Source organism: Limnobacter sp. UBA7229, assembly GCF_002473065.1.
In the GTDB taxonomy this organism is placed as follows: Bacteria; Pseudomonadota; Gammaproteobacteria; order Burkholderiales; family Burkholderiaceae_B; genus Limnobacter; species Limnobacter profundi.
The window spans coordinates 1-57,671 of the sequence record NZ_DKTN01000003.1 but is presented as its reverse complement, the minus strand read 5'-3'; the positions used below and the strand labels follow the sequence as shown (position 1 = coordinate 57,671).

Here is a 57,671-nt window from a genome sequence, read left to right as displayed (position 1 = left end):
GACGGTATTGAAGTGATTGGTGTGGATCGAGTTGAGAAGGCACTTGCTGCGCTGAGAGACAAGCTGGATTGTTTTTGACTCAATTTTGACTTGACGTTTGATTGATACGACAATTGCGCAGATAACAATAAATTCACTCTACTGAGCGATCCATGTCCAAAAGCCGTTTGTTTTTGCCTGTTGTGTGGGCCGCCGTGGGCTCACTCCTGCTTGCCGCTTGTTCCCGCCCCGAAATAGATACCACTGAAGTCATTCGACCAGTTCGTGTGATTGAGCTGCAAGCCGGTGGGAGCACCTTTGAAGAAAGTTTTCCCGGGCAAATTGAACCCCGTTTTCAGGCAAAACTCAGCTTTCAGGTGGGCGGGAAATTGACGACACGCCTGGTGGATGTTGGAGACAAGGTTACGAAAGGCCAGGTACTTGCAAAAATTGATCCCCGGGATTTGAGCCTTGCCTTGCAGGCGGCCCAGGCGCAATTTGATGCAGCAGCCACTGAGCATGCGCAGTTGAAAACCGATCTGGATCGCGCCAAAACCCTGAAACAACAAAATTTTATCAGCCAGGCAGAGCTTGATCGTCGACAGTTGGCCTTCGATGCCGCGGGTAGTCGTTTGAGTCAGGCTCGCGCCCAGTTGAGCACGCAGGCCAATCAGCGGCAATATGGCGACCTGCGTGCTCCGGGCAGTGGTGTTATTTCCAGCGTGTATGCCGAAGCAGGGCAGGTGTTGGCGCCAGGTCAGGCTGTGGTTCAGTGGGCTGATGAGAATGATGTGCAGGTCAGCATGGCTGTGCCCGAGAGCCGGGTCAGTGCGATCAAGCCGGGTCAGGATGCGCGCGTATTGCTTTGGTCTGGTCAACAGTCTTTGGATGCAAAAGTGCGGGAAGTTTCTCCGGTGGCAGACCCGGTAACACGCACGTTTGCGGTGTTACTGGATGTCAACGACCCAGCCAGAATGTCCCGTTTTGGAATGAGTGCGACAGTGCAGTTTTCAACTGCCGCCAAGTCGACCGCGTTCAAGCTTCCCATTTCGGCCCTGGTGGCCGAGCACACTGGTGCTTTTGTTTGGGTATTCGATGAAAAGCAAGGTGTGGTCAACAAACGGATTGTTCAACCCCATGACGTCTCTGAAAGCGACTTTCTGGTCAAAGACGGCCTAAACAATGGCGAGTTGATTGTCACTGCCGGCACCCACGTTCTGAACGAAGGCCAAAAGGTTCGTCGCTTCATTGAAACGAGCGATCTTTCCAAATGAGAAAAATCAACCTGTCGCGCTGGGCGCTTGAAAACCAGCCATTGGTTCGATACCTTCTAGCGGTATTCATTTTCGCCGGAGTCGCCGCATTTTTCTCCCTGGGCCAGGAAGAGGACCCGCCATTCGTGTTTCGCGGCATGGTGGTACGTGCCTACTGGCCGGGAGCAACAGCCATGCAAATGGGTCAGCAGGTGGCCGACCCGATTGAAAAGGTAATTCAGGAAATTCCTTACGCCTACAAAATACGCTCGTACTCCAAGCCTGGTGAAACCGTCATTTTTCTTCAACTGGATGACAGCGCACCGCCCAGGCAAGTGGCCGACATTTGGTACACCACACGAAAACGGGTCAGCGACATGGCTGGAACACTGCCGCGTGGTGTCGTAGGGCCATTTTTCAACGATGAGTTTGGCGATACCTTTGGGGTGTTGCTGGCATTCTCCGCAGATGGATTCAAGTACGCCGAGCTAAAGGACTTCGTGACACAGGTACGTCAGGAAATGCTCAAAGTGCCCGATGTGGCCAAGGTGCAGCTATTTGGCGTTCAACCTGAAAAAGTGTTTATCGATGTCTCGCATTACAAAATTGCGCAATTGGGTATTTCTGCGCAAGACATTTTCAATCAAATCAACAGCCAGAATGCCGTGACTTCTCAGGGTGTTTTGAGTCTGGAAGAGCAAAAAGTGTGGTCAAGGGTGCAGGGGCAGTTTGAGTCCATTGAAGACCTTGCCAACCTGCCGATTCGGGCGGGAAAAAACACACTCCTGCTCAAAGACATCGCCCTCGTTCATCGCGGCTATCAAGACCCACCTGTGTCCAAAATGCGTTTCAATGGCAAAGAGGTGATTGGCTTGGGGATTTCCATGGTCAATGGTGGCGATATTATCCGCCTTGGCCAAGAGTTGGAAAAAGTTGAGCGCCGCATACTGGCTGAACTCCCCGTGGGCATTGAGCTTCAGCGCGTGGCGGATCAGCCCAAATCAGTCAGTACCTCGGTCAATGAGTTTGTGAAAGTACTGATTGAGGCGATTGTAATTGTGCTGGCAGTCAGCTTTTTGAGTTTGGGGCTGCACAGCAAACCGTTTCGAATTGACACCCGACCGGGCTTGGTCGTTGCGCTGACCATTCCTCTTGTGCTGGCACTTACCTTTTTGGCGATGTCGTTTTTCAACATTAACCTGCACAAAATTTCGCTGGGCGCGCTGATTATCGCCCTGGGTTTGTTGGTGGACGACGCAATCATCGCGGTTGAAATGATGGTTCGCAAGCTTGAAGAGGGTTATTCGCGTTTTGACGCGGCTATTTTTGCTTACGACTCCACAGCGATTCCCATGCTGACAGGCACCTTGATTACAGCAGCGGGCTTTCTGCCCATTGCCCTGGCGCAATCGGCAGCGGGGGAATACACCTATTCAATTTTTGCGGTGACCGCCATTGCCTTGGTGTTGTCTTGGTTTGTCGCAGTTATTTTTGTGCCTTACATTGGCTATTGGTTGCTTAAAAAGCCAAAAGACGGTCAAGGCCACACGGAGGTGTTCGACACACCGTTTTACCAGCGCTTCCGCCACTGGATTGAGGTGTGCGTTAACCACCGCTGGATCACAATATCGGTCACCGTGCTGGCTTTTATCGGTGGCGGCTATTCTTTCAAATTCATTGAACAGCAGTTTTTCCCTGATTCCAACCGTTTGGAAATCATGGTGAATTTGTGGTTGCCCGAGGGCACCGCATTTGAGGAAACTGAAAAACAGGCGATCAAGCTTGAGCAGTGGTTGGCCAAGCAACCCGAAGTGCAGGGCTATGCCAGTTTTGTGGGTGATGGCGCGCCGCGTTTTTACCTGTCGCTGGATCAAAAATTTGTGCAAAGCAATTTGGCCGAGCTGATTGTCATTCCCAAAACATTCGAAGACCGGGAAATACTTCGGGGCAAACTGAAAGCGCATCTGGAAGGCAACTTCCCTGACATTCGCCCGCGAATTACCTTGTTGCCCAACGGCCCGCCCGTCACTTATCCCGTTCAGTTTGTGGTGCAGGGCCCGGATCCACGCGTGGTACGAGTGGTGGCCGACAAGGTGAAAGAGGCGGTAGCCTCCAGCGAATATACCCGCGGCACGCATGACAACTGGAATGAAAACATCAAGGTGATGAAGGTTGAGGTAGACCAGGCTCGCGCACGCGCTTTGGGGGTTAGCAGCCAAAGTATTGCGGAGTCCTCGCATGTCATTTTGTCAGGCGCAACCATTGGGCAGTACCGGGAAAATAATCGCCTGATCGATATTGTGTTTCGCAACCCTGAAAGCGAACGCGACACGCTGGCTGAACTCATGAATGCCAACGTTCCCACAGCAAGCGGTGCCTATGTGCCCTTATCCCAAGTGGGCAATGTCACCATGAGCTTTGAGCCCGGGGTGATTTGGCGTGAGGGTGGTGAGTTCGGAATTACTGTAAAGGCCGATGTGGTTTCCGGTATTCAGGGCACCACCGTTGCCTTGGCCATGAACAAGGCCCTCGACCCCCTTCGTGCTGAATTACCGCTGGGTGTGTCAGTGAATCTGGATGGCCTTGCCGCTGATTCCGGCAAGGCCCAGCAGTCGATCATGGCCAATGTGCCTTTGATGCTGTTTATCGTGCTTACCTTGCTGATGTTGCAACTGAAAAGCTTTGGCCGAACCTTGCTGGTTTACTTCACCGGCCCGTTGGGAATTATCGGTGCAGCTTTGGCCTTGATCATTACCGCACGCCCGTTTGGTTTCGTAGCACAACTGGGCGTGATTGCCTTGTTCGGGATGATCATTCGAAATTCGGTTATTTTGGTGGACCAAATCGAGCAAGACAGGGCGGCTGGCGTAGATCCCTATGAGGCCATTATTGGTTCGACCATTCGGCGCTCTCGGCCCATTTTACTGACTGCAGCAGCCGCCGTACTGGCCATGATTCCATTGATGCGTTCGCAGTTCTGGGGGCCCATGGCGGTGGCGATTATGGGTGGGTTGATTGTGGCTACTCTGTTAACCCTGTTTTTCCTGCCAGCGCTGTACGCTGCAGCTTATCGAATTCGCAAACCCAAGTTGTAAACCGGGGCAGGAAATCACCGCCTCAGTACTTGTGTTGTCCATGCAATGCTGAATTTCTTGAACGGGGTGATTATTTTTTGCTCGGTCAATAAACGATAACCAGCGGCTTGGTGCACTTTCAGTTCGGCAGCACGCATGCGGAACAGCGCCCGCAATGGTCTTGCAAACAGGCGTTGGTCTGCAGGCATGTTTTTCCAGGCCAGGTTGGTTTTTTCAAGCAGATGCTCACCCACCTCACTGAACATGGTTGTACTGGCCTCGCTGTGTTCCCTGCGTTTGATTTGCTCTGCCGTTACACCGTGTTTGGCCAGCAATTCAACAGGCAAGGGCTGAAACCCCTGGTCCAGGTACTTCGCCAGCCTGAGCAACTGGCACAGGCGGGTGGCTGAAGTCCAGAATTCCAGCAACTGTGTGAAATCCGTGTTCGGATGTCCAAAACGGGCCTGAATCAGGTGGACCCAGGGCTTGGTTTCCCACAGTACGTCGTTGTGCCAATCCGCCATGCTGTTGTAACGTTTGGGCTCGCATCCGCTGGCCACCCGGTTAATCAATTCGCCCCAGTGCTCTGCCGGTAGTGTGGCAATCACGGGTTTTGATATCGCGGTAATGACCGGGTGAGGGTTGCTGTTGCCCCCGGCGTTGGCGAGGGCGTTTTGCCACCAGCCCAGTTTGACCTGTGTCAAGCCAGCCTCCAGCTGCTTCAGGCAAGCCTGCCGCAACTCGTGATTCAAGGTGAAGCAGCCAAGCCAAAATGCCTTCAGTTCCTCGGTTTGAAACAGAGTTGCGTAGTGCAGGGAGGCGGTTTCCCCGCTTACTTTCTCGCGGCAGTAGGCAAGCGGGTTTTCTAGAGATACAGCCATGTCACCTTCTAATTGGGGGTAATGCAGTCAATAAATGACATTGTAAGGGCTTCAAAGTTAAAATCGGGCTATAATGCGCGCCTGCATGCGGATGTGGCGAAATTGGTAGACGCACCAGATTTAGGTTCTGGCGTAGCAATACGTGAAGGTTCGAGTCCTTTCATCCGCACCACCCCTCTTGTGCCCCAGGTATATCGCTTCTGGGGCGGTCCAGTTTTAACCAAGCCCCCGCCAAAGCAGCTTCATACTTGTGTAAGATATCGGCAATTGTAGAGCCTTTACGCCCATTAACCTCCCCCTTGGTCAACCTTGCCAAGGCAACTAGTTCAAGAGTTCCAAATGACTGAAACAACCACCACTGCCAGCTCACTCGAGAAAACCATTTCCTTGAAGCTGTCGGTTGAAAAAATCAATGCTGAAGTTGAAAAGCGCCTGAAAAAGGTGGCTCGCACAGCTCGCATGCCCGGTTTCCGCCCAGGTAAAGTACCCATGAAAATGGTGGTACAAAACTATGGTCCCCAAGTGCATTCTGAAGTGTTGAACGATGAAATCGGTCGTACTTTCAGCGAAGAAGTTCAAAAGCAGGATCTGCGTGTGGCTGGTCAGCCCCGCATCGAAGCCGCCAAGGACGCCGCTGACGACACTTTTGAGTTCAACGCCATTTTTGAAGTGTTCCCCGAAGTGAATTTTGGTGACTTCGCTACATTGGAAATCGAGAAAACAGTGGTTGAAGTATCCGACTCTGAAGTGGACAAAACCATTGAAATTCTGCGCAAGCAGCGCGCCAGTTTTGCCGAAGTAGACCGTGGCTCCGCTGAAGAAGACAAGGTAACCCTGGATTTCGTCGGTAAAATTGACGATGTCCCCTTCGATGGCGGCACAGCCGAAGACTTCTCGTTTGTAATCGGCAAGGGTCAAATGCTGCCTGAATTTGAAGCTGCGGCAAAAGGCTTGAAAAAAGGCGAAGAGAAAACGTTCGACCTGGCTTTCCCGGCCGATTACCACGGCAAAGACGTTGCAGGTAAAACTGCCCAGTTCACAATCACAATCAAGAAAGTGGAAGGCCCCCAGTTGCCTGAATTGAACGAAGAGTTCGCCAAGGCCATGGGCATCGCTGACGGTTCCCTGGAAAAGCTGCGTGAAGACGTGCGCGTGAACCTGAGCCGCGAAGTCAGCAACCGCACCAAGGCGCAAACCAAAGAAGCAGTCATGAATGCACTGTTGAAAGTGACTGAATTCGATGTGCCCAAAGCCCTGATTCAATCTGAGACCACCGAATTGGCCTCCCGTGCACGCCAGGACCTGAAGGCCCGTGGCATGCAAAACGTGGAAGAAATTCAGCTGCCCGAAGACATTTTCGCTGCACAAGCCGAGCGCCGTGTTCGCTTGGGCCTGATCGTGTCAGACTTGGTAAAAGAAAACAGCCTGCAAGCCAAACCCGAGCAGGTGCGTGCCTTCATCGAAGAGCAGGCACAAAGCTACGAGAACCCTGCGGAAGTGATGCAGTGGTATTTTCAGGATCGCGCCCGTTTGGCGGATGTGGAAGCGGTTATTCTGGAAGACAATGTGGTTGAATTCGCTTTGAGCAAATCCAAAGTGGTTGAAAAGAAATTGTCCTTTGACGAACTGATGGGAAATAAATAAATGATGTGGAACCCTCGCTCTATGACTAACAACATGAACAATTCTGGTGCGCTTGAAACCCAGGGCAATATGTACGTGCCCATGGTGATTGAGCAAAGTGGTCGGGGCGAGCGGGCCTATGACATTTATTCGCGCTTGCTTAAAGAGCGCGTTATTTTCCTGGTGGGGCCGATCAACGACCAAATGGCCAACGTCATCGTGGCGCAAATGTTGTTCCTCGAAAGCGAAAACCCCGACAAAGACATTGCGCTGTATATCAACAGCCCAGGTGGTTCTGTGTCAGCGGGCATGGCCATTTACGACACCATGCAGTTCATCAAACCCGATGTTTCAACTCTTTGTACAGGCCTGGCGGCCAGCATGGGCGCGTTCTTGTTGTCTTCTGGCACCAAGGGCAAGCGTTTTTCGCTGCCCAACAGCCGAATCATGATTCACCAGCCTTTGGGTGGCGTGCAGGGTCAGGCATCCGATATTGAAATTCATGCCAAGGAAATCTTGTATTTGCGTGAGAAATTGAACGGAATACTGGCTGAGAACACAGGTAAGACCATCGAAGAGATTGCGCGTGACACAGATCGTGATAACTTTATGGGTGCAGACTCTGCCAAAGAGTATGGCTTGATTGACGACGTGTTGAAGCACCGTGTGCCTCCGGCCGACAAGAAGTAACTGCAGTAACATTAAAACCTTGATTTCTTGATTGCCCCTGCGGGGGCTTTCCAGAGGATAAAAGATGTCAGAAAAGAAAGGCTCAAGCGAAAAGCTGCTGTATTGCTCCTTCTGCGGCAAAAGCCAGCATGAGGTAAAAAAATTGATCGCAGGGCCCTCTGTGTTCATCTGCGATGAATGCATTGAGTTGTGCAACGACATCATTCGTGATGAAGCAGCGGAGGCCACGGCCACAGGTGGCGGCGACAAGCTACCCACCCCTCAGGAAATTCGTTCCATTCTTGACCAGTATGTGATTGGGCAGGACAAAGCCAAGCGTGTGCTGGCTGTAGCGGTTTACAACCACTACAAACGCTTGCGCCACATGAGCAAGAAAGACGACATTGAACTGACGAAAAGCAATATTTTGCTGGTTGGTCCAACGGGTTCGGGTAAAACGCTGTTGGCCCAAACCCTGGCCCGTTTGTTGAATGTACCTTTCGTCATTGCCGATGCCACTACGCTGACCGAAGCCGGTTACGTGGGCGAAGATGTGGAAAACATCATTCAGAAACTGCTGCAAAGCTGCAACTATGAAGTCGAAAAAGCGCAGCGCGGCATTGTTTATATTGACGAAATCGACAAGATTTCCCGCAAGTCAGACAACCCGTCCATTACACGCGATGTGTCGGGCGAGGGTGTACAACAAGCCTTGCTGAAATTGATTGAGGGCACTGTGGCCTCTGTTCCTCCACAGGGCGGCCGCAAACACCCCAACCAGGATTTCGTTCAAATTGACACCACCAACGTACTATTTATCGTGGGTGGTGCATTTGAAGGTTTGGACAAGGTGATTCGTAACCGTTCCGAGCGTTCGGGTATTGGCTTTGGTGCAACCGTGAAAAGCAAGGAAGAGGGCAATGTGGGCACCCTGCTGGCAGAAGTTGAGCCAGAAGACTTGATCAAGTTCGGTATCATTCCTGAATTGGTGGGTCGCTTGCCTGTAATTGCCACCCTCGAAGAACTGGATGAACCCGCTCTGATCGAGATTTTGACCAAGCCGAAAAATGCCATGGTCAAGCAGTTCGAAAAGCTGCTTGAGATGGACGGTGCTGAACTCGAAGTTCGCCCATCGGCGTTAAGCGCAATTGCCAAGAAAGCAATTCAGCGCAAAACAGGTGCGCGTGGTTTGAGAACCATTCTTGAACAGGCTTTGCTCGGCATTATGTACGATCTGCCTGGCGACACGAATGTCAAGAAAGTGGTGATTGATGAAAATACAATCAACGGTACGGGCCAGCCTTTGCTGATCTACGAAGACCAGCCCAAAGTGGCCAGCAGCAAAGACAAATCCTGATGCTGAAAACCATACCAAAACAGATTGCAAAATGATTAAAAAAGCCCAACTCCACGGTTGGGCTTTTTCTTTTCAGTGGTATTGTTAAATTGGTCGTGAAATAAAGCTTGAATAAGCGCGTTTTAACCCCACTGTAGGGTTATGCATTTAATAGGTGATTCATATGTCAGCAACTAACGTGCTTCCGGAACAACCCATCGAATTGTCACTGCTTCCATTGCGAGATGTAGTCGTGTTCCCGCACATGGTCATTCCGCTTTTCGTGGGCCGTCCAAAATCCATCAAAGCGTTGGAAATCGCGATGGAAACAGGCAAGAGCATTCTTCTGGTGGCGCAAAAATCTGCCACCAAAGATGAACCCAGCGACAAAGACATTTACAACATCGGCTGTGTCGCCAATGTACTCCAAATGCTGAAGCTGCCCGACGGCACCGTAAAGGTTTTGGTAGAGGGTGTGCAGCGTGCACGTTTGACCAAGGTAACGGATGAGGGAACACACTTCGCGGCCACGGCTTTGCCCTTGCTGCCCGATCCTTCACAGAGTCCGGAAACCGAGGCCATGAAGCGTGCCGTGATGGCACAGTTTGATTCCTACGTGAAATTGAACAAGAAAATTCCGCCAGAAATTTTGACATCGCTGGCCAGCATTGAAGACATCGGCCGATTGGCGGATACCATTGTTAGCCACTTGCCATTGAAGCTGGAGCAGAAGCAATCCATTTTGGAAACCTTCAGCATTGCCCAGCGCCTGGAAGCGTTGCTGTCCCAACTAGAAACTGAGATCGATATTCTTCAGGTGGAAAAGCGCATCCGTGGTCGTGTAAAGCGCCAAATGGAAAAAAGCCAGCGCGAGTACTATTTGAACGAGCAGGTCAAAGCCATTCAGAAAGAACTGGGTGAGGGCGAAGATGGCGCGGACATGGAGGAGCTTGAAAAGCGAATCAAGGCTGCGCGCATGCCCAAGGAAGCCCTGAAAAAAGCCGAAGCCGAATTGAAGAAGCTCAAGCTGATGTCACCCATGTCTGCTGAAGCCACCGTGATTCGCAATTACATCGACGTTTTGGTGGGTTTGCCCTGGAAGAAAAAAACCAAAATCAACAACGACCTTGCCAATGCCGAAAAGGTACTGGACGAAGATCATTATGGTTTGGAGAAAGTGAAAGAGCGCATTGTGGAGTACCTCGCGGTGCAGCAGCGTGTCGACAAACTGAAGGCACCTATTCTCTGTTTGGTGGGTCCCCCAGGAGTTGGTAAAACTTCACTTGGACAATCTGTGGCCAAGGCAACAAACCGCAAGTTTGTTCGCATGGCCTTGGGTGGCGTGCGTGATGAAGCTGAAATTCGTGGCCACCGCAAAACCTATATTGGTTCCATGCCTGGCAAGGTATTGAACAGCATTACGAAAGTAGGTGTTCGCAATCCGCTGTTTTTGCTGGATGAGATCGACAAGATGGGACAGGACTTCCGTGGCGACCCCGCATCGGCTTTGTTGGAAGTACTGGATCCCGAGCAGAACAGCACCTTTGTAGACCATTACGTGGAAGTGGAATACGACTTGAGCGATGTGATGTTTGTAGCGACTGCGAACTCCTTGAACATTCCTCATGCGCTGCTTGATCGGATGGAAGTAATTCGCCTGAGCGGTTACACCGAAGACGAGAAAGTGAACATCACGCAAAAGTATTTGCTGCCCAAGCAGTTGAAAAACAACGGCGTGAAAGACGAAGAGCTGAGTGTTTCCGAAGCAGCAATTCGTGATGTCATTCGCTTCTACACCCGCGAGGCAGGTGTGCGTGGTCTTGAGCGTGAAATGTCCAAAATTTGCCGCAAGGTTGTGCGTCAAATGGTATTGGGCAAAAACGAAAAGAAAGTGCTGGTGACTCCGAAGAACCTCGACAAATTCCTGGGTGTTCGTCGCTTCAATTTCGGCATGGCTGAAAAAGAAAATCAGGTGGGTCAGGTCACTGGTTTGGCATGGACGGAGGTGGGCGGTGAATTGCTGACCATTGAAACTGTGTCCATGCCAGGCAAGGGCAATGTCATTCGCACAGGTTCTCTCGGTGATGTGATGAAAGAATCGGTGGAGGCTGCCCGTTCAGTGGTGCGTGCACGCGCGAATCGATTGGGAATTCGCAACGATGCTTTCGAGAAGCGCGACATTCACGTGCATGTACCTGAAGGCGCGACACCGAAAGATGGGCCCTCAGCCGGTATTGCGATGACCACTGCATTGGTGTCGACTTTGACGAATATGCCGGTGCGTTCTGACGTTGCAATGACTGGTGAAATTACTCTTCGTGGCGAAGTTTTGGGTATCGGTGGCTTGAAAGAAAAGCTGCTTGCTGCTCACCGCGGTGGTATTAAAACAGTGCTGATTCCCGAAGAAAACGTGAAGGATTTGGCAGAAATTCCAGCCAATGTGAAGAATAGTTTGGAGATTATTCCGGTGAAATGGATTGATCAAGTGCTGCAACATGCCTTGGAATCGCTACCAGAGCCAGTCTCCGAGCCGGCCGAGGTGATTGCGGGCAAAGCTGATGAGGCTGCTGCAAACCCAAGTGTAAAGCACTGATATCAATCGGTATTTTGAACAAGCCTCCGCATGAAAATGTGGAGGTTTTTTTTTGTGCATCGCGGAAAGCCTTAGCTGGCTTGAAAAATAAGGGTTATCCGCCCGCAAAATGTGTTGACAGCTAGGTTTCAGGCATGTCTAAATTAAGAACTGGAAGCAACGTGGTGCCTGTTTTTGGGCACTTTTTATTTGTCACCATGAGGGGGCTTTTTACATGAATAAAACCGAACTGATCGATCAAATTGCTGAGTCAGCAGAAATCTCCAAAGCGGCCGCTGGTCGTGCATTGGATGCAATGATTGCTGCTGTTAAAACTACCTTGAAAAAAGGTGGATCAGTAACTTTGGTTGGTTTTGGAACCTTTGCTGTTGGCAAGCGTGCTGCACGCAGCGGCCGTAACCCACGCACTGGCGCAACAATCAAAATCAAGGCAGCCAAAGTGCCCAAGTTCCGTCCCGGCAAAGCCCTGAAAGACGCAGTGAATTAAATTTAAAATTTTTTTGACAAAAGGTATTGCAGGCCGAGTTAATTTGTATATAATTGCGGTCTTGGCTGATTCGCAGCAAGACAAACACTAGTAAAACAGTGAGCGTCGGGTGCTTAGCTCAGTTGGTAGAGCGGAGCCCTTACAAGGCTTAGGTCGGGAGTTCGAGCCTCTCAGCACCCACCAACATTGCGAAACAGCAACCAACTCTGGAGTGGTAGTTCAGTTGGTTAGAATACCGGCCTGTCACGCCGGGGGTCGCGGGTTCGAGCCCCGTCCACTCCGCCAAACAAAAAAGGGAATCTTCGGATTCCCTTTTTTCATTTCCACGCTCTCATTCATTTCCAACCCCGGCCGCGCCCCACACGGTTTTCCGGTGTTTACCTTCAGGTATAGTATCCGCTTGTTGTTCAACACTAAATACCTACAAAACATGTTTGAATTCATCCGAAACAATCAGAAGATCATGCAGTTTGTGCTGCTGCTGTTTATTGCACCCGCATTTGCCTTGTTTGGTCTTGAGGGGTACAACACTGTCAGTGCTGACGCAAACGCGTTGGCGATTGTGGGCGATTATCCAATTACCCAGGAAGAGTTCGATCAGGTTAAGCGTGAGCGTATTGAAGAAGCACGTGCGCAGTCAGGCGACAACTTTGATCCAAAGGTGTTTGAATCACCAGAAATCAATCGCCAATTGTTGGATACATTGGTGCTTCAATATTTGCTTCAACAGTCGGTACAAAAGCAATATTTGACGGCTTCAGACAAAGCCTTGGCTGAAGACATCGCTCGCACTCCCTTGTTTCAGGTGGATGGCAAATTCGATCTTGAAACTTACAAGCGCGAGTTGGCTGCACGTGGTTTAACGCCTGCGCAGCACGAGGCAAATGTGCGTTTTGGCTTGGCGAGAAACCAGGTGCTTGACCCGGTTTTGCGTGCTTCTTTTTTCCCGGAAACACTGAAAACCCAGCTGGATGATGTGCAGTTGGCCGGTCGAGTGGTGCGCGTTAAAAATATTGACTTGGCCCCATACCTGGCCAACGTCAGTATTACGGATGAGCAAGTGGCTGCATTTTATGAAGCGAACAAAACCCAATTCATGGCACCTCAAAAAGCCGATGTGGAATATGTGGTGTTGTCGCCAGACACCATCAAATCCAAGATTGCAGTGAGCGATGCAGACATTGCAGCTTACTACGAACAAAACAAGGCCCGTTTTTCTGCTCCTGAAGAACGTCGTGCACGCCACATTTTGCTGGATGCCGAGAAAGAAGGTGCCTCTGCAGACGAACTGAAGGCAGCGGCGGAAAAAGTGTTGGCCGAGTTGAAAGCGAATCCATCCAGATTTGCTGAAATTGCCAAGCAATACTCAATCGATCCGGGCTCATCAAACCAGGGTGGAGATCTCGGATTCTTCGGCAAAGGCGCCATGGTTCCCGAGTTTGAACAGGCCGTGTTTTCTCAGAAGAAAGGCGAACTCAGCGGCTTGGTGAAGAGCCAGTTTGGTTATCACATTGTTGAGGTAACCGACATTCGTGGTGGTGAGGTTCAAGCACTTGAGGAAGTGAAAACTCAAATTTCAGATGAAATCAAAAATCAAAAGATGACTGCGCAGTATGCCGATGCACAAGGGCGCTTCACCGAGTTGGTGTATGAAGGTGGTCAGTCGTTTGAGAACGTGATCAAGGCACTTGGTGTGCAGGCACAAACATTCAATGGTTTGACGCAAGGTGCAGCCAACGCGCCAGAGGTCTTGAAAGACGCGAAAGTGATGGCAGAAATTTTTTCATCGGACTCGATTGAAAGTAAAAACAACACCAAGGCTGTGCAAGTGGGCGAAGCCATGGTGTCTGCCCGCATCGTGAATTACACGGCTGCAGCAGCACGCCCGCTGGAGGAAATGAAGCCAGTGATTCAGGCTCGCTTAAAGCAGGAAGAAGCTGCAAAGGCTGCACTGAAAGACGCAGATGCTTTGGCTGCCAAGCTGGACAGTGAAAAGCCACAGGCTGGTTCTGATTTGTTGACCGGTTTTGCGGATTCAAGAACAGTGTCCGCTCTGAGCGCGGGGGGTTTGCCTGGTTTGGTGGCTCAGTCCGTGTTGAACACGGGTGTGTCTGAACTACCCAAAGCGAAGGTGGTTGGACTAGGCAACAACGGCTATGCGGTGGCGTGGGTTGAAAGCAGTGCACCGTCTTCGGAAGTCAAAGCGAAAGCAGATCCGCAGGTGGTTCAGTACTACGAGAATATTGCAGGGCAGGTGTATCAGGAAGCCTTGCTGCTGGCTGCACGCGATGCCATGAAAAAGCGTGTTGAAGTCGAGATCAAGAAGACGTTTTAATTTTGCTGATGTAGTGGATGCTGATGTGGTCGATTTGCAGCGCATCGCATCCCCGATTGACGTGGTTGTAGTTGATTTGCAGCGCGTCACTCATTCTGCCTTGATCAAGTCGAGTTCCCCTTTTTGAATCTGGCTCAGGGCATGCGAAACGCGAGCGCGTCTTCGCATCAGATCCTGGCGGATCTGCCCCTCGCTGCGAATCAAAATGGGCGACTTGATCTTGAATCAGCAGAACGATGTAACGCTGCTGCAAATCCAGACCTCACCTTAAGTCGCTTAGCGCACGCGGTAAAAGATAACGCGAACTCGTATACGCTACCCGTAATATCTTCACTTCAATGTCGCTGAAAACGTCGGCCAAATATTTTCCAGAATTTTCGGTTGTGCTCCCGCATTTGGATGAATTCCATCTGCTTGAAACGCAGTGGGGTCTAGCGCGAAACCTTCCAGCATAAACGGCACCAAAGGCACCTTCTGTTTTCGTGCTACCTCTGGGAATGTATCGCCAAAGCGGCGGGCATATGCTGGCCCGTAATTCGATGGAATTTGCATGCCAATCAGTACAGCCTGAGCGCCATTGCGCCGGGCCGTGACCAGCATATTGGTCAAGTTGTCTTTCATCGTGTCCAGGGACAATCCGCGTAATCCGTCGTTGGCGCCAAGTTCCAGAATCATGTGTGTGGGTTGGTGTTGTTTCAGCAGGGCTGGCAAGCGTGTTTTTCCACCTGCTGTGGTCTCGCCTGATACTGAGGCATTCACCACCTTGCAGTGCGGGAACTTTTCAGCCAAACGGCCCTCCATCAAAGCGACCCAACCTTGTTCTTTGGGCAGGCCGTAAGCGGCCGAAAGGCTGTCGCCCATCACCAGTATTTTGCATTCCTGGCCTGTACTTGCCGCAAAGCTGGATACACTGGTTGATAATCCAAAAGCGATCAGGCCCAATGCGAAGGCGTTTTTAATTTTTTTTGCAGTAAAGGCAAACATGAGTCGTGCAATCCTCGAAGTCGAAGGTTTAAATCAATTGGTTCAGGACGGGCAAAGTAGTTTGTCCATTCTTGAAAACATTTCGTTCACTATAAATCAAGGCGAAGCGGTTGCCATTGTGGGGGCCTCAGGTTCAGGCAAATCCACATTGTTGGGCATGCTTGCTGGATTGGACATTCCATCTAGCGGTGCAGTTCGCTTTTTGGGGGAAGACTTAACTCAACTTAACGAAGACCGCCGTGCCAGCCTGCGAGCCGAGCATGTGGGTTTTGTATTTCAGTCATTTCAGTTGCTCGACCACCTGAGTGCGCTTGAGAACGTGATGCTGGCCACTGAACTGACGCCAATGCAAAATCGCGAAAAGGCCTGCAAGGAGATGCTAGACCGGGTAGGTTTGGGTGATCGCCTCAACCACACGCCCAAAACCCTTTCGGGTGGTGAACAGCAACGCGTGGCCTTGGCCAGGGCGTTTGTGCGTAAACCCACGATTGTGTTTGCCGATGAGCCCACTGGCAGCCTGGATTTTGCAACCGGCCAGCGAATAATTGACTTGATGTTTGACCTTCAGAAAGAGCAGGGCACCACTTTGATTCTGGTGACCCACGATGACAAGCTTGCGGCGCGCTGTTCACGGCAATTGACTATTGCGGCGGGCGCTTTGGCCCAGGAGGTGGTTTAACCACGCTTTCATCCGCCCGGCAATTTCGCTCGCATGTGAAACGTACAAACCCTCTCGTTCACCTGCCAGCGGTTCAAGCGACAGCCCATGTAGATACACAGCGAATGATGCGGCTTTGAATTCATCTAGCCCTTGCCCCAACATGGCTGCTATGGCGCCAGCGAGCACATCGCCACTGCCCGCGGTCGCCAATGCGGGGCCACCCGTGGTGTTGATCTCAATTTGATTCGAATTGCAGACCAGGCTGCCAGTTCCTTTTAACACCACAGTGCAGTCAAATTGGGAAGCCAAGGATTGCGCCGCCTTCACGCGATCGGCCTGAATTACCTCAGTGGTGCTTTGGAGTAGGCGAGCTGCCTCCAGGGGGTGCGGCGTCAACACCAGGCTTTTTGCACGGTGTTTGCGCCGGTAGTGCTGTAGCCGCGCACGCAACACCGAATTTGCTGCAAGAAGGTTCAGCGCGTCAGCGTCCCACACCATATCCAGACCTTTGTCGTGTTCAAGCAGTGCATGAACCATGCTCAAGGCCTCTTCACTTTGCCCCAAGCCTGGGCCGATCAAAGCGGTATCCGCAAACTCAAGATTGCTTTCCAGCCCCTTGTTCATGATTTCCGGAAAGACCAGGTCGAGAAAGGGTGATTGGCCTTGACGCTGAACATCAGGCAAGTGCATGTCGGCTTCATGCAGCAGGGTCAGGGCTACTCGCCCGCAGCCCAGCATTAGTGTGGTTCTTGCACTCAGCACGCAGGCGCCTACCATGCCAAGTTGGCCACCGAGCACAGCAATGCTGCCAAAGCTGCCTTTGTGATGCCGATGGCCTCGCTTTGGCAGGTGTTGCAATTGATCAAGCCGGGAAACCGCTTGAACAACCATGCCCAGTTCGACCGTGTGCGGCCCCGTATCAAGCAGGGCGTCGCAATTCAGCGTGTCTATCCACAGTTCACCGCACAAATCTTTGCCTTGTTCACTCAACAGGCCGTGCTTGCAGGCGAGGTAGCTGAAAGTGGTGTGTGCCTGAACCGCTACGCCGGGCGCATTACCCGTGTCGCAGTTCAGCCCGCTGGGGCAGTCCAGCGCATAAACCCTGGCCTTGTGGTGGTGTGCATTCACATGTCGAATCAATCGTTCGATCACACCCTGTGGGGATCTGTTACAGGCAATTCCCAGCAGCCCGTCGATGATCACAGTGCCAGCATCAATGTCAGGCAAGGGCATGTCGGGTTTAAATTCCATGGGTTGAACACCGTGTGCCAAAGCCCACAATACAGCCTGCATGCGGTCTTTCGAGCCAGTTTTTCCATCGCTTACTTGCAAAAGGTCGACTTGCAGGCCTTTGCGTTTTAACTCCCCGGCCACAATGCAGGCATCTCCCCCGTTGTTGCCCGGCCCGGCCAGCACCAGGCAAGGCGGTGAATGTGTCTTGCTGTGAACAATTTGATCGACAATTTTCAGGGCCGAGCGTACCCCGGCGGCCTGCATCAGCAAAAAAGAATCGATGTGTGCGAAAGCAGCCTGTTCCAGCACCCGGATTTGCTTCACCGACAGCACTGGCATTGATTTTTGATCCAACTGTTGCCAGTTGGCATGGCCCAGGTTCTCAGGGTGTAGGTCAATCGGTTCTGGCATGCGTATTCCAAGGAAATTCAGGGTGGTTTATCCGGGCTTTGTGCTCAGTTTTGGGGCTGTAGCACTTATAATTCAAGATTACCTCAACCACCCCCACTGCTGTCATGTCTCTTGCCCTGTCCTCGGCTGATCAATTCGATGTTTCCACCTTCCATGGCGCCTCTGCCTTGTCTGCTTTTCGTGCAGAAGGTTTGCTGAAACGCCTGCAAGCCATTGATTCGAATGTGTCAGCGGTGCGTGCGCATTTCGTTCATTTTGTGGCGACGCGGGGTGCACTGGAAGGGCAGCAGCGCAAGGTGATGGAAGGCTTGCTCGATTACGGCCATGCTGCCCCGGCGTTGGACCGTGTTGACCTTGGCTGCGTGGTCGTTCCCCGCTTGGGTACGGTTAGTCCGTGGGCTTCGAAGGCCACCGACATTGCCCACAACGCTGGCCTGACCAAGGTGGTGCGCATGGAGCGTGGCATTGAATTTCAGCTGAGCTTCAAGAAAGGCTTGCTGGGTGGCAGCAAACTGCCGGAAGGGGCGGCTTTGCAAGCCTTGAAGGCCGCGCTGTATGACCGTATGACTGAAACCGTTTTGCCTGAAGGCTTTGATGTGAAAGGCCTGTTTTTGCCCCTGCAAGGCAAAAGCCTGCAAATTGTGGAATTGGGCGAAGGGCGTAATTCCCTGGTGAAAGCCAACAGCGAACTTGGCCTGGCGCTGAGCGACGATGAAATTGATTACCTGCTGGATGCCTATACTGTGATGGGTCGTTCACCCACAGACGTCGAACTGATGATGTTTGCGCAGGCGAACAGCGAACACTGCCGTCACAAAATTTTCAACGCAACCTGGACGATTGACGGACAGGCGCAAAACGAAACGCTGTTCGGGATGATTCGCAACACCCACAAAACCACGCCGCATGGCACGGTGGTGGCGTATTCCGACAATGCAGCCGTAATTGCTGGTGGCAAGGCTGAGCGCTTTTTTGCTGATGCCGATGGCGTGTATCGACCGCACGAGGAAACCACGCATTTTGTGATCAAGGTTGAAACCCACAATCACCCCACAGCCATTTCGCCATATGCAGGCGCTGCCACGGGTTCAGGCGGTGAAATTCGTGATGAAGGTGCCACTGGTCGTGGCGCCAAGCCCAAAGCTGGCCTGTGTGGTTTTACCACCTCGCATTTGCGTTTTGAAGGTGGCAAGGAAAGCTGGGAAAGTGGGCAAGACGCATTGGTGCCACTGGAGCAACGTGCAGAGCAGCCACAGCCTGTCGGCATTCCCACACGCATCGCCACGCCTGAACAAATCATGATCGATGGCCCCATTGGTGCGGCTGCCTTCAACAATGAATTTGGCCGCCCGAACCTGGGTGGTTACTTCCGCACGTTCGAGCAGCGCGTGGGTGATCGTGTTTATGGCTACCACAAGCCCATCATGATTGCGGGTGGCTTGGGCAATATTCGGGAAGTGCACACCCACAAATGCGATTTGCCGGCGGGCAGCTTGTTAATACAGCTGGGCGGCCCTGGCATGCGCATTGGCATGGGCGGTGGCGCAGCTTCGTCGATGAATGCAGGTACCAACACCGAGTCGCTCGATTTTGATTCTGTTCAGCGCGCCAACCCTGAAATGGAACGCCGTGCGCAGGAAGTACTCGACCGCTGCTGGACTCTGGGCGAAGCCAACCCGATTTTGAGCATTCATGATGTGGGCGCGGGTGGTATTTCCAACGCATTCCCCGAACTGGCCGATGCATCGAACAAAGGTGCGGAATTTGATTTGCGCAAAGTGAATCTGGATGAAAGCGGTTTGAGTCCTGCCGAGATTTGGTGCAATGAATCGCAAGAGCGCTATGTGATGGGTATTGCGCCTGAATCGCTTGAACTGTTCACGCAACTGTGTGAGCGTGAACGTTGCCCCTTCTGTGTGGTGGGTGTGGTTACTGATGAACGCCAATTGAAAGTGCTCGACGCTGAAAGCACCAGCAACCCTGTAGACATGCCCATGGAGGTATTGCTTGGCAAACCACCGCGCATGGAGCGCAACGACAACCGTGTTGAAACGGTGAAAGCTGAAATGGATTTGACTCAAACCGAATTGGGCGAGGCCATTGAGCAAGTATTGAAATTCCCCGCTGTGGCTTCCAAGCGTTTCCTGATTACCATTGGCGACCGCACCGTGGGCGGCTTCACAGCCCGCGATCAAATGGTTGGGCCTTACCAGGTGCCCGTGGCTGATGTGGCAGTGACCATTGATGATTACACAGGCTATGCTGGCCAGGCCATGGCCATGGGTGAGCGCACACCACTTGCGGTGTTGAATGCACCTGCTTCAGGCCGTATGGCCATTGCAGAGAGCATTACCAACCTGCTGGCTGCACCAGTTGAAAAACTGGAAGACGTGAAACTGAGTGCCAACTGGATGGCCGCTTGCGGTACACCCGGACAAGATGCGGCTTTGTTTGATACCGTGAAAGCCATTGGTATGGACCTTTGCCCACAGTTGGGCTTGGGCATTCCTGTGGGCAAAGATTCGCTTTCAATGCGCACCCGCTGGAATGAGGGCGATGTGCAGAAGGAAGTGTTGTCGCCGGTTAGTTTGATTGTTTCTGCGTTCTCAAAAATCAACGATGTGCGTGGCACGCTAACGCCCGTGTTGAACACGGCAGAAGACACCGTGCTGGTGTTGGTTGATTTGGCACGCGGCAAAATGCGCATGGGTGCCAGCGTATTGGCACAGGTTACCAACCAGTTGGGTACGGATGTACCCGATGTGGAGGATGCAAGCGACATCAAAAACTTTGCGATGGCCATGAATGTCTTGCGTGAAAAAGGTTTGGTGCATGCTTACCACGACCGCTCCGACGGTGGTTTGATGGCGGCTTTGGCCGAGATGAGTTTTGCCAGCCGCTGTGGTTTGTCGATCAACCTGGATTTGATCACCATCGACCCCTATTCAGCCGATTGGGGCGACTTTAAAATTCGCCCGGAGCAGGTTAGCGTGCAGCGCGGCGAACTTACCCTGAAAGCTTTGTTCAACGAAGAATTGGGTGTGGTGTTGCAGGTGCCCGCCGCTCAAAAAAGCGAAGCCATGCAAGTGTTGCGCGATTTCAATTTGAGCAAACACAGCAATATTATTGGCAAGCCGAATGACCGCGATGTAGTTGAGTTTTATCGCGATGCCAAGTGCATTTATTCTGAAAGCCGCACCAAGCTTCAAGGCATTTGGGATGACACAAGCTACCAAATTGCCAAGCGCCGTGACAACCCGGCTTGCGCTGAAAGTGAACACAAAGCAGCGGCTGAATTGCCCAACGCCTTGGTGTGGAAGCCCAGCTTTGACATTACGGAAAACCCCGCAGCGCCATTCATTGCCACAGGCGCAAAGCCACGTGTTGCAGTGCTCAGGGAGCAGGGCGTGAACGGTCAGCTTGAAATGGCAGGCTCGTTCACCTTGGCTGGGTTCGAGGCAGTGGATGTACACATGAGCGACTTGTTGAGCGGCAAGCGCAAGCTGGCTGACTTTCAGGGCCTGGCTGCTTGTGGCGGTTTTAGCTATGGTGATGTGCTGGGTGCAGGTGAAGGCTGGGCCAAAACCATTCGATACAACAGTGTATTGGCCGATCAGTTTGCTGAATTTTTTGGCCGCAGCGATGTGTTTGGTTTGGGTGTGTGCAACGGTTGCCAAATGATGGCGACTTTGGCTGATTTGATTCCCGGTGCAACGCATTGGCCAAAGCTGATGCGCAATGAAAGCGAGCAATATGAAGCACGCTTGGTGAATGTAAAAATCAACAAAACGCCCTCGATTTTGTTAAGTGGAATGGAAGGCTCAGTGGTGCCGGTGGTGGTTGCACACGGTGAAGGTCGCGCCGATTTTTCACGCCAGGGCAACCATGGCAAATTGAGCTCGGAAGGTTTGGTGGCCGTGCAGTATGTGAATTCGCAAGGCGAGGCCACACAGCAGTACCCATTCAACCCCAATGGTAGCCCGGAAGCGTTAGCAGGTTTCACCACGCCAGATGGTCGTTTCACCATCATGATGCCGCACCCGGAACGCGTATTCCGTAACGTGCAAATGAGCTGGGCGCCCAAAGACGCCGGCGAGTTTTCACCGTGGATGCGTTTGTTCTACAACGCACGCAAGGCTTTGGGTTAAATGGGCAGTAGAACCGCGTGGCAACCCCTGGTCATGGATCAGCAATGGCCCGCCAGGGTGTTCGATGTGAATTGCACGGCATGCCCGCGCCTGCACGCTTTTCATGAACAAAACAGGCAAAAATTTCCTGACCATTTCAATGGGCCGGTGCCACCCTTTGGCCCGGTAAACGCTGAGTTGTTGATTGTTGGCCTGGCCCCCGGACTACACGGAGCAAACCGCAGCGGGCGGCCATTCACGGGCGACTATTGCGGCGACTTGCTGTACAGCACCTTGCACAAATATGGCTTTGCCAACAGGCCAGTTTCCATGGCTGTGGGCGACGGCATGCAACTGCTGAATGCGCGTGTCAGCAATGCTGTGAAGTGTGTTCCGCCGGAAAACAAGCCAACGCCGGCTGAAATTAAAACCTGCAACCAGTTCATTGCCCATGAGTTCAAAGTACATCCACCCAAGGCAGTGCTGGCACTGGGTTTGGTGGGGCACCAAGCCGTGTTGAAAGCACTGGATCAAAAGCAAAGCGCGTTCAAGTTCGGGCATGCAGCCCAACACGACTTGGGCGTATTTCGTTTGTTCGACAGTTATCACGTTAGCCGATACAACACGCAAACGGGCCGGCTAACCGCACCCATGTTCGAGAGCGTACTGGAATCGATCAGCTATTTCCTGAAAGGGTGAGGACAGGGCAATGACCGACGAGCAACAAGCGCCCGAGACACCCTTTGACATCGTTGCGTTTTTGAAGGAATTGACCACAAGGCCCGGTGTGTATCGCATGATTGATGCAAATGGCACCGTGATGTATGTGGGCAAGGCCAAGAACCTGAAGAAACGGGTGTCTTCATACTTCCAGAAAACCCATGCCAGCCCGCGCACCAGCCATATGGTGGAGCGTATTGTGAGGGTGGATGTAACACCGACCCGAACTGAAGCAGAGGCCTTGCTGCTTGAAAACAATCTGATTAAAAGCTTAAGCCCACGCTACAACATTTTGTTTCGCGATGACAAAAGCTACCCCTACTTGCGGCTGACGAATCACAAGTACCCGCGTGTGGCTTATTACCGGGGTGCGGTGGATAAAAAATCACAGTTTTTTGGCCCCTTTCCAAATGCCTGGGCTGTGAAGGAAAGCATTCAGGTTTTGCAGCGTGTGTTTTTGCTACGCACCTGTGAAGACACCGTGTTTTCTCATCGCTCACGCCCCTGTTTGCAGGCTCAAATCCAACGTTGCAGCGCGCCTTGTGTGAACTGGATCAGCCCGGAAGATTATGCCAAGGATGTGGAAGCCGCATCGCGTTTCCTGCGGGGCGACCACAAGTCAGTTTTGGCCAATCTGGAAGAGAAAATGCTGGAGGCCAGTGGCTTGCTGGAGTTCGAGAAAGCCGCCATGTATCGCAATCAGTTGGGTGCATTGAGTAGGGTGTTACAAAAGCAGTCGGTGGACACCACCGGCGGTGATGACGATGCAGACATTATTGCTGTAGTCATCAAAGGCGGTGCGGTGTGCGTGAATTTGGCCATGGTGCGAGGTGGGAGGCATTTGGGTGACAAGCCCATGTTCCCCAGTGTGGCGCAGGCCAGCGAGGACATTGGCCCTGAAGTGCTGGAAGCTTTCTTGAGCCAAGCCTATGTGGACAGGCCCATTCCCAACCTGTTGATTGTGAACCAGGATCTGGATGCCCCCGAACTGTTGATGGCCTTGAGCCAACAAGCTGGCAAAAAAATCAACCTGATTCGACAGCCGCAAAGCGAGCGGCGCAAGTGGCTGGATATGGCTGTAGACAACGCTGAAATTGCGATTGCAAGGCGAATAGCAGAGCAGGGCTCGGCGCAATTCCGCACGCGTGCGTTGGTTGAAACCCTGGGTTTGGAAACGCGGCTGGAAGAGGCCTTGCAAGCCAGCGAGGCTGACCGCTTGTTAAGTGGTAATGCTACTGGCACCGAGCCCACCGTTGATCCAGCAGCTGAAGAAATTGATTTGCTGGCCACCTTGCGTGTGGAATGTTTCGATATTTCGCACACCGCAGGTGAGGCTACGCAAGCTTCTTGTGTGGTGTTTCATAACCACGATATGCAAAGCCGCGAGTATCGCCGTTACAACATTGAGGGTATTACCCCAGGCGATGATTATGCCGCCATGCGCCAGGCAGTAACACGGCGCTATCAGCGGGAAGGAAAAACCCCGATCGTGATGCCGCATGTGGTGTTGATTGATGGTGGCAAGGGGCAGATTGAAGTAGCCCGGCAGGTGTTTGAACAACTGGAATTGGACATCGGCCTGATTGTGGGTGTAAAAAAAGGTGAGAATCGCAAGGTGGGGCTGGAAACTTTGGTGTTTCCAGATGGCCGACCCAGCCTTGAGTTGGGGCCAGGCCACCCGGCGCTGATGTTGATTGCACAAATTCGGGATGAGGCTCACCGTTTTGCGATTACCGGCATGCGGGCCAAACGGGCCAAAGCAAGGCAGGCTTCCGAGCTGGATGAAATTGAAGGCATTGGTGCACGCCGCAAGCAAAAATTGCTGACCCGTTTTGGCGGTCTGCGTGGTGTGAAAGCGGCCAGTGTTGAAGACTTGCAAACAGTCGAAGGAATCTCCAAAACGCTGGCCGAAGAAATATATCGGCGTTTGCACTGAAGATGTGCGCCTCAATGGGTGTTGTCGCTGATATATTCTGTACCTCTATAGAGTGTATTTTTTACTTAACAAAAGAAAAACACATATGCCAATGAACCTGCCCATGATCCTGACCTGGGTCCGGATTGTACTGATTCCCCTGGTTGTCGGCATTTATTTTCTGCCTGAAACAATCATGTCCATCTCCATGCAAAACTGGGTAGGTGCCTGGGTGTTTGTTTTCGCAGCCATTACAGACTTTGTCGATGGTTACCTGGCACGCCGCTGGAATCAAACCTCGGCTTTTGGTGCATTTCTTGACCCGGTGGCCGACAAGCTGATGGTGGGCGCTGCCCTGATTGTGTTGGTTGACCTTGGGCGAATTGGTCCTTTTATTGCGCTGATTATTATTGGCCGCGAAATTACCATTTCTGCGTTGCGGGAATGGATGGCCAGCGTTGGTGCGCGCAACAGTGTGGCTGTGAACAGGCTTGGCAAATTCAAAACCATTGCGCAAATGGTGGCCATTCCCATGCTGTTGGTGAACGAAACCTGGATGGGCATTGACTTCCATGTGTTGGGTACTTTGGGTATTTATGTGGCAGCCGTTTTGACGGTTTGGTCGATGTGCTATTACCTGATGAAAGCCTGGCCAGAACTCCGCAATCGAAGCTGATCGCTTCCGTATATTTCGCCATGAACAAAAGCAACTTGCTGCCCCAGCCCTACCCGTTGCGGCAGGCACTCAATGATGAAGTGCATTCCCGCCCCACCGAGGCCTTGTGGCCGCAGGAAAGGGTGTTTCACATTGCTTTGCTGGTGCAAGGCGATGTAACACCTGAAATTGTCGGGCAATTGCAAGCCTTGGTGGACTATTGCGGGTGCAAGCCGGTTTCTGATGAAGAGCTTGCAGCCCCCCAGGTCAGTCTTAGTCTGTGTGGCGGCGAGTCGGCCTTGCGCCTGCGCCTGGAGCGCCACAACGAATTCATTACCTTGACCTTCTTTGAGCGGGCTGACCATGCGATTGTGTTCGATCGCCCGGTGACTCGCCGTTTGCCTCCCAGCTGGATGGCCGCTTTGCCAGGGGTAATGCTGGTGGCCATTGAACTGTTTGTTCAAAAAACAGAAAACCCTCGAGAGCCGCGAAGCGTGGCAGGTTACTTTGATGGCAACACCCTGATTGGCGGCATGATTGCCAACGGAGCGGGGCAGGTGTTTTCGGACCTTCGAATTGCAGACCGCGGTGCAAGCCGCATTTTGATTTGTAATTTGAAGATGGGCTCGCGGCAATTGGGCCGAGTGGTTCAGCGCGCCATCGAAATGGAAACTTACCGAATGATGGCTCTGCTGAGTTTTCCAGTGGCGCGTGCCACGTTGCCAAAGCTTTCTTCGTATGAAGACCGCTTGGTGAAGCTGGCCACAGAAATGGCGGAGACCAGTAAAACCGAAGACCTGGCTGAAGTGACCAGCGAGGACGTGGAACTGGATCGAAAGTTGTTGAGCCAGCTGACCGACCTGGCCGCACGCGTGGAGCAGTTAAGCGCCGAGAACCGGGTGCGTTTTACCGCTGCGGAAGCCTACACCGACCTGGTTAAAAAACGCATTGCTGAATTGAAAGAAATTCCCATGGTGGGCATGCAAACTTTTGGTGAGTTCATGGACCGCCGGTTGGGCCCCGCCATGAAAACCTGCACCTGGACAGCTCGCCGGCAAGATGAGTTGGCGGCCCGTATTTCGCGGGTTACACAGCTGTTGCGCACGCGCGTTGAAATTGAGCGGGAAAGCCAAAACCAGCGCTTGCTAACCAGCATGGACAAGCGTGCCAAGGTGCAGTTGCGTTTGCAGGAAACCGTAGAGGGATTGTCGATTGTTGCCATTTCCTACTACGGCGCCAGTTTGGTGGGGTACCTGGCCAAAGGGCTGAAAACCATGGGTGTGCCGGTTTCTCCAGATTTGGCGATTGCCGTGGCGATTCCAACCATTGCGGTGTTGGCTTATGTGAGTATGCAAGCCATGAAAAAACGCATGGGTTTGAAGGGCTGAGCAATATTCAGAAATATTGTCCCGAGAGGTTTCCAAACCAAAGGGTTTGTGGTTATAATTGCGGGCTCGGAAGCTTGGCAGAGCGGTTGAATGCACCGGTCTTGAAAACCGGCGAGGGTGCGAGCCCTCCGTGAGTTCGAATCTCACAGCTTCCGCCAAAAACATCAAAACCCGCCCTTGTGGCGGGTTTTTTGTTTTTGCGACCTGTGAGTAGATTCGAACGAACGGATCGTGAAAAGATGATTGTCAGCACACAACAAAAAACCGCCTCGAGGGCGGTTTTTTGCATTCACAATCAAGCAGGGCTTAACTTTCTTATCTGTAAAGCACGCCTGGCAACCACATACCGATTTGTGGGAACACATACAGCACGAACATGGCGAAGATCTGAATAAACATGAACGGAATCATGCCCAAGAAGATCTGGTTCAAGGTGACCCCGGGTGGCGATACACCTTTCAGGTAGAACGCTGCCATGGCCACAGGTGGCGACAGGAACGCCGTTTGCAGGTTCAGTGCAACCAGCAAGCCGAAGAACAGTGGGTCGACATCAAAGTAAGGCAGCAGCGGAATGAAAATCGGCATGAAAATCACGATAATCTCAGTCCATTCCAAAGGCCAGCCCAACAAGAAAATGATCACTTGGGAAAGCAGCAGGAATTCAATGGGTGTAAGGCCCAAAGACAGCACCCATTGCTCAACCAGTTCCTGGCCGCCCAGCAACGCAAACGCTGCCGAGAATATGGATGAACCCACGAACAACCAACACACCATGGCGGTTGTTTTGGAAGTCAGGAACGCAGATTCACGCAGCACAGGGAAACTGAGTTGCCTGTAACCCGCCGCCAACATCAAACCACCGAATGCGCCCACTGCCGCGGCCTCAGAAGGTGTTGCCAGCCCAAACACAATGCTGCCCAGCACGGCCAGAATCAAAATGGCCAGAGGGAAGAATGAGGTTAGCAACATTTTGAAAACTTCGAGACGTTCGAAGCTTAGACGCACGTAGTAATAAACCAGCACAGCCGCCACGATCAGCAAAGAAATCCAGAAATTCATGGGGGCTGGCTGTGATTCGGCTTCTTCGGCAACGGCTTCAGCGGGAGCAGCCGGCTCTTCCAGTGCAGGTGCCACCTCGGAAGTTTCAGCGCCAGCTGGTTCGTCAAATCCAAAGTCGTAATTGCTGCTGCTCGATCCTTGGTATTCAGAGCCAAAGCTGACCAAGCCAGAAGTGTCGAATGCTGCTTCCTTTGGGGCTGTGAGTGAGGAATACACCAAGCCTAAAATAAATGCCGCGAAAATGGCGGGCAACATGGCCACAAAAAGCTGGCCAGCCACCTGACCACCAGTCAAATTACCTTCACGACGGCCCTTTAATCCATTTACCAAAGCCGATACTGCGCGGCTGCTGCCGTAGGTACGCTTCAATGAATCAAGAACCGGACTGAGCGGTACTTTGCGATCTTCTTCAGACAAGGGTGGGGCGCACTTCGGATTGATTTTTGCACGGATCATGATGTAGGCAATGTACATGCCAGTCAGCATCAAACCGGGGAAAAACGCACCCGCGTAAAGCTGAACCACGGAAACACCCGCGGTGGCACCGTACACAATCAGCAGCACAGAAGGTGGAATCAAAATACCCAAGCAACCACCCGCTGTAATTGCACCGGCAGCCATTTTGGTGTCGTAACCGGCTTTCATCATGCTGGGCATCGCCAACAGGCCCATCAGTGTAACTACCGCGCCCACAATACCGGTTGCCGTGGCAAAAATTGCGCAGGTCACCAATGTGGCCACACCCAAAGCACCGGGGAGGCGCGCCATGGCCAAGTGTAAGGATTTGAACAGCTTTTCGATCAGGTTGGCACGTTCAACCAGGTAGCCCATGAACACAAAGAGCGGCACTGAGATCAGCACGTCGTTGGTCATGACTTTGTAGGTGGATTGCACCATCAAATCAAGGGTTTGCTGAATGTTACCGTCGTATGCAAAATAGGTGAAAATTACACCCATACCCATCAAGGTAAAGGCGGTGGGGAAGCCCAGCATGATGGCGACAACCACCAAAGAGAGCATTAACAAGCCGAGGTGACCATCTGTAATTTCAGAGGGCGCAGGCATTGCGATGGCGACCCCGATCAGGATCATCGCCATGATGGCAAGGCCAAAATATAGTTCTTTTTTCATGATGATTCCTGTTATTTCTTGCTGAGAGAGGCTTTCAGCTTCTCTACATCCACTTCTTCCACGTCGTCTTCACGCTTGGGCCAAGCACCATTTTTGATACACAATGCGCAACGAAGTACCTCGACGATGCCTTGCAACAACAAAAAGAAACCAGCGAGAGGAATGAAGGCCTTGAAGGGATAAATGGGCGGTCCATCGGCAGTGATCGAGGACATTTCCTTAATGGCCCAGGCTTCGTCAGCGAATGTGTAACCTGCGTAGGTCAATGCGATGATGCCGGGGAAGAAAAAAACAAAATACAGAATGATGTCTAGGATGGCTTGAGTTCTGGGTTCAAGAAAACCATACAGAATGTCACCACGCACATGGCCGTTGGTGGCCAGTGTGTAAGCACCTGCCATCATGAACAGAATGCCGTAAAGAATATAGGATGCGTCGAAAACCCACGGGTTGGGGCTGTTCAGGGCGTACCGGGTAAACACCTCGAACACAATAACACCAGTCAACAGCACAATGGTCCAGGCAAATAAATGCCCTACCTTCGTTGAAATTTTGTCGACCAAATGAAGAAAAGATAACATGGGGTGAACCTCGGGTTCGGTTAAAAAAAAGCCAACACCCGTTGTGCAGGTGCTGGCTTTTCGTGGCGTTGCAAATTACTTCTTTTGTGCGTAGAACGCTTGTGCCATTTTGAAGTCGACAGAGGTGTCGGCTTGCCATTTGGCAGCACGTGCAGCAAATGCACGCTGCGATTCAAACACTTTCTTGAACATTGGGTTTGAAGCGGCTTTTTCTTTGGTCACTTCGTCCCATGCTTTCAATTGAGCCTTCAGGATGCTGTCAGGGGTTTTGAAGAACTTCACGCCCTGCTTGCTTTGCATTTCCATGTAGTCTTTGGAATAGCGGTCCACCGCTTTCCAGCTCATGTCAGCAGAAGAGGCCTCGGCAGCGTTCGCAATGATTGCTTTGATTTCAGCTGGCAGTTTGTTGTACTTGGTCTTGTTGAACATGATTTCAAACTGTTCAGAAGACTGGTGGAAAGATTGCAACATGCACACTTTGGATACGTCTGGGAAGCCCAAGACACGGTCTGAAGAGGCGTTGTTGAATTCAGCTGCGTCCAGCAAGCCACGGTCCATCGCAGGAACAATCTCGCCGCCTGGAAGTGCGTTAACAGCCACGCCCATTTTCGTGAACATGTCCACAGACAAGCCCACGGTGCGGAATTTCAGTCCCTTCAAATCTTCCGGCTTGGTCACTGGCTTTTTGAACCAGCCCAAGGGTTGTGTTGGCATTGGGCCGGACATGAATGAAACCACGTCCATGTTCAGGTCGCCGTAAATTTCTTCCAGCAATTCCTTGCCGCCGCCGTATTTGTGCCAGGCCAACAGCATGTTTGCGTCCATGCCGAAAGAAGGGCCAGAACCCCACAGGGCTACTGCCGCGTTCTTGCCGTACCAGTAAGCGATCACGCCGTGGCCGCCATCCAAAGTACCCTTGCTCACCGCATCCAGCAAGTCGAAAGCTTTTACCACTGAGCCAGCTGGCAGTACTTCAATTTTCAGGCGACCACCAGTCATGCTGTTTACCTTGTCGGCAAAATCAACGGCATACTCGTGGAAAATATCTTTTTGGGGCCATGTGCTCTGGAAGCGCATGTTCACTGTTTGGGCAGTGGAAATCATGGGGAACGCCATGGCGCCTGCACCTACTGCAGCCACTGATGTGCCTTTGATAAAATCGCGGCGCTTTTGGTTGTTCACTGAGTCAGTCATTTTGCCTCCTTAAATTGATTTAGCTTTCGACTGTTGTTTTTGGTTTTACTTTTCGAACCTGCATTGTGATAGCCACCCACTTGTAACTAAATAGGAGCAAACCCTTATCCGGGCAGCTTTTATGCACCATTTCAGGTCGGGATTTACCCTGTGTTTCCGCCTTCAGAATTTCACTTTATTTTGCAATCGTTGCAAATCCGTATAAAAGCTCTCAATAACTGTCCGTATAGCTACCACAAAATTGTGAACTAATCGAAAGCTGCTTCTAATCAGTGAATTCGGGCATTGGGCTTGCAGTGAAGGGGAATGATTTCAACAAAGAAGGACCCTTTCATGAACACATTGATCAAACTCATTTCGCTTCTTGTGATCGTCGCTTCAGCGGCTTGCAGTTCAGATGAAACAGCTTTTACAGGGTCACCCGGAGGTTCAAGCGGCTCTCCGACCGATCCTGCAGAAGGCGGCGAAGAACCGCCAGTGGATAATCCCGAGCCAGAGGTTTTTGTGGACAAGTCACTGCGACCACCTGCAGAATTTTTTGAGTTGGTGGAAGCGGACATGCAAATGGTGCATGACACCTTTGCTGGCCGAACAAAAATGCGGGATGGAAGCACTTTGACCTGCGAAGCATTGACCAAAATGTACATTGAGCGAATTTTTATGTACAACGACAATCCGCAACCCAATGGTGGTTTGCCGATTAGTGCGGTGTTGGCGATTAATCCGCAAGCGTTGGAAATCGCAAAAGGACTGGATGCGCAATACGCCGCTGACGGCGGCGTAGCCGATCGCTATTTGCATTGCATGCCGGTGTTGTTGAAAGACAATTACGACACCGTTGATCACCCGTCCACTTCGGCTTCGTATTCCATGTTGGGTCATCAGGCGGGGGTTGATGCACCCTCTGTGGCCGGCTTGCGCAAGGCTGGCGCTGTAATTTTAGGCAAAGCACATCAAGATGAGTTTGCGTATTTCACCACCGGGTTTTCAGGGCGTACTGTACTGGTCACCAATCCATACAACACGCAAGAGAGTTCGGCGGGTTCGTCGTCGGGATCCGGTGCTGCGCTGGCCTCCAATTTCGCGATTGGAGGCACAGGTAGCGACACTTGTCAGTCTATCCGGCACCCGTCATCCGTCAGTGGACTGGTAGGAATTCGACCCAGCATCGGGGTTATTTCACGCAAGGGGATTTTTCCGCTTTCACATATCCGTGACACCGGCGGGCCAATGACACGTTCAGTGCGTGACTCTGCGTTGATGCTGACGGCAATGGCGAGCATTGATCCTGTGGATGATCCAGACACTACTTTGTTCAAAGCTGAAGATCGTCCCGACACTTACCTGCGTTTTCTGGACCGTGACACGCATGGGGTGAAAGGCAAGAAAATTGGTGTGCTGCGCCAACTAGGTACCAGCACCACGCCCGCGGGAACTGGGGAGCAGGGTGCCTTGATTGAACAGGCGGTGGCAACCATGCGGACCATGGGTGCCGAAGTGTATGACGTGTTTTTGCCCAGTTTTCAGAACCGGGGTGGTGGCTCGACCCACTTCGACACCAACCGCTACTTTTTTGAGTTTGTGCGCGATGGTGGGAAAAGCCCGCGGAAATGTTTGAGCAGCGCATTCTTCGCGAGCAACCCCGATGTATTGCCCAATTGTGGCACCACTGAAGGCATTCTTGAAACCTTGCGCGTGGGGCCACGCACGGCCGGACTTGTTGCAGTAAGCGCCTCTGGGGATCCCGGTGGAAAACCCACACAAGCCCAAATTGATGCCATTGCACTGGAACGCGATTACGTGACCAAGGTGATGAATGGGGAACTGGACGCCTTGGGTGACAAAGAGGCCATGGTGCTGGATGCTCAGGGCAATGCAGTCAAGGTCAAGCTTGATGCACTGGTGTTGTCTCCAGGCCCCACGGGTGGGCGTACTTGCGATTTCGGCTCAACCACGCAAATGGGTTCGATCGTGGTGCCAGTGGGTTTTGATTCACAGGCAGGAACCCCAAGAGGCATGGAAATTTTCGTGAGGCGTTTTGACGAAGGCACAGGATTGGGCATTGCATTTGATTTTGAGCAGGCTACGTTGCACCGCCGTGCGCCAGACATTGTTGCATCGCCCCTGTATGCAAACCAAACCATTGGTGAATTCAACAGCCGTGCGCAAATGGCCTTGATGAAGGCACAGTTCGAGGCGCCCGAAGATTTGCCGGTGGAAACTTATGTACAGGCTTTGAGAGATTTGACTGGTTTGTAATGATTTGAGGCAGAAAAAAACCGCTGTGGTTAAAATAACCACAGCGGTTTTTTTATTGGGTGTTTGATCAAGCTGAGGCGGTTTGTTTCTCCCCGGCTTTTTTCTGTTCACGCAGTTTGCCTATGCTTTCTACCTTGCGCTGTTTCTCGTGCAGGAAGCTGAGCACCTCATGGCGATAATGGTTATAGGTGGGGTCGTCGGCCAAGGCCAAACGGTCGCGTGGTCGGGGTAGATCAATGTTCAGAATTTGACCAATGGTGGCAGAAGGGCCGTTGGTCATCATCACAATACGATCAGACAACAACACGGCTTCGTCTACATCGTGCGTAATCATGACCACGGTGTTCTTCAACTCATTCTGAATTCGCATCACTTCGTCTTGCAGGTGGGCACGTGTGAGCGCATCCAGTGCACCGAAGGGTTCGTCCAACAGCAACACTTTGGGTTCCATGGCCAGTGCACGTGCAATACCCACACGTTGCTTCATGCCACCCGATATTTCAGAGGGCAAACGATCCAGCGCATGGCTCATGTTCACCATGTCGAGGTTGTGCAAGATCCATTCGCGTTGCTCCGCTTTGCTTTTCTTGCCTTTGAATATTTTTTCAACAGCAATTTCCACGTTTTGATACACGGTCAACCAGGGCAGCAGGGAGTGGTTCTGGAATACCAAGGCGCGGTCAGGGCCAGGTGCGTTCACCTCTTTGTTGTCGACAATGACCACGCCTTCGCTGGCTGTGAGCAGGCCCGCAATGATATTCAGTACCGTGGACTTTCCGCAGCCCGAGTGACCAATCAGTGAAATGTATTCACCACGATTCACCTCCAGGTTGATGTCTTTTAATACTGGGTTCACGATGCCGTTGCGCTCGAAACGCATTTGCACCTGGGAAATACTTAAAAATCGATCGCTCATGTTATTACTCCTTAACCAGCGGATGTGCCGCGCGTAATTTTCTTGCCCACCCAGGCGACGCAGCGGTCGAGGATGAAACCGACGATGCCCACATACACCAGCGCCAAAACGATGTCGCTGATGAGCGAGCTGTTCCAGGCGTCCCAGATGAAGAAGCCGATACCCACACCACCAATCAGCATTTCTGCCGCAACAATAGCCAGCCAGCTGAGGCCCACGCCAATGCGCAGACCCGAGAAAATATACGGCGCAGCTGCAGGCAGCATGATCTTCCAGAAGTACTCAATGCCGTTGTGTTGAATGACACGTGACACGTTGCGGTAGTCTTCAGGAATATTGCGAATGCCCACCGAGGTATTGATGATGATGGGCCAAATGGCCGTGATGAAGATCACGAATATTGCAGACGGGTTTCCATCCTGAAAGCCCGCCAGTGACAAAGGCAACCACGCCAGCGGGGGCACGGTGCGCAATACCTGAAACAGTGGGTCAAGCCCGCGCAAAGCCCATGTGGATTGGCCCACCAACACACCCAGCGCGACGCCTACCACCACAGCAAGGCTGTAACCCATGGCCACACGTTCAAGGCTTGCCAGAATTTGCCAAGCCATGCCCACATCGCTTCCGCCGTTGTTGTAGAACGGGTTGGTGATCAATTCCCACGTGTCAGTGATTACTTTGCTTGGGCCTGGCAAACGTGCACCTTCGCCGCTGCACAGAATTTCCCAGATCAACAGCAAAATGCTCATGATTACGATCGGAGGAACAATCTTGCCCATGCTCTCCTTCAATTGCTTGAAGGCGGCGGTTTCAACAAAGGGTTTGCTTTTTACCTTGGGGGCGGTTTGCAGTCGCTCAAGTGTGTCGGTATTCATCATGATGATGTGTCCTTAGTGCTTAGATGAATCAAGCCTTCAACGCTTTAATGGCCAAGCTGTCGAGGTACGCCTTCGGGTTTTTCGGATCAAACACCTTGCCGTCGAAGAATTTTTCGACGCCGCGAGATGTGCTGGTCGGAATGTCTTTCGCAGCCACACCCAGTTCTTTTGCTGCGCTTCTCCAGATGTCTTCGCGGTTTACTTTCTTGATCAGTGCGTTGGTATCCAGCTTGCTGGGCAGGTAGCCCCAACGCTGGTTTTCCGTGATGAACCACAGGTCGTGACTTTGGAATGGGTAAGACGCCTGGTTGCTCCAGTATTTCATCAGGTGCTTGCTGTTGTCTTCGACACGGCCAGTGCCATAATCGAATTGACCTTTCATGCGCTCAATAATGTCGCCCACGGGGGCGTTGATCCAGCGTCGCTGTGAACAGATTTTCGCGACCTCGTCTTTGTTGGCAGGGTCATCGCAGAACATTTGTGCTTCCATGACCGCTTTCAGAATGGCCTTGGTTGCATTCGGATTGGCTTGCACATAATCCGCACGCAAGCTGAGCGCTTTTTCTGGGTGGTTGTTCCAAAGCTCGCCTGTGGTGACCGCGGTGTAGCCAATTTTCTGGTGAATCAGCTGGAGGTTCCAGGGCTCGCCCACACAGAATGCATCCATGCTGCCCACTTTCATATTGGCGACCATCTGGGGTGGAGGAACCACAATGGTGGATACGCTGTTATTGGGGTCAATGCCCGCAGCAGCCATCCAGTAGCGGATCCACAAGTCGTGCGTGCCACCCGGGAAAGTCATTGCTGCGCTAACAGGTTTGCCGCCGCCTTTTTTGGCTGCCAGTGCTGCCTTGAACTCCGTGGCGTTGGTGCCTACTTTCAGGTCTTTGAATTCATTGCTCACTGAGATCCCTTGGCCGTCCAGGTTCAAGCGGCACAGAATATTCATTGGCACCGGAATATTGTTGGTGGTGATGGCACCAGTGGTGAGCAGGTAGGCCATGGGTGTCAGCAGGTGTGCGCCGTCAATGCCGTTGCCTGCCGAGCCCAGTACCAGGTTGTCGCGGGTGGTGCCCCAAGAAGACTGCTTCAACACTTCAACATCGGTCATGCCGTGCTTTTTGAAGAACCCTTTTTCATCAGCCACAAACAATGGTGCAGCATCGGAAAGCGCAATGAATCCCAACTTGGCTTTTGTGGTTTCCAGTTTGGTGGACTGGGCCATGACGATGGAGGGGGCGCCAAAACCAGCCAGCAGGGTTGAACCCCACACCGCTGCAGATTGTTTGATAAACGTGCGACGTGTTTCCGACAACTCGGTTTTTTTGTCTGTTGGTTTGTTGCTCATGGTGTGCGTCCTTCTAAGTTCAACACAAGAAAAAACGGCGCACATCACCACACCTGCCCAAGCAAGTTTGGGATGGACGCCGTTGTCCGGTACTTCAATCACTTCAATGCAATTGACCTGATCCGTCGTTGGTCATGGTCTCAGTACACACTTAGCAGAATGTGTGCCATGCAAAAAAGGGGTGCATAGTTGTGAAATTGAGTTAAATCAGTGCGGGATTCCACGCTAATTTTGGTGCGTGGAGCGAGTTTGGTGCGGCGCACCAAATAAATCGGTGCGCCGGTTTTGATGGATGTGGTGCATGCACCGGTTTGATGTGCATGTTTCGGTGCTTATTTTTGAAGTGCGCGAATACCGACCCAGGCAAAAAAGAGGGCATAAGCCAAATCAATGAGGCCATAGCCAGAGTAAAACAGGGCGAGCAGTGGTGTTTCCTCACGGAGGATGGGCAGCATGTCTGATTTGCTGCTGATCCAGACGACCCAGGTGTACACGTAGATCGCCTTCTCGAATGCAAATACAAAGCAGATAGCTGGCAGTTGATGCGCTTGTCTGGCCACAGCCAGATACGCCAGACCCCATACCATCACCATGAAAGTACCGAAATCAGAAAAGACTTCGGGTGATAATTTGTGGAAGGCCGTGTTGGTGAAAAACTCGCTGGCGGCGAGCATGCCAAATATATTGGTAAAGCCGGCGGCAATAAAGCCCAGAAAAATGAACCGGTTATTTGCTGTGCTGTTCAAAAGTTGTCTCCGTTTGTTGTTTTGAGTGTTTTTGGATACTACCTGAATACTATATACTTGCGCCCCATGGAGAAGTGCGAGAGCGGCTGAATCGGCCTGACTCGAAATCAGGTAAGGGGGCAACCTCTTCGAGGGTTCGAATCCCTCCTTCTCCGCCAAAAAACAAAAAGCCCCGAAAGGGGCTTTTTGTTGACTATCGACACGGCCAGTGTCGCGTGGAACGGCACGCAGGTGCGGCGAATTACCTTGGCAAATTCAGTGAATAAGTACTTGTGGTACCACTCACTTCACTGCTCACAACCAGCAGGTCATTACCAGTTGGAGAATCGGCTGCTGCGATAAACACCAGTCCTTCAGGGCCGAGGTCCCCGAAGGCGGCAAGTTGCTCTGGCGTTGTCGCATCTTCGGGTTCCATGTCCCAAATTTCACGGGTGTTCAGGTAATCCACGCGGAATGGTGCCGCAGGGTTTGTGATGTCGTAAATCAATACCCCACCAAACCGTTCCAAACCGATGAAGGCATAGGTTTTGGTACCCACCGTGCCAATTGCGATACCCTCCGGTTCCGGACCCTTGGCATCGCTACGGCTGTCCAGTGCATTGCCTTCATCGTGACCAGAATTGAAGAAGTCTTTGCAGGGGATATTTCGGGCGCTGCCAGCCATGCAGTCGTCACTGGCGAAGAATTTTTCAAACTCTGCTCCGGAGTCAAACACCAAGGCCCCATTCTCGTCGAATATGGAAAATGATCGGCCGCCGTATGAGTAAAGGCGGTCATACATAATCCGCGTACCGGTTGGTGATACAAGTCCAGTCGCTGCGTCATACAATACAGGATTGCCGTTGACATCCTTTTGGTAACCCATGGTCCAGGTGATGTTCAAACGGCCGAGCATGTTGTCGGCGCGACAAGCCCCAGGGCTTGTGGCTGTGGCACCGCAGTAGCCAAATACCAGTGGATTGAGCAAACCGCCACCGTTACCGCCTGCAACCAGTGCGTTCAATTGTGGTGGCAGGTCATCATTAAGGCGACCCGCCCAGCCATTTGCGTTCACCAAATGCTTGACACGAAATTCTTCAACAAAACCGAGTGTTGCATCGCCTGCGAAATAGTCGTCGTTGTCTTCGCCCCAGGCACGGGCGTCTCCTTCGTTCGCTGTTACCAGGTAGGTTACGCCGCCAACCGAGTAACTTGCCATGGCATCGGGAAGGTACAGGCCACGAACACCGGGCCATGTACGAATATTGATTGCACCATCTTCTTCATCGGATGCGTCAAATTCGTTGCCCGCCAGGCCGTGGTCCTTTTCGCCCAATGGGAAAATATCGGTCACTGTGGCGGTCGCAATATTGATTTTCGCGATTGCATTGTTCTCTTGCAGGGTGACGAAAGCGGTGGTGTTGTCCTGTGAAATCGTGATGTATTCAGGTTCAATGTCCTGCGCGGCACTGGCACCATTCATGATGCTGCCTCCAGCAGTGTTGGTTGGCCCGTAGATACGAACCCCAGCAGCGCGCAAGGTGGCTGCATTGAAACCGCTGAAACTTGCGGTGGCTACTGTGGGGGTCGCTGGAGTGCTAATGTCTATGATGCTGACGCTGCCTTCAGGATCAATCCGGTAATCGTCGCTTGGTTCACCTTCATTGGCTGTCAATACTTTGGTGGCATCGGGCGTGAACACGATCATATCGGGCTGAGCACCCACAGCAATGGAGCTGATCAAGGTGAGCGTTTCTGTGTTGTAGAAGGCCGCAAGACCAGGGTTGGTTTTTGTTGCGTCTTCAATTGCAACCGCCAGAATACCGTTGGCTACTGCAATACTGTTCACCACTGAGCCCATACGAATTGCATTCGTGGTCAGTGTTTGTTCAAGCACAGGGTTTTCCGGGTCGCTCAAGTCGAGTACATCGATAGCCCCGGCTTGTGCATTGACCACGAACAAGCGTTGGCTTACCGGGTCGTATGCCGGGATCTCTGCTGCTGATGCATCATAGATTCCAGAATTGTAAGTGCTCAGTCTTGAAATACTGGTGGTTTCGCTGCTGCTGACCGCAGGAGGGGTGTTGTTGTCGCTGCCGCAGGCAACCAAAGTGGCAGCAGCAATCGTGCTGAGTGCGAATAGTTGAAGTTTTGTCTTTGTCATAGTAATAGGCTCAAGTCGCTTTTAAAGCACTTGAGCCTATTGTTAAAAAATGAAAACTTAATGACACATGACAAGTAAATTAAATATTAGCCAGGCAAGCCATCGGTGGGTAATCCGGGCAATTCGCCACCCAATGCGTCGGCACCGGATGAAATGCCACTGCTGAGTGTACCCAGCAAATCACCTTCGGGAATTTCGGGCAGGCCTGAACCGCCAGCGCCTTGAAGTGCAGATTGCAAGGTGTCTGCGCCGCCTAAAATACCGTCGACCAAATCGGCCAGCCCGCCTTCAACCTCGGCAGGAAGAGCGGGTGTGCCACCACCCAAGCTGTCCAGGTTGGGAATCTCGGTGCCCATTTGGCTCAGTACACCTTCCAGTACATTGTCGATTTCAACAGCAACATCTCTCAAACCCTGCAGCAATTGATCGTAGGGCTCTACCTGTTCGCTGATAGGTTGTGTAATGTCATCGGCCAAATCAACCACGCTGGTCACCAAGCCACCATCTGTTGGGTCAACATTGGGCAGTGCGGAAATCAGTGTATCCAAGCCAAGGTCAGTATTCACAGCTTCTGAAAGCGGGTTGGTAATCGGGCTTAGTGGTTCGCCCAACGGTGTTTGGTTAACGCCATCCACCAGTTGTTGTACAAGGTCTGCCTGCGGTGTGCCTTCCCCAGTGGTGGCAACCAAAGCATCGTGCACGTTTTCAAGTACACCCAAACCTGTTTGCTCCACTGCAACTGCAATGTTGTCAGGAGTCGATTCAGGGTCGTTCTGGCTGTTTTGTACAGCATCCTGAATTGGCTGAAGAATGCTTTGCTGTAAGTTGTCCTGAGTCAGGTTTTCAGTGGCAAATTCCTCAAGGCTTTGTGGGCTGTCTTGAGAAGAAAACTCACCAGCACCAACGCCCCCAAGGCCACCACTGCCAGCGTTGCTGGCGCCTGTGCTGGTACCAGTTCCAGCATCGCCGCTTCCAGAGTCGCCAGAACCACCTGCGAGGAATGCGCCTGCTGCCACGGCGCCTGCACCCGCCAAGCCGCCACTGCCTGCACCAAGAAGGCCGGCACCAAACAGGCCAGCCACGGCACCGCCCTCGGCTGCGGCGGAATTCTCGGCCAGTTCGGTAGTGAACTCGAAACATTCACCGTCTTCAAGCACCACGATTTGCTGCTGGCCATTGGCACCTGTTTGTTCACCCAGTGTCAGCTTGCCATTGGCAGTCATCACACCCGCCGCAGGAATTTGCCCTTCAGTTCCGGGAAACTCGAGCGCCAAACGTCCATTTGCGCCTGTGACCACTTCATCACCCGGCAGCAGGTAGTCGCCTGCCTTTACAGCCACAGTTTCACCGTTGCGGCTTACGTTGACTTCGCCTTCAAGGTCTTTGATCAATGCTTGGGGTGCGGCCATGGGTTTGCTCCTGAATTGTTGGATTTGTGTTTAACATCCGTCAATTTTGCTAGTACGCCAATTTTTTAATCCTCCAATTAGGGGGAGGGTTCTACCCTCTATTGGTGAATTTATAATTGACAATGACTGTTGTCAGATATACATTCACACAAGCAAAATTTTTCTGAAAAGGTTCCAGGCATGAGTGAATACACGGTGGTCATCATTGGCAGTGGTTTCGGTGGGCAGTGCGCGGCAATTAATTTGAAAAAACGTGGCATTGAAGATTTCATCATGCTCGAGCGCCGGGACTTCATGGGGGGCACCTGGTGCCAAAATTCGTACCCTGGCGCCGCCGTTGATGTTCAATCGCTGTTGTATTCAATTGAAAGCGAACCTTACGACTGGAGCCAAATGTTTGCTGAAGGTGCAGAACTTCAGCAATACACCGAGCATGTGATCACCAAGCATGGCCTGCGTGAGAAAACCCGTACCAACAGCAATGTGCAGCGCACCGAGTGGCACGAGAACGAACAACGCTGGTATGTACATTTGCAAACAGGCGATGTGATCAAGGCGCAGTTTGTGATTAACGCTTCTGGCCCCTTGAGTACACCCGTGATTCCGAACTTCAAGGGACGCGATACATTCAAAGGAAAGACTTTTCACACCAATGCCTGGGATCAGCAATACGACCACAAAGGCAAACGCGTCGCCATTATTGGCAGTGGTGCCAGCGCGGCACAGGTGATCCCCGCCATTGCGTCTGAAGTAGGGCATTTGCATGTATTTCAACGTTCACCCCATTGGGTACTGCCGCGACCAGACCGTGTATTCAAGCCCTGGCAGCGCGCTTTGCTGAAAGTGGAGCCCATTCGCAAATTGGCTCGTTCAGCAATTTATTGGGGATTGGAAAGCCGTGTTATTGCATTCAAGTACTCTGACTTCGCATTGAAGAACATTGCGCAGCGCGAGGCACTGCACCACATCAAGAAGCAGATTAAAGACCCTGCACTGCGTAAGAAAGTAACACCCGATTTCACCATTGGCTGCAAACGGATTATTTTAAGCAACACGCTGTACCCCGCTTATTGCCGCCCCAACGTAAGCTTGCACGACAAGACCGACGGCATTGCCGAGATCAATGAAACCGGCATCAAGACACTGAGCGGCGAGCAGATTGAGCTGGACTGCATTGTGTATTCCACGGGTTACGATGCCACTGACGGTGTAATTTCCTACCCGGTGGTGGGCAAGGGCGGCACCAAACTGGCCGATGTGTGGAATGAGTTTCCACGCGCTTATTTGGGCACCACCGTGCCGCAGTTTCCCAACCTGTTTATCGTGACTGGTCCGAATACCGGTATTGGGCATACCTCAGCAATTTTTGTGATTGAAGCGCAGATGCATTACATCATGCGTGCTATTGCTGAAGTGAAAGCGAAAAAAGCCGCTGCCATTGAGGTGAAGCCGCAAGCCGAAGAGCGCTACACCACCCACATTCACAGCGAGATGGAAAAAACCGTTTGGAAACGCGGTGGTTGTACCAGTTGGTACAAAAGCAAAAGCGGCCATGTGGTGGCCATGTTTCCCGGCTTCAGTTACACATACCTGCGAATGGCCAGGAATTTCAAGATGAATGACCATGTGTTGCAGGCACCTTTGGCACAGCAGCAGCCCTTACACTCCGATGAATCTGCATTGCTTACAGAAGGAGCTGCAGCATGAAGAATTTCAAAGACAAAGTGGTGGTGATTACCGGTGCAGGTTCAGGTATGGGGCGTTCGTACGCGCTGATGTTTGCCAAACTTGGAAGTAAAGTTGCTCTGTGTGATTACGATGAAAAAGGTTTGAAAGAAACCGAGAAACTGGTCATGCAAGCGGCCAATGTGCAGGTGTATGCCGAGAAGCTTGATGTGTCGAACAAGGCGGGGGTGTATGCATTTGCCCAAGCAGTGAAAGCAGCGCTGGGCAATGCACATGTGATTATCAACAACGCGGGTGTTAGCGGAGAAGGTCGCCCAGTGTGGGCCTTGAGTGACGACAGCTATGAGCGCGTCATGGGCATTAATTTCTGGGGTGTGGTGCATGGCACGCGCGCATTCTTGCCGCAACTATTGGCCAACGGCGAGGGCGCTGTCGTGAATGTGTCGAGTATTTTTGGTTTGGTGGGCACACCGAGCAATTCAGATTACTGCGCCAGCAAATTTGCAGTGCGTGGGTTTACAGAATCGCTGATGGTTGAGCTTTCAAACAGCAAGGTGCAGGTGCATTTGGTGCACCCAGGTGGCATCAACACCAATATTGCCAGCAAGCCGGAGCACGAAAAATTTGCCAAAAAATTCCTGACCACGCCGCCTGATGAAATTTGCGAGTATGTGTTGAAATGCATCAAGAAAAACGAGCCGCGTATTGTGTATGGCAACAATGCTGCGCGTGTGTGGTTGGGCTCGCGCCTGGTGCCGTTCAAGCGCATGCGCCACATTCTTTGGCAACAAATGGGGCGCACGCTGAACGCTGAAGATTACAAAGGCATACAGATTAAGTAAGCCAAGTCATGTTTACACCACCAGGTAACCGCCATCCACATTGATGCAGGCACCGGTGGTGTAACTTGAAGCCTCGGAGGCTAGATATAGCACAGTACCCGCCATTTCGCTGGGCTGTGCAACCCGGTTCATGGGTACATGTTGCAGCAGCGCGCTGCGAATGGCATCGTTGTGCACCAAGGCCGATGCAAATTTGGTGTCGGTTGCACCGGGCAGCAGCGCATTCACACGCACCTTCATGGGCGCACATTCTTTGGCAAAAGCTTTGGTCATTGAAATGACTGCGGCTTTTGTAATCGAATAAATACCTTGGTAGAGGCCGGGAATAACGCCATTGACCGAAGCCACATTAATAATGCTTCCGCCGCCATTCTTGCCCATTAGTTTGCAGCCGTGGCTGCTCATGTAAAAGTAACCACGAATGTTCACATCGCAGGTTTTTTGAAAGGCAGCCAGGTCAGTGTCGTAAATTGGCCCGAAGTGTGGGTTGGTCGCCCCGTTGTTCACCAAAATATCCAGCTTCCCGAATTTTGCTTCAATTTGTTGGTACAGCGCCTCAATCTGGTCCATCTCGCCCAAATGGCAGGCCATGGGCACAGCTTTCAGGCCATCTGCTTGAAATTGCGCAGCAATTTGTTCGCAAGCCTCTTGTTTTCTGCTGGAAATAATCACCGTAGCCCCCTTGGCTGCCAGTAATTCCGCACAGGCCAGGCCAATTCCGCGGGTCGCGCCCGTGACCAAAGCCACCTTATCTTGTAAATTGAACAAATCAGTTGTTGTTTTCACATCGTCTCCTTGCAGGCATTTTCTAATTGTTTTTCATCTGAAAAGGTAACATCGCATGGGCTCGGAATTTGAGCAAGACGGCAAGCATGTTTTTGTGTATGGATCACTGATGTATTTGCCAGTTTGGGGGCAAGTGGTGCAGGGTGTTTATCCCTGTTTGAATGCCATTGCCAAAGGGCATCAACGCCATGCTGTGCCTGGTGAAACTTACCCGGCCATGGTGCCAAACCCGAGCGCGCAAGTGCAGGGTTTGGTGTGGCTGAACGTGTTGCCAGAGGATGTCAAGAATCTTGATGCCTTCGAGGGGCCTGAATATGAGCGCCGCGAAATTGAGGTTGTGCTGAACACCAGTGGCGAAACCTTGAAAGCCGAGACCTACATTTGGTTGAACCGGGATGTATTGACTGATGAGTTGTGGAGTGTGAGCCGGTTCGAGGCCGAGGGTATGCAGGCTTTTTTGAACAAACACGTGGGCAACTGGAACAGCACCGGGCAAAGAAAGTAACAACAAGAAAGGAGATGACCGCATGGGTTTTATCTTGGCACTGGACCAAGGCACAACCAGTTCGCGCGCTATTGTGTTCAATGCGCAGGCGCAAGTGGTGGCCAGTTCCCAGCAAGAGTTTGAGCAAATTTTTCCAAGGGCTGGTTGGGTCGAGCACCGCCCCGAAGACATTTGGAACACGCAGTTGGCTTGTGCCCGGGGCGCGATTGAAAAAGCCGGGCTTAAACCCTCGGACATTGCTGGCATTGGCATTACCAACCAACGCGAGACCACCGTGGTGTGGAATCGAAAAACCGGCAAACCCGTGTACAACGCCATTGTGTGGCAAGACCGCCGCACGGCTGCATATTGCGACAAGTTGCGTGAGCAGGGCAAGGCTGCCCTGATTCGCCGCAGTACCGGGCTGGAGTTGGATTCTTATTTTTCAGCCACGAAAGTGAACTGGATCTTGAACAATGTGCCGGGCGCCCGTGCGCAAGCTGAAGCCGGCGAACTGGCCTTTGGAACTGTGGACAGTTGGCTGATGTGGAACCTGACAGGTGCTGCGGTTCATGCAAGCGATGTCAGCAATGCTTCACGCAGCATGTTGTTGAACATCAAAACACTGAAGTGGGATTCTGAGTTGCTTCAGTTGTTTGACATACCGCCGAGCATGTTGCCACAGGTATGTGAATCAAGCGGTGAAATCGCGCGGTGTGATCCCGCAGTGTTGGGCGCAGCCATTCCAATCGCAGGTGTTGCCGGTGATCAGCAGGCAGCCACGTTTGGGCAAACGGCATTCAAACCTGGTGAAGCCAAAAATACATATGGCACTGGTTGCTTTATGTTGATGAACACCGGCACTGAAGTGGTTGAAAGCCACAACCGCCTGCTGACCACGGTGGGTTGGCAGGTGAATGGCCGAACCAGTTACATGCTTGAAGGCAGTGTATTCATGGGTGGTGCGGTGGTGCAGTGGCTGCGCGATGGTTTGGGCATTATTGAAAAATCGGCCGATGTTCAGGCGCTGGCCGCCAGTGTGCCAAGCACAGATGGCGTGTGCATGGTACCGGCATTTGCAGGCCTGGGCGCGCCCCACTGGGACCCCTATGCTCGAGGCACTTTGGTGGGCATGACAAGGGGCACCACCAAAGCGCACATTGCACGCGCGGCACTTGAAAGCATTGCCCTGCAAACGGTGGATTTGGTTCAGGCCATGCAGCGCGATGGCGCAAAACCGCTCAGTGAACTGCGCGTGGATGGTGGTGCATCGAACAACAATTTATTGATGCAAATTCAGGCTGATTTGTTGGGTGCACCGGTGGTGCGCCCCACAGTAACCGAAACCACTGCTTTGGGCGCTGCCTATTTGGCAGGCCTTGCCGTGGGTGTTTTTGACACGGAGGAAAGCTTGTTGGCCAACTGGCGGGTAGATGCACGGTTTGAACCCAAGATGAGTATTGATGAACGCGGTGCACTGCTTGATCGCTGGCACCGCGCGGTAGAACGTTCCAAAGGATGGGCAGATGCTTAGTCGTAAAAAGCACCTTGAAACACTGAAACTCAAGGCACAAGCGCAGTATGAATGGGACGTGATTGTAATTGGCGGTGGTGCTACAGGCTTGGGCAGCGCAGTGGATGCGGCCAGCCGTGGCCTGAAGGTGCTATTGCTCGAAGGGCATGACTTTGCCAAAGGCACCAGCTCAAGAGCCACCAAGTTGGCCCATGGCGGCGTGCGTTACCTGGCGCAGGGCAATTTCAGTTTGGTGAAAGAGGCCCTTGAAGAACGTGGCCGCATGTTGGTGAATGCACCCAACCTGGTCAAGCCCCTGGCTTTTGTCATTCCAGTGCGCAATGTATTCCAGAAATTCTTTTACTGGATCGGCCTGAAAATGTACGACATGCTGGCGGGTAAACTGGGTGTTGGCCCCACCACCATGATGAAGAAAAATGAGGTATTGCGTGCAGTACCCACTATTTCCCAGCAGAAATTGCATGGGGGAGTGCGCTATTTTGATGCGCAATTTGACGATGCTCGCCTGGCGATTGCCTTGATGAAAACCCTGCACAAACTGGGTGGCCTCGCGATTAACTACATGCCAGTCACTGGCTTTGTGAAAACTGCTGAGAAAGTTAATGGTGTGCAAGCCCGCGATGAATTCAGCGGCGAGTCTTTTACTTTTAAAGCCAAAGCAGTAATCAATGCCACTGGTGTGTGGGTGGACGATGTTCGTAGATTGGACTTGCCAGATTCAAAACCCATGTTGAGCCCCAGCCAAGGCGTGCATGTGGTGGTTGACCAGCACTTTTACCCAGCCAAGGAAGCCTTGCTGGTGCCCAAAACCAGCGATGGCCGTGTGTTGTTTGTGGTGCCCTGGTTGGGAAAAACCTTGATTGGCACCACAGACACGCCCCGCAAGGACTCACCTTGGGAACCCGATGCCTTGCCCGAGGAAGTCGATTTTATTTTGAAAACGGCGGGCCAATACCTGGCCAACGCGCCCACGCGCACCGATGTTCGCAGTGTGTTTGTTGGGTTACGACCATTGGTGAGTGCGGGGGGCGAGAAGCAAAATACCAAGAGTATTTCTCGTGAGCACACAGTGATTACCGCGCCTAGCGGATTGGTGACGATCACTGGTGGCAAATGGACCACTTATCGCAGTATGGCGGAGGAGGTGGTTGATTTGGTGTGTGAACAACAGGGCTGGGTTAACAAGCCAACCCGTACCCGCTACTTGCGTCTTGAAGACGACCTTCCCATGCGAAAGCCCGGTTCTGCCATTCATGAAAATCTTGATTTGAATGAAGCAGAAATTGCGCAGGCCGTACTTGAAGAAATGGCAGTGACCATTGAAGATGTATTGGCTCGCCGAAGCAGGGCGCTTTTTCTGGACAGCCAGGCTGCCCTGGCCTGTATGAATGAGGTGCGGTTTGTGTTGCAAAACGAGTTGCGTTATAGCGATGAGGAACTGGACCGTCAGGAGGACGAGTTCCGCAGGCTGGTGGCCCAATACAGCCTGCGCGCAGATTGTTAAAGTTTTTTTTAAAAAGAGCAGGCATGCCCTTGCACAACGGTATTGTTTGGGGCATAATCTCGCTTCTTCACAGCGGCTGTAGCTCAGTTGGATAGAGTACTTGGCTACGAACCAAGGGGTCGTGGGTTCGAATCCTGCCAGCCGCACCAAAATTTAAGTAGTAAAATTAACGGGTTAGGTGTCACAAGCGCCTAGCCCGTTTGTCTTTCTGGATTTGCCCTAAGTGACTTTTGAGTGACTTTGGTCAAACCTTTTTCCCTTTTCAAAGCCTCCAAGCTGATGTTCCAACGATTGGATTCGTCTTTGATCAACTCCAATGCTTCAAAAATCTCCACCACCTGGGCCATGGAATAGTGACCGGTGATGGTTCGGTTCGAGTGCCACAACACTGCTGAAATCGTGGAATCCGAAACCTTCGCCTCACGCAGGCGCAAGCCCACGGTGTGGCGCAAATCATGAACATGCAAATCCCCGATCTTGGCCTTGCGTTTGGCATTGATCCAACCGTTGTTTGACATGCCTTCAATGGGCTTGCCACGGTAGGTGAACACATGCGTGGGGTGGGTACCCCGGCGCTGCTCGATGACCTTTTGAGCCACGGTGTTCAATACTAATACCCTTTCCTGCTTGCGGTGGGCTTCGCCTTTGACATGCTTTGGGGGCACGACAAACACCGAAATACCCAGGGCGGGAATTGGTAATTCCCAGTCCCACTGCAAATTGCACACCACATCGTCCCTACATCCTGTGTTCAATGTGAACAGGGCCATGGCTGCCAGGTGATCGGCCAAGTGGGGCAGTATTTGACGCTGCTCTTCCCACATGAGCGGCCTGGGTGGCCTTTGGTCTGTCAATGGCAACAGTGTGATCAAGGGCGGTGTGATCAGCCAGGTCATTCCGTTTTCATCCCGCCAATCTCGCGCGGCCAAGTTCAAGATACGTCGAACAATAGCCAGGCTGTGATTGATCGTCTTGTTTTTTCGGCCTTGTGCCTTTCTCGCGTCCACAAATGGCTTAAGAGTGCCATTGTGGATTTGGTCAATGGGCAAATTGCCGATGAAAGGCATCACTGCCTTTAAGTGGTATATGTCCGACTCAAGGGATGGTTTGTCTTGGTGAGTTTTCAAATAATGCGCTGCTGCCTGGTCGAATGTACGCGGGGAGCGAACCCCGTGCACAAACTGCCTGCGCATTTCATCTAGCACACGGACAAGCCAGCTCTCCGCTTCTTCAACACTGCAGAAGCCGTATTGCTGAATTCGCTGTCCCCGGTAGACCTTGTCAACTTTGTAGCCACCATCCTTGGTCGGCTGGATACCTGTTGTGCGTCCCATTGTTTTACCTCCGGGCCGCCGCTACCCGATTCCAGTTTATACGCTTCCCAGGCTTTGTCGATGTCGGCTTTTTCATAAATAAGTGAGGTTCCTGCTTTAACCCCTTGAAGTCTTGGGGCTATGTGTGTGTCAAAAAATTTTCGTTTCACGCCCAGGTACTCCCGGGCTTCTTGCTGATTGAAGCAACGCTTTTCCATTAGGTTGAGCCTCCGTTCTCGCCTTCTGATGGGCCCGATAACTTGCGTGTAAATTCTTGGTAGTTTCTGAGGGATTGTTCAATGCGATGCCTTGTTATGCTGACCATGCCTGTTGTGATTTGCTTTCCCTCAATAAGGCAGCCAATCAGGCTATTCGCAGCCATCAAGCTGGCTGCCAAATCTTCCTTAATTGAATCACTGCCGATTGCTGGCCCAGCCATTTTGCCGGTGTCGGGAGTATGGTTTAGGGCTTGGTGAGCCATGCTCCACGCCCTTGCTTGCAGGTCAAAATCGGTACTGTTGCCGCTACCTGCGCTCATGTACATGCGCAAAGCCTCGCGCATCTGGTCGTTTTGGTTCATCCTCGCCCCCTTGCTTTCTGGATTTCCGCAACACAGTGTGGACAAGTCCACCCTTTGCGAGTTTTCACCCAGCCTGATTTAATCGCTTCTTTTCTCAAGTCACTCAATGTTGAAAAAATGGACTTTTGATTGTCACTAGCCATTTGCATGGGACCGCTGTTGTCGTCAGACCAACATCTGTCTGATCCGGTTTGTTCGCTGCGTTCTTCGCACCGCAGTTCGACCCAAGTCCCCATCACACACCCCCTTTGGCGGCTTTAGCTGCTGCGATTGCTTCAACGACCATGGCGTATTCTGGCGTGTAGCTATTCAAAGAGCCTCTAGCTACCTTCAAAGCCTCTAACATCTGTTTGTTAATCGCTGCTGCTGTGTAAATGCCAATTGCCTTTTCTACGGCGGGAACCATACTCTTTGCGACTTCAAGCAATTGATCGCTTGTTGGCTGATTCACCGCAACGGCTGGGGTTGGTTCGGCTGGGGCCGATAGACGCTCTCTGAGGTGACTTGGGGTGTTCGGTGAAAAATTAGTGAAGTGGGGGCGCACTGGCTCCCCAGTGCTTTTCTGCACGACTTCAATAACGCCGCTGGTAATTTCCCGAATTTCAATGCCGTCCTCATTCCAAGCGGGCGTATCTAAACCGTCCGATTCTAAGCATTTCTCAGACAGATACTTCAAAACCGCCTGTACACATTCACGTTTTGTCGGTGTGATGTTTGCTCGGAACTCCCAGTTTTTAATTGTTACATCATCACCTTCAAACTCGAACTTTCCCGGCTTTTTCACCCAGACTTTGGGCTCACCTTGCGCAAAGGCTGGGGCTGGCGGTGGGTTAGGTGGCGCTGGTGGTTTTGGCCAAGTCGGTAATGGGTTTGTTCCTGGCCGGTTGGCCTGCTTCATGCCATTCAATTCAATGCCAGCTGCACACTTCGCACACAAATCCGACAGCACAACGATCTTGCGTCCGCATTCATCGCACTTTGACGGCTCATATTTGATGAGGCTTGCATTTTCATTCACCACTTCTCAACCCTCCAATCGTTGGGTGCATCACTTCCCGGGCAATGGCCATGAAAAGGGTTCGTGACACACCAAACTGCAACTCAAATTTGGTCTTCCAGATTTGCTCGAGCTCCGCATTGCCAAGTGGCTGGTGAAGCTCGATCACCTTGCGGCCCATAGCGACGTGGTCGTTGAGGTGTTCCTGGTACGCCTGATGAATCAGGTCATCATTTGCTTTCACTTATTCAACCTCCCCAAGGCAATCACGATCGCCAGCCATGCCAGGCCGTACAGGCCCAGCTCAAGTACTCGATCCATTACCCGCGCATCCTGTGAACAGTGGTGGTAACGCCGCTTTCTGGGTCTTTCTCAACCACTTTGGTGCCCGTGGGCGTGTTGGTGATTTCCTTCATCTTGTTGTCGCCACCGATAAATCCGGTTGAGGCTGGCGAGCCAGTGGCCTTCAAAAATTCGACCTCAACCTTGGCGCTGTTGATGATGGTTTGGGCGGTGTCGTTGATGGCTTTGGCCGTTTCAATCTTGATGCTGCCGTCCTTCACGCCACGCAACGTGTCGAACATGATGTCTCGCAGGCCTTTGATGTCATTGCTCATCTGATTTGCTCCGTTTGTTGATGGCACGTGTAATGGCGCCTTTGATTTTCATGAGGTCGGCGATTTCCTTGGGCATGCTGGCGATGCCGTACTTAAGGACAAGTTCTTTGCGACTGATTAACTCAAGGTTGTCGAGTACGCAGTTGGACTTGTTACCGTCTTTGATGATCAGAACGTGATCGTCCGGGACCGGACCATGGGCCCCTTCCCACACCATTCGATGCTTGAACTGCCAGCGTTCCCACTGAGCGCCTTTGTCCCTTACCTTCACCAGGATGAAGCCGTGGATGTTGGTTCGCTCCGTGCCAACTGGCAGGTAGTTGTGGGGAACCATGCCTTTTCTAAACTGGGTTTCACCAGTTCGACCACGCGTGCCGATTTTCTTGCCGGCGCTCCATGGCTTTTGACCAGGTTTGAATTGGGTTTCTGGTGCACGGCGTTCTCCACGCTGAAAGCGGCCTGAAATAAACGAGGTCATGAAGCCGGGTGCTTTCTTGATACCCAGCCTTTCCACACGCTTGTACAGAATGTGTACGTTGCAGCCCAACAGGTCGCAAATCTCTGTGCTGGATGTGTAGGGGTAGTGCTCCGCAATGATCCGGTCTTCTTCGTTGGTCCACTGACGGCGGGGGTTGATGATGCCTCTGGATTTGGTCATCGCTCACCCCTCCAACCTTGATTCGAGCTCGAGCAAGGCCAAGGTAATTGCAATGGCCGATACCTCATCACCGTGCTTTTGAATCACGGCTTGCATATCCTGCCTGCAAGCCTCAACGATATTGCGCTCTTCCTCTGTCATGTCGAACAGCGTGGCCTTGATAATCATTTCAGCGGCTTTGGAATCTTTGTTCATGCTGTAGCACCCCCCCAAAAGCTTTTGAGCCTGAGCATGCTCAAGCACGGTCTTCCCGCTGGGCAGAAGGATTTGCCCAAGGAATGCCCCTTCAAACGACAACACGCCTGTTTCAATGGCCATGATCTGGCCCTTGGTCCAATCACGAATGATTGAATACACGGCGATGCTGGCCACATCCTTGGCTGCGCGTTCGTGCTCCACCTTCGTTTTGCGCATGCGGTTGGAGTAGGGGTGTTCCTTCAACCAAGCCTGAGCGTAGCCATTGATGGAAGTTTTCACGCTGACCATTTGGCCGCGGTACTCAAACTGGACGATCAATACACCTTCGGAGTCGTCCTGCATGCTGCCGAACTTGTTGCAGCCAAATTGACGCAACATGCTCTGCAGCTCGGCCAAGGCCTTGTTGCCGGCGGTGGTGTTTTCGTAGGGGAGGCTCATGCTGAATCACTCCCTTGAACCTCAAGCCCGGTACCGCCGCAACACTTACACTCTGGAATATCACCGTCAAGATCGTGTCCCTCCTCCGGGCTCGTGAAAATTGGATCACCGGATTTTGAAAGCGCAATGTTAGGATTGATGCGCAACATGCCCGCTATTTCCTCAGCTACCTTTTCTTCGCGCTCAATAAGACGAACGGCCATTTGTCTTACTACCTTGGGGTCCATCATGATTAAGTCGCCACGCTTGATGTGATGGTCGGCAGTCGCGACAAGTTTTTTGAAGTCGATCATAGAAACCTTTTGCCGCAATCTACGCAGCGTAATGTCGAATAAAGAACCAAAACTTTTGTGCGATTGGCTTCTACTTGAAGGGTGTTTTCATGCTGGCACCACAGCCTACGCATTAATTCAATCACTAATCTCACGGCATCACCCCTGCTTTGTTTCATTGCGTGTGTTCATGATTTCCGAGCCTCCAACATTGCGTCGGCACGCATAGCCCGCCACTTGGCTCGGAACTCGGCCTCAAATTGGAAAACAGCCAAGGGGCCGTCATCTGTATAGCTGGGGTAAGGTCGACCCACGAGCGCGGCTTTTGCGTGGTCGCTGTAGTCGCTGTCATCGCCTGCCTGGTTCTCGTCGCCAATGTGGGCAATGAAGTAGTCGCGCAGGGTCATACCATTCTCGCCATAAACAAAACCATGATTGGGAAGTCCAGAAAGTCCCGGCATCGGAAACGCTGGCCCGCCTGTCTCTTTGCTCATGCCACCACCTGCTCAGCTGCTGACTGCAAAACACCACCCTCGATCCACTCAGCCTGTACATGGTCGGGCAGGCCAGTGGGCTTGCTTTTCAACGTGGCCAGGATCAAAGCACATTCAAGGTCGGCATTTGCGATCAGGTCGTCGATCAGTGCCAGCGCATCGGCGCGGCCTTGCAAGTCGAGGCAATCGAAGCGGTCCAGCACCACGAACTTGATTCCGCTGATGGCTGCGATCGCGCAGGTGATCAGGGTGTCCGCTCGCCACTGGTGACTTTCGCCGCACAGTGGGTATTCGTGGTCGCCAAATCCGATTCCCATGTCGTCATACATGCGCACAGTTGGCCAATCAGCAACCAGGCTGAATTCGGTCAACATGCTGTTGAAAGGCTCCAGGGCGCTGCCAATCAACTCACTGGGAATACCATCGGGTTTCAGGGCGTTGCTGATTTCTTCCCAGGCTTTCACATCCTCATGGGCGGCGGTGGCCTGTTCAGTGCGCAATCCAGCCTGGTCGGCGGCGCGCATCTTCTGCACTTCTTGGTCGCGTGCGGTTTCCTTGGTTTTAAGCTCGGCGCGCAGTTCGGCCAACTTGGTTCTGAGGGCTGCAAGCTGCTCGGTCTGTGCCTGGCTGTCCTTGGCCAAGGCGATTTTTTCTTCAATTTGAAGCGCCAGTTGAGCAGCGGCATCAGCTGCTGCAAGGTCGCGCTTTCCGTTGTTGACGCTGTTGTTGATCAGCTCAAAGGCCCTTTGGTACTCGGGTAGCTTGGCTGCCAAGGATTCATTAAATTGCTCTTCGATCGGGCCGTGGTGGTCTTCGTATGTGCACAGCAGCGTGATCGCTTTCTGGTATGTCTCGCGTTCGGTGCCCAAGGGTTGTTGTTCATTGGTCAAGTCAGCCAGCGCGAAAGCCAGTTCATGGATCAAACCTTCGCGCTTGCCTTTGGCAGCAGCTTTGGCCTGATCAACTTTTTCCTGCCACTCAACCAGCTGGGCTTCATCCACCAGCAACTTGTCCTGAATGCGCGCGTACTGCGTGCCTTTCTCGCGGGCCGCTGCCAACTGCTTTTGCAGCTCCTCGATGTTTTCACCTGGTGACTGAACCGCGCCAATGGCCTGGTTGGTTTCATCGATCTGCTTTTGCAGCTCCTCGATGTTTTCGGTCAGTACATTGATCTTGTCCTGGTCGAACTCGGGCACCTCGGCCTTCCAGCCTTCGGCTTTTTCGCTGCCGTAGGTCTCGCCGGTCGTGTTTTTCCACACAACCTTTGCGTCTCGGGCTTTGGCCTGGGCTTCTGTTTGCGCCGTGGCAATGCCACCTGAAAGCAGGGGAATAACCTGGTCAGCTTTTTCCTTGTTTACACCACGTGTAATGAGGGCATCGACTACAAACTTTGGGGTCAACTTCACGCCCGTCAGCTTGAGCAAAAACTCGCGGCGTTCCTGTGGTCCCAAGCGGGCAAACAGGTTTGAATCAAGGCAGCAGTTCATGGCGCCATGAGTAATTTGCCCCTCGCCCTTGCCCTTGGGCACCACGAAGCTGGTCTCGCCCTGGCTGTGGGTGATGTTGATGCTGCCGATCTTTTCACCATCGTGGACCAGTTTTTCATAGTCCTTTTTATTCTTCACACGAGTGGGTTCTTCGGTGAAGGCCATGCGCACCGCCTCGGCCAGTGACGATTTGCCATTGCCGTTGGGGCCCGCAACCAGCACCACTGGGCGCTCGAATTCGATGTTGGCCTGCTTCACACGCAGGAAGTTGGATACGTTGATTGAGTTGATGCGCATGGCTCAGGCCTCCTCGGCTTCTGGTTGTTCGAAAAGTGGTCCGTCGATGTGCTGCAAACCACCAAGGGCATCAACGACCGCTCCAATAAGTTGCGGGAATTCGCCGGTCATCAATGCAAAGTCGGAATCGAATGAGTCGTCATCGGCACTCAAAGCGGCTTTTTCTTTGATCACATCGAGCGGGTCAACGCGCTTGAATTCAAAATGCTCGTTGAGGACAAAAGAGATTTTGTTATTCCAAGTCAAAGCAAGTCGTGTGGCGTCTTTACCGTTTTGGATGTGGTTGCTGATTTCTTGGGTTTCGAGGCTGTGGCGTGAATACTTCACTTTTGCGCGTTGTTCGCCGCGGCTTTCAAGTTCACAGTCTTGATCGATGGTGAAGTTTTCAGGCGCTTCGTTGTTGGCCAACCAGGACGTCATGGCGACAACAGGGCTGGTCTTGGTTTTCACCAATGCAACGCTGAAACCTTCAACGCTTTTCATAAGCAGGCCAACCAGGTCTTCGGCTTTTGCTGTGCCAAATGAATTGACAACAAGCCAGCTGTTTTCGGTGTCGATCCATGCTTTGACCTGGCTGCGAATGGCGAATGCACGGGGCAGCAGCTCGTCGGTCACGCCTTCCTTGATTTCCTTCATCTGCTTGCGACCCGGTTTGTAGCCTTCGCGTTCTTCAACTTCAGCCGCACGGACTTTGGTGAACTGGTTGATAACGGTGCCTGGCAAAAGCTTTTTCTCAACACCAAGCGAGATGAGCAAATGCTTGCCGCACTGATGCACAAATGGCCCGCCTTCTGCTTTTGCAGGCATCCAGCCACGCGTTTGAATGTCGAGTCCTCCGCAAGGATGCAGCACATCTTTTGACAGCTTTTCTTCCAGAGACTTTGGGGTTTCTTCCCATTTGGTGAGTCTGAATACAATTAAATTCTTGAACATGACAGCTTCCTTATTCCCGCGATGCTGGTTTACTCAATGTTGGCTTGGGTGCGTGCACGGGTGGTCCGCGCGGCTCGGGTGGTGGTCTCGGCTTGCTGGCCTTGCTCGGCTGCTTCCGCCTCGGCCTGCTCTTTGGCTGCGATCTCTGCCTTTTCTTCAGCGGTCATTTCAGAGGTCGATTGGTCACCGTCGCTTTCCGTCCCTGTCGCGCTTTTCTCCACAACTGTTTCGGTTTGGGCCTTTTTTGAATCGGAAACCTGGCTTTCAGATGCGGAATTGAACTTGAGTTCATCGACACTTGCTGTGTAGCTGCCGTCTTCCTGGGGAATCAAAGTGCCCATGTCTCGCTCTTCCTCAGCGGTGCGGCCCATGCCCATGACGATGTCGGGGGCGTGAATGTTTCCGAAGAAGCTGCCGGCGCGGTACTGAAACATCAGGTGTTTCATTTCGCCTTGCCATTTGCTGTCACTTTTGCCGTACCAACCTTCCTCAACAACCATCTTCATTGATACAGGTGCGCCTTCAATACGCTTGTTTGTACGCTGACCGTTTTCGATCATGTAGGCAAAAGCGGTGCACACAATGTTGTCGACTTCGACGGTTCGATCGATAAAGTCGTATTTCTTCTTCTGATCGTTCCAGCCCTGTTTCTCTTTGTAGGTGGCCTTGATCTTCCCAAGGTTTTCAAATTTGAATTCCAGTGGAGTAAAGCGGCGACTGGCGTTGATGGCTGCAATCACGAATTTGCCCGACCAGCGCAACTTGCCTTGGATGACATCAGCGTTCTGCATAACCGCAGTGACTGACATGCCAACTGCCTGGGCCACTTCAATGGCGACAATGCAATTGCCCAGGGCAGCTGGGTTTTCAACCCAAAACTCGCCGGTCTTGTCTTTCTTCAGCACATGGGAACGAAAGGCAACAGGTACCGCATCGCTGCAAGAAAATGCTTTGGCAATGCGTTGTGCAAGTTCAAACCCTTGAAGGCTGAACATATCCACGCGGACGTCTTGAGCAGCCGGGCGCTGCAGATTTGCAAGTGTGTTCATTGCTTACTTTCTCCAAAAACAGTTGTTGTTGTATCGGGGGCAAAAATTTTCATGGCAGAGCATGCTCCGCGGGTTTCCGTAGGGCGGTATCACGCCGTGGATCATCAGGGCGGCATTGAAAAGCAGGCCGGGGCGTTCGTCGTTGCCCAGTAGCACCTCGCGCACACCATTAACTTCCGTGGCGGCAATGCGCTGGTTCTCGCGGGTCTTGGCGGTTTGCATGCCGATGATCAAAGAGGGCAGTTCCATCGGCTTACCGGTGCTAAATTCACCCAGCAGGCTGTACACGCCCAGTTGGGGAGCATGGGCCTGTGTCTTGGCGTGGCCTTCGCGGTTCACGGCCTGCACACCGCTTTTCAAGTCGGCTGGACCGTACTTGTTGCCAACCTCACGGATGCGGTCGACCTGACCAGTAATCTCCAAACCCACATCGGTTAACACCAGGCTTTCGCAGGTTTTCTCAACCTCAACAAAGTGATGCTTCGGGCTTTCCTCGGTGCAGTACTTGTGTGTCAGCGACACGGCAATGCCCTCGGCTTCTTCGCGGCGAATGTCCCACACGGTTTCTTCATCGCTGTTGCGCAGGGCTTCAGCGGTGCATTCAGTTGCAGCCAATAAGCTTGGTGTTTGGCCCTGCAGCACTTCAGTGTCGAAGTGCGCAGTGCCGGCGTGAATGGCCGTGCCCATGGTGGCGCGGAAGTTCTGGCGCACACGCAGGCCTTCGATGTGCACAGCAATCCAGCGATCGGGGCAGTCGAACAAATCCCCAACGCTGGACGCACGCAGGCGCACAGGTGGCTTGCCTTTAATTGAATCGGCAAGCGACTCCTGCAGCTTGTTGAGCATGTCTGGATTCACACCGCACCCATCGAAATAAGCGACAGGGCAGAAACCGCAGCACCCACCAGGAAAGGCACCACCACCTTGGCTGCGTTTTTGACCATGACAATGAACTCGTCGTCATTGGCTGCACGGTAGCTGCCGCTGAACGTGCAGTTCTTGCTGGTGCGCGGTGTGGAAATGTGGCTGTCTTTCATCGCAGGTACTCCTGTAGGTTGCAAACGGTGGTTGCTGAAAGGGTATTAAAGGCACGCTCTTCGCCGGTCCATTTGCCGAACACGAAACCCGCCATCAGGCATGTGGCAGCGGTGCCCAGTACCAGGCTGATCACCATGGAATCGGTGTGGGTGGGCTGGTCGTCTTCGTGCTCCGTGTTTTCATTCATCTGCAGCCAGACTGGGCAGGTATCGCCCTGTTCGCAGTTCTGGTTGCACGGCGGGCATTTTTTGGAATCAGCCATTTGTGACCTCCTGAAATTCACCGGTTGGGGTCAGTTTGTAAAACTTCCCTGGCTCTATACCGTTTTGACCAACCTTGCTGGCACGGGCGTGGACGATGTTGTAATCTGCGTCGCGGTAAACTAGGAAGATTGCGCAACCCTCGGCGGCCATGGCTGTTCCTTCGTATCCGCTTGCCATAGCCACTGACTTTTCACCAGTGGCCGATGCTGCGCC

General features: G+C 52.4%; 50 protein-coding genes, 6 tRNA genes and 1 pseudogene (1 of these 57 running past the window's edge). 27 read left to right on the top strand and 30 right to left on the bottom strand.

Annotated elements, in window-relative coordinates:
• From radA to B4C79_RS00860, 3 genes are all read left to right on the top strand, one after another.
• On the top strand, positions 1–78 hold the end of the coding sequence (gene radA / locus B4C79_RS00870) for a DNA repair protein RadA (RefSeq protein ID WP_291739234.1). The gene continues 1,305 nt to the left of window position 1, outside the view; 78 of the gene's 1,383 nt are visible here — the last part of the coding sequence; the start codon falls outside the window, past its left edge; it ends in the stop codon at positions 76–78.
• A 74-nt stretch (positions 79–152) separates the two neighbouring features.
• On the top strand, positions 153–1,253 hold the full coding sequence (locus B4C79_RS00865; protein WP_291739233.1) for an efflux RND transporter periplasmic adaptor subunit: 1,101 nt from the start codon (positions 153–155) through the stop codon (positions 1,251–1,253).
• Positions 1,250–4,327 carry an efflux RND transporter permease subunit gene (locus B4C79_RS00860; RefSeq protein WP_291739232.1) on the top strand — a complete coding sequence of 1,026 codons (3,078 nt, stop codon included), beginning with the start codon at positions 1,250–1,252 and terminating at the stop codon, positions 4,325–4,327. The genes B4C79_RS00865 and B4C79_RS00860 overlap by 4 nt, the downstream gene beginning before the upstream one ends.
• 14 nt (positions 4,328–4,341) lie before the next feature.
• On the opposite strand, the gene B4C79_RS00855 is transcribed toward B4C79_RS00860, so the two are convergent.
• On the bottom strand, positions 4,342–5,187 hold the full coding sequence (locus B4C79_RS00855; protein WP_291739231.1) for a squalene/phytoene synthase family protein: 846 nt from the start codon (positions 5,185–5,187) through the stop codon (positions 4,342–4,344).
• Positions 5,188–5,274: 87 nt separating this feature from the next.
• On the opposite strand from B4C79_RS00855, the gene B4C79_RS00850 reads away from it, so the two are divergent.
• From B4C79_RS00850 to B4C79_RS00810, 9 genes are all read left to right on the top strand, one after another.
• A tRNA-Leu gene (locus B4C79_RS00850) sits at positions 5,275–5,359 on the top strand.
• Positions 5,360–5,526: 167 nt separating this feature from the next.
• A complete protein-coding gene (gene tig / locus B4C79_RS00845) occupies positions 5,527–6,831 on the top strand; it encodes a trigger factor (RefSeq protein WP_291739308.1) in 1,305 nt (434 codons plus the stop codon).
• Between the two features lie 21 nt (positions 6,832–6,852).
• Positions 6,853–7,500, top strand: a complete 648-nt coding sequence (gene clpP, locus B4C79_RS00840; RefSeq protein ID WP_105029305.1) for an ATP-dependent Clp endopeptidase proteolytic subunit ClpP — start codon at positions 6,853–6,855, stop codon at positions 7,498–7,500.
• Positions 7,501–7,564: 64 nt separating this feature from the next.
• A complete protein-coding gene (gene clpX / locus B4C79_RS00835) occupies positions 7,565–8,836 on the top strand; it encodes an ATP-dependent Clp protease ATP-binding subunit ClpX (RefSeq protein WP_008248422.1) in 1,272 nt (423 codons plus the stop codon).
• 163 nt (positions 8,837–8,999) lie between these two features.
• Positions 9,000–11,408, top strand: coding sequence for an endopeptidase La (lon, locus tag B4C79_RS00830; protein WP_105029304.1), 2,409 nt, complete (start codon positions 9,000–9,002; stop codon positions 11,406–11,408).
• A 214-nt stretch (positions 11,409–11,622) separates the two neighbouring features.
• The gene (locus tag B4C79_RS00825; RefSeq protein WP_105029303.1) at positions 11,623–11,895 is read left to right on the top strand and encodes an HU family DNA-binding protein; all 273 of its coding nucleotides are present in this window, start codon (positions 11,623–11,625) and stop codon (positions 11,893–11,895) included.
• A gap of 107 nt (positions 11,896–12,002) precedes the next feature.
• Positions 12,003–12,078 (top strand) — tRNA-Val (locus B4C79_RS00820).
• A gap of 25 nt (positions 12,079–12,103) precedes the next feature.
• A tRNA-Asp gene (locus B4C79_RS00815) sits at positions 12,104–12,180 on the top strand.
• 145 nt (positions 12,181–12,325) lie between these two features.
• Complete coding sequence (locus B4C79_RS00810; RefSeq protein WP_291740628.1) at positions 12,326–14,230, top strand: SurA N-terminal domain-containing protein; 1,905 nt, start codon at positions 12,326–12,328, stop codon at positions 14,228–14,230.
• On the opposite strand, the gene B4C79_RS00805 is transcribed toward B4C79_RS00810, so the two are convergent.
• Both B4C79_RS00805 and B4C79_RS00800 read right to left on the bottom strand, forming a co-directional pair.
• Positions 14,214–14,483, bottom strand: coding sequence for a hypothetical protein (locus tag B4C79_RS00805; protein WP_291740630.1), 270 nt, complete (start codon positions 14,481–14,483; stop codon positions 14,214–14,216). The genes B4C79_RS00810 and B4C79_RS00805 overlap by 17 nt on opposite strands.
• A gap of 77 nt (positions 14,484–14,560) precedes the next feature.
• Entirely contained in the window at positions 14,561–15,214 is a 654-nt protein-coding gene (locus B4C79_RS00800; RefSeq protein WP_291740632.1) for an arylesterase, read from the bottom strand.
• Here B4C79_RS00800 and B4C79_RS00795 point away from each other — a divergent pair.
• Entirely contained in the window at positions 15,213–15,893 is a 681-nt protein-coding gene (locus B4C79_RS00795) for an ABC transporter ATP-binding protein (RefSeq protein WP_105029300.1), read from the top strand. The two genes, B4C79_RS00800 and B4C79_RS00795, sit on opposite strands and share 2 nt — an antisense overlap.
• Here B4C79_RS00795 and B4C79_RS00790 read toward each other — a convergent pair.
• Entirely contained in the window at positions 15,843–17,519 is a 1,677-nt protein-coding gene (locus B4C79_RS00790) for an NAD(P)H-hydrate dehydratase (RefSeq protein ID WP_291740634.1), read from the bottom strand. The two genes, B4C79_RS00795 and B4C79_RS00790, sit on opposite strands and share 51 nt — an antisense overlap.
• Before the next feature lie 104 nt (positions 17,520–17,623).
• Here B4C79_RS00790 and purL point away from each other — a divergent pair, with 104 nt between their 5' ends.
• The 6 genes from purL to B4C79_RS00760 all read left to right on the top strand — a co-directional run bounded on the left by purL (position 17,624) and on the right by B4C79_RS00760 (position 26,482).
• The gene (gene purL, locus B4C79_RS00785) at positions 17,624–21,667 is read left to right on the top strand and encodes a phosphoribosylformylglycinamidine synthase (RefSeq protein ID WP_291752469.1); all 4,044 of its coding nucleotides are present in this window, start codon (positions 17,624–17,626) and stop codon (positions 21,665–21,667) included.
• Positions 21,668–22,345, top strand: coding sequence for a uracil-DNA glycosylase (locus tag B4C79_RS00780; RefSeq protein ID WP_291743049.1), 678 nt, complete (start codon positions 21,668–21,670; stop codon positions 22,343–22,345).
• A 10-nt stretch (positions 22,346–22,355) separates the two neighbouring features.
• Complete coding sequence (uvrC, locus tag B4C79_RS00775; protein ID WP_291743051.1) at positions 22,356–24,302, top strand: excinuclease ABC subunit UvrC; 1,947 nt, start codon at positions 22,356–22,358, stop codon at positions 24,300–24,302.
• Positions 24,303–24,387: 85 nt separating this feature from the next.
• On the top strand, positions 24,388–24,957 hold the full coding sequence (gene pgsA / locus B4C79_RS00770; protein ID WP_105029296.1) for a CDP-diacylglycerol--glycerol-3-phosphate 3-phosphatidyltransferase: 570 nt from the start codon (positions 24,388–24,390) through the stop codon (positions 24,955–24,957).
• Between the two features lie 20 nt (positions 24,958–24,977).
• Positions 24,978–26,324 carry a DUF3422 family protein gene (locus tag B4C79_RS00765; RefSeq protein WP_291743054.1) on the top strand — a complete coding sequence of 449 codons (1,347 nt, stop codon included), beginning with the start codon at positions 24,978–24,980 and terminating at the stop codon, positions 26,322–26,324.
• 68 nt (positions 26,325–26,392) lie between these two features.
• Positions 26,393–26,482: transfer RNA gene (locus B4C79_RS00760), tRNA-Ser, on the top strand.
• Between the two features lie 157 nt (positions 26,483–26,639).
• On the opposite strand, the gene B4C79_RS00755 is transcribed toward B4C79_RS00760, so the two are convergent.
• From B4C79_RS00755 to B4C79_RS00745, 3 genes are all read right to left on the bottom strand, one after another.
• Positions 26,640–28,514, bottom strand: a complete 1,875-nt coding sequence (locus B4C79_RS00755; RefSeq protein ID WP_291743057.1) for a TRAP transporter large permease — start codon at positions 28,512–28,514, stop codon at positions 26,640–26,642.
• Positions 28,515–28,525: 11 nt separating this feature from the next.
• Complete coding sequence (locus B4C79_RS00750) at positions 28,526–29,095, bottom strand: TRAP transporter small permease subunit (RefSeq protein ID WP_105029293.1); 570 nt, start codon at positions 29,093–29,095, stop codon at positions 28,526–28,528.
• A 75-nt stretch (positions 29,096–29,170) separates the two neighbouring features.
• Positions 29,171–30,289, bottom strand: coding sequence for a TRAP transporter substrate-binding protein (locus B4C79_RS00745; protein WP_291743062.1), 1,119 nt, complete (start codon positions 30,287–30,289; stop codon positions 29,171–29,173).
• A gap of 333 nt (positions 30,290–30,622) precedes the next feature.
• Between B4C79_RS00745 and B4C79_RS00740 the strand changes: the two genes are divergently transcribed.
• On the top strand, positions 30,623–32,548 hold the full coding sequence (locus tag B4C79_RS00740) for an amidase family protein (protein WP_291752471.1): 1,926 nt from the start codon (positions 30,623–30,625) through the stop codon (positions 32,546–32,548).
• A gap of 67 nt (positions 32,549–32,615) precedes the next feature.
• Here B4C79_RS00740 and B4C79_RS00735 read toward each other — a convergent pair whose 3' ends face one another.
• The 4 genes from B4C79_RS00735 to B4C79_RS00720 all read right to left on the bottom strand — a co-directional run bounded on the left by B4C79_RS00735 (position 32,616) and on the right by B4C79_RS00720 (position 36,436).
• The gene (locus B4C79_RS00735; RefSeq protein ID WP_206018614.1) at positions 32,616–33,464 is read right to left on the bottom strand and encodes an ABC transporter ATP-binding protein; all 849 of its coding nucleotides are present in this window, start codon (positions 33,462–33,464) and stop codon (positions 32,616–32,618) included.
• An 11-nt stretch (positions 33,465–33,475) separates the two neighbouring features.
• A complete protein-coding gene (gene ntrB / locus B4C79_RS00730; RefSeq protein ID WP_105029289.1) occupies positions 33,476–34,342 on the bottom strand; it encodes a nitrate ABC transporter permease in 867 nt (288 codons plus the stop codon).
• Positions 34,343–34,370: 28 nt separating this feature from the next.
• Complete coding sequence (locus tag B4C79_RS00725; RefSeq protein WP_291743210.1) at positions 34,371–35,690, bottom strand: CmpA/NrtA family ABC transporter substrate-binding protein; 1,320 nt, start codon at positions 35,688–35,690, stop codon at positions 34,371–34,373.
• A gap of 332 nt (positions 35,691–36,022) precedes the next feature.
• Entirely contained in the window at positions 36,023–36,436 is a 414-nt protein-coding gene (locus B4C79_RS00720) for a hypothetical protein (RefSeq protein ID WP_171099396.1), read from the bottom strand.
• Between the two features lie 68 nt (positions 36,437–36,504).
• Between B4C79_RS00720 and B4C79_RS00715 the strand changes: the two genes are divergently transcribed.
• Positions 36,505–36,594 (top strand) — tRNA-Ser (locus B4C79_RS00715).
• Between the two features lie 83 nt (positions 36,595–36,677).
• On the opposite strand, the gene B4C79_RS00710 is transcribed toward B4C79_RS00715, so the two are convergent.
• Both B4C79_RS00710 and B4C79_RS00705 read right to left on the bottom strand, forming a co-directional pair.
• Positions 36,678–38,579, bottom strand: coding sequence for a choice-of-anchor I family protein (locus B4C79_RS00710; protein WP_291743213.1), 1,902 nt, complete (start codon positions 38,577–38,579; stop codon positions 36,678–36,680).
• An 86-nt stretch (positions 38,580–38,665) separates the two neighbouring features.
• Positions 38,666–39,988 carry a hypothetical protein gene (locus tag B4C79_RS00705; protein ID WP_171099376.1) on the bottom strand — a complete coding sequence of 441 codons (1,323 nt, stop codon included), beginning with the start codon at positions 39,986–39,988 and terminating at the stop codon, positions 38,666–38,668.
• Positions 39,989–40,168: 180 nt separating this feature from the next.
• On the opposite strand from B4C79_RS00705, the gene B4C79_RS00700 reads away from it, so the two are divergent.
• The gene (locus tag B4C79_RS00700; protein WP_291743217.1) at positions 40,169–41,695 is read left to right on the top strand and encodes a flavin-containing monooxygenase; all 1,527 of its coding nucleotides are present in this window, start codon (positions 40,169–40,171) and stop codon (positions 41,693–41,695) included.
• Positions 41,692–42,516 carry an SDR family NAD(P)-dependent oxidoreductase gene (locus tag B4C79_RS00695; protein ID WP_105029283.1) on the top strand — a complete coding sequence of 275 codons (825 nt, stop codon included), beginning with the start codon at positions 41,692–41,694 and terminating at the stop codon, positions 42,514–42,516. Before B4C79_RS00700 ends, B4C79_RS00695 begins: the two co-directional genes overlap by 4 nt.
• Before the next feature lie 12 nt (positions 42,517–42,528).
• Here B4C79_RS00695 and B4C79_RS00690 read toward each other — a convergent pair whose 3' ends face one another.
• Complete coding sequence (locus B4C79_RS00690) at positions 42,529–43,302, bottom strand: SDR family oxidoreductase (protein ID WP_171099372.1); 774 nt, start codon at positions 43,300–43,302, stop codon at positions 42,529–42,531.
• A 55-nt stretch (positions 43,303–43,357) separates the two neighbouring features.
• On the opposite strand from B4C79_RS00690, the gene B4C79_RS00685 reads away from it, so the two are divergent.
• From B4C79_RS00685 to B4C79_RS00670, 4 genes are all read left to right on the top strand, one after another.
• Entirely contained in the window at positions 43,358–43,807 is a 450-nt protein-coding gene (locus B4C79_RS00685) for a gamma-glutamylcyclotransferase family protein (RefSeq protein ID WP_171099370.1), read from the top strand.
• Positions 43,808–43,829: 22 nt separating this feature from the next.
• Positions 43,830–45,320, top strand: a complete 1,491-nt coding sequence (gene glpK, locus B4C79_RS00680) for a glycerol kinase GlpK (RefSeq protein ID WP_171099367.1) — start codon at positions 43,830–43,832, stop codon at positions 45,318–45,320.
• Positions 45,313–46,824: a glycerol-3-phosphate dehydrogenase/oxidase gene (locus B4C79_RS00675; RefSeq protein ID WP_291752474.1), complete on the top strand. Its 1,512-nt coding sequence runs from the start codon at positions 45,313–45,315 to the stop codon at positions 46,822–46,824. The genes glpK and B4C79_RS00675 overlap by 8 nt, the downstream gene beginning before the upstream one ends.
• Positions 46,825–46,896: 72 nt before the next feature.
• A tRNA-Arg gene (locus tag B4C79_RS00670) sits at positions 46,897–46,973 on the top strand.
• A gap of 42 nt (positions 46,974–47,015) precedes the next feature.
• Here the strand turns inward: B4C79_RS00670 and B4C79_RS00665 are convergent.
• From B4C79_RS00665 to B4C79_RS00590, 16 genes and pseudogenes are all read right to left on the bottom strand, one after another.
• Positions 47,016–48,158: a tyrosine-type recombinase/integrase gene (locus tag B4C79_RS00665; RefSeq protein WP_291739543.1), complete on the bottom strand. Its 1,143-nt coding sequence runs from the start codon at positions 48,156–48,158 to the stop codon at positions 47,016–47,018.
• A gap of 196 nt (positions 48,159–48,354) precedes the next feature.
• Positions 48,355–48,717: a hypothetical protein gene (locus B4C79_RS00660; RefSeq protein WP_291739542.1), complete on the bottom strand. Its 363-nt coding sequence runs from the start codon at positions 48,715–48,717 to the stop codon at positions 48,355–48,357.
• 235 nt (positions 48,718–48,952) lie between these two features.
• On the bottom strand, positions 48,953–49,735 hold the full coding sequence (locus B4C79_RS00655; RefSeq protein ID WP_291739541.1) for a hypothetical protein: 783 nt from the start codon (positions 49,733–49,735) through the stop codon (positions 48,953–48,955).
• Positions 49,728–49,958, bottom strand: coding sequence for a hypothetical protein (locus tag B4C79_RS00650; protein WP_291739540.1), 231 nt, complete (start codon positions 49,956–49,958; stop codon positions 49,728–49,730). The genes B4C79_RS00655 and B4C79_RS00650 overlap by 8 nt, the downstream gene beginning before the upstream one ends.
• 76 nt (positions 49,959–50,034) lie before the next feature.
• Complete coding sequence (locus tag B4C79_RS00645) at positions 50,035–50,331, bottom strand: hypothetical protein (protein ID WP_291739539.1); 297 nt, start codon at positions 50,329–50,331, stop codon at positions 50,035–50,037.
• Positions 50,321–50,989, bottom strand: a complete 669-nt coding sequence (locus tag B4C79_RS00640) for an HNH endonuclease signature motif containing protein (RefSeq protein ID WP_291739538.1) — start codon at positions 50,987–50,989, stop codon at positions 50,321–50,323. The genes B4C79_RS00645 and B4C79_RS00640 overlap by 11 nt, the downstream gene beginning before the upstream one ends.
• 3 nt (positions 50,990–50,992) lie before the next feature.
• Entirely contained in the window at positions 50,993–51,625 is a 633-nt protein-coding gene (locus tag B4C79_RS00635) for a hypothetical protein (protein WP_291739537.1), read from the bottom strand.
• Positions 51,622–51,918 (bottom strand): hypothetical protein, encoded by a 297-nt coding sequence (locus tag B4C79_RS00630; RefSeq protein WP_291739536.1) that lies wholly within the window; start codon positions 51,916–51,918, stop codon positions 51,622–51,624. Before B4C79_RS00630 ends, B4C79_RS00635 begins: the two co-directional genes overlap by 4 nt.
• Before the next feature lie 167 nt (positions 51,919–52,085).
• Entirely contained in the window at positions 52,086–52,391 is a 306-nt protein-coding gene (locus tag B4C79_RS00625) for a hypothetical protein (RefSeq protein WP_291739535.1), read from the bottom strand.
• Positions 52,388–54,175 carry an AAA family ATPase gene (locus B4C79_RS00620; protein WP_291752476.1) on the bottom strand — a complete coding sequence of 596 codons (1,788 nt, stop codon included), beginning with the start codon at positions 54,173–54,175 and terminating at the stop codon, positions 52,388–52,390. Before B4C79_RS00620 ends, B4C79_RS00625 begins: the two co-directional genes overlap by 4 nt.
• A 3-nt stretch (positions 54,176–54,178) precedes the next feature.
• Positions 54,179–55,108 carry a recombination-associated protein RdgC gene (locus B4C79_RS00615; RefSeq protein WP_291741582.1) on the bottom strand — a complete coding sequence of 310 codons (930 nt, stop codon included), beginning with the start codon at positions 55,106–55,108 and terminating at the stop codon, positions 54,179–54,181.
• Positions 55,109–55,137: 29 nt separating this feature from the next.
• A complete protein-coding gene (locus B4C79_RS00610; RefSeq protein ID WP_291741579.1) occupies positions 55,138–56,157 on the bottom strand; it encodes a hypothetical protein in 1,020 nt (339 codons plus the stop codon).
• Between the two features lie 3 nt (positions 56,158–56,160).
• Entirely contained in the window at positions 56,161–57,003 is an 843-nt protein-coding gene (locus tag B4C79_RS00605; RefSeq protein ID WP_291741576.1) for a RecB family exonuclease, read from the bottom strand.
• 8 nt (positions 57,004–57,011) lie between these two features.
• On the bottom strand, positions 57,012–57,194 hold the full coding sequence (locus B4C79_RS00600; protein WP_291752478.1) for a hypothetical protein: 183 nt from the start codon (positions 57,192–57,194) through the stop codon (positions 57,012–57,014).
• Positions 57,191–57,457: a hypothetical protein gene (locus B4C79_RS00595; RefSeq protein ID WP_291752481.1), complete on the bottom strand. Its 267-nt coding sequence runs from the start codon at positions 57,455–57,457 to the stop codon at positions 57,191–57,193. The genes B4C79_RS00600 and B4C79_RS00595 overlap by 4 nt, the downstream gene beginning before the upstream one ends.
• Positions 57,450–57,671 (bottom strand): annotated as a pseudogene (locus B4C79_RS00590) (hypothetical protein); the annotation flags it as partial. The pseudogene B4C79_RS00590 and the gene B4C79_RS00595, both read right to left, overlap by 8 nt.

Bases quoted from the DNA above. Each gene is read 5' to 3' on its own strand.
- B4C79_RS00615 (WP_291741582.1), bottom strand. From the start codon at position 55,108: ATGTTCAAGAATTTAATTGTATTCAGACTCACCAAATGGGAAGAAACC.
- lon (WP_105029304.1), top strand. From the start codon at position 9,000: ATGTCAGCAACTAACGTGCTTCCGGAACAACCCATCGAATTGTCACTG.
- B4C79_RS00755 (WP_291743057.1), bottom strand. From the start codon at position 28,514: ATGAAAAAAGAACTATATTTTGGCCTTGCCATCATGGCGATGATCCTG.
- tig (WP_291739308.1), top strand. From the start codon at position 5,527: ATGACTGAAACAACCACCACTGCCAGCTCACTCGAGAAAACCATTTCC.
- B4C79_RS00660 (WP_291739542.1), bottom strand. From the start codon at position 48,717: ATGAACCAAAACGACCAGATGCGCGAGGCTTTGCGCATGTACATGAGC.
- B4C79_RS00605 (WP_291741576.1), bottom strand. From the start codon at position 57,003: ATGCTCAACAAGCTGCAGGAGTCGCTTGCCGATTCAATTAAAGGCAAG.
- B4C79_RS00810 (WP_291740628.1), top strand. From the start codon at position 12,326: ATGTTTGAATTCATCCGAAACAATCAGAAGATCATGCAGTTTGTGCTG.
- clpX (WP_008248422.1), top strand. From the start codon at position 7,565: ATGTCAGAAAAGAAAGGCTCAAGCGAAAAGCTGCTGTATTGCTCCTTC.
- B4C79_RS00750 (WP_105029293.1), bottom strand. From the start codon at position 29,095: ATGTTATCTTTTCTTCATTTGGTCGACAAAATTTCAACGAAGGTAGGG.
- B4C79_RS00740 (WP_291752471.1), top strand. From the start codon at position 30,623: ATGAACACATTGATCAAACTCATTTCGCTTCTTGTGATCGTCGCTTCA.
- B4C79_RS00675 (WP_291752474.1), top strand. From the start codon at position 45,313: ATGCTTAGTCGTAAAAAGCACCTTGAAACACTGAAACTCAAGGCACAA.
- B4C79_RS00710 (WP_291743213.1), bottom strand. From the start codon at position 38,579: ATGACAAAGACAAAACTTCAACTATTCGCACTCAGCACGATTGCTGCT.
- glpK (WP_171099367.1), top strand. From the start codon at position 43,830: ATGGGTTTTATCTTGGCACTGGACCAAGGCACAACCAGTTCGCGCGCT.
- B4C79_RS00695 (WP_105029283.1), top strand. From the start codon at position 41,692: ATGAAGAATTTCAAAGACAAAGTGGTGGTGATTACCGGTGCAGGTTCA.
- B4C79_RS00745 (WP_291743062.1), bottom strand. From the start codon at position 30,289: ATGACTGACTCAGTGAACAACCAAAAGCGCCGCGATTTTATCAAAGGC.
- B4C79_RS00725 (WP_291743210.1), bottom strand. From the start codon at position 35,690: ATGAGCAACAAACCAACAGACAAAAAAACCGAGTTGTCGGAAACACGT.
- B4C79_RS00600 (WP_291752478.1), bottom strand. From the start codon at position 57,194: ATGAAAGACAGCCACATTTCCACACCGCGCACCAGCAAGAACTGCACG.
- B4C79_RS00780 (WP_291743049.1), top strand. From the start codon at position 21,668: ATGGGCAGTAGAACCGCGTGGCAACCCCTGGTCATGGATCAGCAATGG.
- B4C79_RS00735 (WP_206018614.1), bottom strand. From the start codon at position 33,464: ATGAGCGATCGATTTTTAAGTATTTCCCAGGTGCAAATGCGTTTCGAG.
- B4C79_RS00855 (WP_291739231.1), bottom strand. From the start codon at position 5,187: ATGGCTGTATCTCTAGAAAACCCGCTTGCCTACTGCCGCGAGAAAGTA.
- B4C79_RS00665 (WP_291739543.1), bottom strand. From the start codon at position 48,158: ATGGGACGCACAACAGGTATCCAGCCGACCAAGGATGGTGGCTACAAA.
- ntrB (WP_105029289.1), bottom strand. From the start codon at position 34,342: ATGATGAATACCGACACACTTGAGCGACTGCAAACCGCCCCCAAGGTA.
- B4C79_RS00825 (WP_105029303.1), top strand. From the start codon at position 11,623: ATGAATAAAACCGAACTGATCGATCAAATTGCTGAGTCAGCAGAAATC.
- B4C79_RS00865 (WP_291739233.1), top strand. From the start codon at position 153: ATGTCCAAAAGCCGTTTGTTTTTGCCTGTTGTGTGGGCCGCCGTGGGC.
- clpP (WP_105029305.1), top strand. From the start codon at position 6,853: ATGACTAACAACATGAACAATTCTGGTGCGCTTGAAACCCAGGGCAAT.
- B4C79_RS00795 (WP_105029300.1), top strand. From the start codon at position 15,213: ATGAGTCGTGCAATCCTCGAAGTCGAAGGTTTAAATCAATTGGTTCAG.
- B4C79_RS00685 (WP_171099370.1), top strand. From the start codon at position 43,358: ATGGGCTCGGAATTTGAGCAAGACGGCAAGCATGTTTTTGTGTATGGA.
- B4C79_RS00765 (WP_291743054.1), top strand. From the start codon at position 24,978: ATGAACAAAAGCAACTTGCTGCCCCAGCCCTACCCGTTGCGGCAGGCA.
- B4C79_RS00705 (WP_171099376.1), bottom strand. From the start codon at position 39,988: ATGGCCGCACCCCAAGCATTGATCAAAGACCTTGAAGGCGAAGTCAAC.
- B4C79_RS00635 (WP_291739537.1), bottom strand. From the start codon at position 51,625: ATGAGCCTCCCCTACGAAAACACCACCGCCGGCAACAAGGCCTTGGCC.
- B4C79_RS00800 (WP_291740632.1), bottom strand. From the start codon at position 15,214: ATGTTTGCCTTTACTGCAAAAAAAATTAAAAACGCCTTCGCATTGGGC.
- pgsA (WP_105029296.1), top strand. From the start codon at position 24,388: ATGCCAATGAACCTGCCCATGATCCTGACCTGGGTCCGGATTGTACTG.
- B4C79_RS00860 (WP_291739232.1), top strand. From the start codon at position 1,250: ATGAGAAAAATCAACCTGTCGCGCTGGGCGCTTGAAAACCAGCCATTG.
- B4C79_RS00620 (WP_291752476.1), bottom strand. From the start codon at position 54,175: ATGCGCATCAACTCAATCAACGTATCCAACTTCCTGCGTGTGAAGCAG.
- uvrC (WP_291743051.1), top strand. From the start codon at position 22,356: ATGACCGACGAGCAACAAGCGCCCGAGACACCCTTTGACATCGTTGCG.
- B4C79_RS00610 (WP_291741579.1), bottom strand. From the start codon at position 56,157: ATGAACACACTTGCAAATCTGCAGCGCCCGGCTGCTCAAGACGTCCGC.
- purL (WP_291752469.1), top strand. From the start codon at position 17,624: ATGTCTCTTGCCCTGTCCTCGGCTGATCAATTCGATGTTTCCACCTTC.
- B4C79_RS00790 (WP_291740634.1), bottom strand. From the start codon at position 17,519: ATGCCAGAACCGATTGACCTACACCCTGAGAACCTGGGCCATGCCAAC.
- B4C79_RS00625 (WP_291739535.1), bottom strand. From the start codon at position 52,391: ATGAGCAAAGAGACAGGCGGGCCAGCGTTTCCGATGCCGGGACTTTCT.
- B4C79_RS00645 (WP_291739539.1), bottom strand. From the start codon at position 50,331: ATGAGCAATGACATCAAAGGCCTGCGAGACATCATGTTCGACACGTTG.
- B4C79_RS00700 (WP_291743217.1), top strand. From the start codon at position 40,169: ATGAGTGAATACACGGTGGTCATCATTGGCAGTGGTTTCGGTGGGCAG.
- B4C79_RS00630 (WP_291739536.1), bottom strand. From the start codon at position 51,918: ATGATCGACTTCAAAAAACTTGTCGCGACTGCCGACCATCACATCAAG.
- B4C79_RS00595 (WP_291752481.1), bottom strand. From the start codon at position 57,457: ATGGCTGATTCCAAAAAATGCCCGCCGTGCAACCAGAACTGCGAACAG.
- B4C79_RS00640 (WP_291739538.1), bottom strand. From the start codon at position 50,989: ATGACCAAATCCAGAGGCATCATCAACCCCCGCCGTCAGTGGACCAAC.